We start from the raw sequence: 57532 nt of genomic DNA on the forward strand, positions 1-57532 counted from the left end.
GGGCTATGGGTGCGCTGGCTCTTGTCGCGCACCCCGCCTTTAAGCCGCGTCACTCCTTCGCTTCCATTCAAATTTTCTGACTATCTTCGTCAGGGTTATCCTGGTTCATCCGTGTCAAAAAGCGCGTAATGTGGACTGCATTGAACAAAAACTTTGCTGGAGTCACACCATGAGCCACACACGTATGCCTGCTCTGTTCCTCGGTCATGGCAGCCCGATGAACGTGCTGGAAGAGAATATCTGGACGGAAACCTGGCGAGAACTGGGCAAAACCCTGCCGCGCCCGAAGGCGATTATTGCCGTGTCGGCACACTGGTACACCCGTGGTACGGCCGTCACGGCAATGGAAAATCCGCGCACAATTCATGATTTCGGCGGTTTCCCCCAGGCGCTGTTCGACACCCGTTATCCCGCCCCGGGCTCTCCGGCGCTGGCCCGTCAGGTTGCGGAAGCACTTTCACCGGTGGCAGTGGAGCTGGATCAGGAATGGGGATTCGATCACGGTTCGTGGGGCGTGCTGATCAAAATGTACCCGCAGGCCGATATCCCGGTGGTGCAACTCAGTGTGGATGCGACAAAACCGGCGGCTTATCATTTTGAACTGGGCCGCAAGCTGGCTGCGCTGCGTGAGCAGGGTGTGATGATCGTCGCCAGCGGTAACGTGGTGCATAACCTGCGCATGGTGCGCTGGAGCGGGGAGGCGGAAGCCTGGCCGTGGGCAGAATCTTTCAACCAGTATGTGCGCGAGAATCTGAGCTGGGAAGGTGAGTCAGAGCAGCACCCGCTGATCAACTTTATGCAACATGACGGGGCAGCGCTGTCTAACCCGACGCCGGAGCACTATCTGCCACTGCTGTATGTGCTGGGCGCACGTGCGGAAGGTGAGGTAATTACCGTTCCGGTCGATGGCATAGTGATGGGTTCACTGAGTATGCTGTCGGTACAGGTAGGGTAACAGGCAGAAGCGGAAGGTCGCCCGGAAAAAGGTGATCATTACGCAGGGAGAGACCTGCGACAGAGGGCGACCGGAAAAGGGCGCCCTCTGTGGGGCAGGGAAACACGCATTGTGCCGGGGCTGACCTTCTGTTGCGGTCAGCCCGTTTTATTCAATAAATGCGTGGGGATAGAAACGTGACAGATCCTGAGTAATCAAATCGCGATCTTCCCGCAGGCCGATACCCGCCGGCTGATCGTTAATCAGCCAGGAGCCGATCAGCGTGTAGCTGTCACCGAATTTCGGCAGCGGATGGAACTGCTGGACAATCATCCCTTCCTCTCCATACGGCCCGTCAACGCGCGCAATTTCCTGACCGTTTTCAACGATGGTGATATTGGCCCCCTCACGGGAGAACAGCGGCTTAACCACATATTTATCCATGTGAGGCACGTTGTCTTCTGCGAAGTAAGCCGGCAGCAGATTGGGGTGATTCGGGAACATTTTCCATAACAGCGGCAGCAGCGCCTTGTTAGAGATAATGCTTTTCCAGCCCGGTTCCAGCCAGCGCACGCCGGCATCAGCCAGCTTGGTGGAGAACATCTCGCGCAGCATGAACTCCCACGGATAAAGCTTGAACAGATTGCCAATCACCTGATCGTGCTGGTCGGTAAACTGCCCTTTCTCGCCCAGACCAATCTCATCCATAAACAGGAATTCACTCGGCAGACCCGCTTCCGTCGCGCAGTCCTGCAGATACTGAACGGTACCACGATCTTCATCGGTGTCACGGCAGCAGGCAAAATGTAGCCAGCTAAATCCGTGCTGCTGATGAAGCTCGGCAAAACGCTCAATCAGTTTTTCCTGCAGGCTGTTGAACTGATCGCTGCCGGTCGGTAGCTGGCCGGCCTTAACCTGATCTTCCAGCCACAGCCACTGGAAAAACGCCGCTTCATACAGCGATGTCGGGGTATCCGCGTTGTTCTCCAGCAGTTTGGCCGGGGACTCCCCGTCCCAGGCCAGATCCAGCCGGGAGTAGAGCGAAGGCTGCTGGCTTTTCCATGATTCGCGCACGAAATCCCAGGTATGTTTGGGAATGCGGAACTTGGTCAGCAGCTCTTCGCTGTTAACCACCAGTTCCACCGCCTGCAAACACATCTGGTGCAGTTCGCTGGTGACATCTTCCAGATATTCAATCTGCTGCAACGTAAACTGGTAATAAGCATCTTCACACCAGTACGGTTCCCCGTGCATGGTGTGAAAACGAAAACCATATTCCGTCGCTTTTTCACGCCAGTCGGGGCGTTCAGCAATGGCAATACGCTTCATCCGCGCTTAACCCCCCATGCTGCGGTTGGTGCCGGAGGCACTGCTACGCTGCATGGCGGTTTGTTTAGCAACGGATTCACCAAAACCACCGCGAGTGACGGTGCTGGTCGTGGCAGGTTTCGGTGCCAGCGCCGTTTTAGGAACGGTCATGGTTCGGCCTGGCGTTGCAGCGCCATAGCTTTTGCCGCTGGCATCAACGAATTTGCCGTTCGCCGGGCTGGACGGGTTCTTTGAGGAGAACAGCGGCTGCTGTTGCCCCATACCGCCGCCCATCATACGGCCCATCATGTAACCGGCCATCAGTGGCATCCAGAAGCTGCCGCTGGACTGCGATTCTGCATTTGTCGTGCCGACGCCAGCCTGAGCCGGAGCCTGCTGGCACTGACCTTCACCAAATTCTGCCACGCAGTCTTCACGGCTGGCATATTTCGGTGCGGTTTTCACCGCTTCTTCTTTGGCGTTGTTAAACGCCGTAGTGCATTGTGCGCTCTTGCCTGGATTCGCAGCAGAGCAGTCATCCGCATTCTGATACATGGAGACGGTTTCGTCGGCCTGTTCACATGCGGCCAGCATAAATACTGCACTTACCGCCAGCGCAACCGGCGTTAAATGACGTGCGCTCCAGCTTTTGCGAAAGGAGGCATGATTAATCTGTTTAGTCCGTTTCATCACTTTTCGTCCTGTGCCCAAAGGTAGTGCATAGGATAGGGGAACAGCGGTGAAAAATGAAGCGATGAGGCCTGACCAGGAGGGGATCTTTACGTAGCTATACGTTTGATTGTGAAGGGGCAGCCATCGCTGCCCCTCAGGGGACTACTGACCGAATGGATTGCCGCTGGCACGAGGCGCTGAAGTGCGACGGGGCTCTGCGGCGTTCGTGGTGCGTGGCGGCGTTTGTGCTCCGTCAGCATAGGCAGTCTGCTGCGCATTTTCGGGGGCAACGCTCTCCGGCGAGGTGACAACATCTTTGCCCAGATGATTGTTCAGCGTTTGCAGATCCTGCTCGTTCAGCGTACCCAGCGCAGACTTAATATTGAGCTGGTTAATCATGTAGCTGTAACGGGCGTTTGCCAACTGCTGCTTGGCATTGTACAGGGTGGTGGTGGCATCCAGCACGTCGACGATGGTGCGTGTGCCCACCGAGTAACCGGCTTCCATCGCATCCAGAGAGCTTTGTGCCGACACGACGGATTGCTTATAGGCTTCGATGCTGCTGATCGACGCGTTGACGTTATTAAACGAAGAACGCACGGTCTGCACGGTGCTGCGATGAGCACTTTCCAGCTGTTCGCTGGCAGCCACAAACGCATACTGTGCCTGTTTCACCTGGGAGCTGACCGACCCGCCACTGTACAGCGGCATATTGAAGCTCAGGCCAACCTGGTTGCTGCCACTGATGTTGTCATTACTGTTCGGGCTGGCACGATCGCCGCCATAACGGGTATTTGACAGACCGGTTGAGGCGGTCAGATCCAGCGTGGGCATATGACCCGTTTCTGAAGAACGAATCTGCTCACGTGCCAGATCCTGGGACAGGCGGGCAGACAGCAGCGACAGGTTGCGGCTTTCCGCTTCTTTCAGCAGTGCATTGACCGGCTGAGGTTTTTCGGTTTTGAACGTATCAACGTTCAGCGAGGCCAGATTAGGATAGTAATTACCCGTTACCTGGCGCAGGGTTTCCACCGCGTTGTCGAGAGCATTACGCGCCGAGACTTCGTTGGCCAGTACGGTGTCGTACTGTGAACGGGCGTTCTGTACGTCGGTAATAGCGACCAGGCCAACGTTAAAGCGTTGTGTGGTCTGATCCAGTTCGCGATAGATGGACTGCTTCTGCGCTTCGGTGTAGGACAGCGTATCGATGGCATTCAGCACGTTGAAATACGCGGTCGCCGTGTTGAGGATCAGCGTTTGCTGTGCCGTCTGATAGGTGACATCCTGAATCCCGGCCGTTTTTTCCTGCAGGGTCAGCGCGCGCCATTTTGACATATCAAAAATGGTTTGTGTCAGCTGCAGTGAAGCGCTTTTAGAATCGTTATGGGTGTCGCGTGCATCGCGGTAGCCGCTGTTATAGGTATAGTCAGCACCCAGGCCTAACTGCGGTAACAGCGGGCTGCGGGCTTCATTAATTTTCTCAAAGGCAGCATCACGATCGGCCGCAGAGCTACGAAGGTCAGGATTTGATAAACGCGCCTGCTGATATACCTGCAGCAGGTTTTCAGCCTGGCTGGCAACACTGAAGCCGCCCAGGCTCAGACCGATGAGTAAAGGGAGCAGTTTGTTCATTTGCATTCCTTGTAGTGCAGCAAAATTGCTATGGTAGCGCTGACGTAGGCCAAAAATTATCGCCGATAATAGCAGAGAGTTCCGATAAGGTAAGTTGGCTGAAAGTGCCATCTTGCCTTAATTTACTTAAATAATTCGTTAAGAACCAGACAACTGTCGGAATACTCTTGCACTTTACGTTTTTGCCACCATTTCCCAGGAGAAGTTGTTATGGAAACTGGTCACAAATACCCAGTGACTTTCACCAAAAACGATGTAGAAATTATTGCACGCGAGACGCTCTATCGTGGTTTTTTTTCGCTGGAGCGCTACCGGTTTCGTCACCGCTTGTTTAATGGTGGCATGAGTGGTGAAGTGACCCGGGAAATTTTTGAGCGCGGTCACGCGGCGGTGCTGCTACCCTATGACCCTCAGCGCGACGAAGTGGTGCTGATTGAGCAAATCCGTATTGCCGCGTACGACACCAGCCCAACGCCCTGGGTGCTGGAACTGGTGGCCGGGATGATCGAACCGGGGGAAACGCCGGAAGAAGTGGCCCGCCGGGAAGCCGTGGAAGAGGCCGGGATCGTCGCCGGACGGGTAAAACCGGTAGTGAACTATCTCTCCAGTGCGGGAGGTACTACTGAACGCCTGTCAGTATTTGTCGGTGAAGTGGATGCCAGCGTGGCGGAGGGAAACCACGGCCTGGAGGAGGAGAATGAGGATATTCTCGTGCATGTGGTCAGTCGCAGTCAGGCTTACCAGTGGGTGGAACAGGGGAAAATTGATAACGCAGCGGCTGTCATTGCTTTGCAATGGCTGGAGTTGCACCATAAACAGCTACGAGAAGAGTGGAATCCTGAATAATGAAACGCTATGTCCCCGATTTTCCTGAAATGATGCGCGTCTGCGAAACGAATTTTGCGCAGCTGCGGCGCTTGTTACCCAAGGAGGATCGGGCGGGAGAGTCGATGGCGTATCAGGTGAACGGTGCCAGCTATCAGATTACCATCCAGGAATCGACGCGTTACACCACGCTGGTGGAGATTCGACAAACGGCCCCGGCAGTGAGCTACTGGAGCCTGCCATCGATGTCGGTCAGGCTTTACCACGATGCGATGGTGGCGGAAGTGTGTTCAACACAGCAGATCTATCGCTTTAAAGCACGCTATGATTACCCTAATAAAAAATTGCATCAGCGTGATGAAAAACACCAAATTAACCAGTTTTTAGCGGACTGGCTGCGCTATTGTTTGTCCCACGGTGCGATGGCAGTTCCGGTTTAAAATTTAAGCTGCGACATTTCAGAGCGAGTTAAGGACGTTGATTGGATAGCCTGTTAAAACTTCCTGTGGCGAGTGGGTCCAGAGTCAGGATTTTACAGATAACGGATACCCACTTGTTTGCAGGTAAACACGAAACGCTGTTAGGGGTGAATACCTGGGCCAGTTTTAACGCCGTGCTGGAGGTGATTGCAGCAGACCGGCGTCACTACGATCTTGTTGTCGCGACTGGCGACCTGGCGCAGGACCACTCAATGGAAGCCTATCAGCATTTTGCTGAGGGCATCTCATGCCTGTCGGCACCTTGCGTCTGGTTGCCCGGTAATCATGACTTTCAGCCAACGATGTTCAGCACGCTGGCGGCATCCCATATTGCCGATCAAAAACAGGTGCTGGTGGGGGACCACTGGCAGATAGTGCTGCTCGACAGTCAGGTCTTCGGCGTCCCCCATGGTGAATTGAGCGACTATCAGCTCGAGTGGCTGGAGGGTGCGCTGGCGACCGAACCACAGCGCCATACGCTGGTGTTATTACATCATCACCCGGTGCCGTCCGGGTGTTCATGGCTGGACCAGCACAGTCTGAGGAATCCGCATATGCTGGATAGTGTTCTGCAGCGCTATCCTCAGGCAAAGACCCTGCTGTGTGGGCATATTCATCAGGAACTGGATCTCGACTGGCACGGACGGCGCGTACTGGCTTCCCCATCGACCTGTGTGCAGTTCAAGCCGCACTGTACCAACTTTACCATTGATGCCGAGTCTCCAGGCTGGCGCTGGCTTGACCTCTATGATGACGGGCGACTGGAAACCCAGGTGCAGCGTCTGACCACGCGCATGTTCAACCCGGATCTCGATTCAGAAGGATACTGACCGATGGCCACGCTGCTTTATCTGCATGGTTTTAACAGTTCACCCCAATCCGCCAAAGCAACCCAGTTTAAACAGTGGCTGGCAGAACACCGGCCGGACATCCGGCTGCATGTGCCACAGCTTCCGGCGTTTCCCTCTGAAGCCGCCGCCCTGCTGGAGACATTTGTCCTGCAGTCAGCGGGAGAGCAACTGGGAATGATTGGCTCGTCACTGGGCGGGTATTATGCGACCTGGCTGTCGCAATGTTTCACTCTCCCTGCCGTAGTAGTCAACCCGGCGGTACGTCCGTTTGAGCTGCTGGCCGATTATCTCGGTCACAACGAGAACCCATACACCGGCCAGCAATATGTGTTAGAGTCTCGCCATATTTACGATCTAAAAGTGATGCAGATTGACCCGTTAGAGTCACCGGATTTGCTCTGGTTACTGCAACAAACGGGCGATGAAGTGCTCGACTACCGCCAGGCCCTGGACTATTACAGCGCCTGCCGTCAGACGGTAGAAGAGGGCGGAAATCATGCTTTTATCGGATTCGAACGCCATTTCTCCGCGATGCTCGACTTCTTAGGTTTTCAGGAGTGAGTTAACACCGGCGTCTGGCCACTCATTTTTAGCCACTACCAATCAGATTGTTACGATGACTCAATCCAGCTATAACGCTGACTCCATTGAGGTTCTCAGCGGCCTTGAACCCGTGCGTCGCCGCCCGGGTATGTACACCGATACCGTCCGTCCTAACCACTTAGGCCAGGAAGTGATCGATAACAGCGTGGATGAAGCGCTGGCCGGTCACGCCAAGCGCGTGGAAGTGATCCTGCACGCCGATCAATCGTTGGAAGTGATCGACGACGGGCGCGGCATGCCGGTAGATATTCACCCGGAAGAGGGCGTACCGGCCGTTGAGCTGATTTTCTGCCGCCTCCATGCCGGCGGTAAATTCTCCAATAAAAACTATCAGTTCTCCGGCGGCCTGCACGGCGTGGGGATCTCGGTGGTTAACGCGCTGTCAAAACGCGTCGAAGTCACCGTTCGCCGTAATGGCGAAGTGTACGAAATGGCGTTTGAAAACGGCGATAAAGTGCAGGACCTGACGGTGACCGGTACCGTTGGTAAACGCAATACCGGCACCCGCGTCCAGTTCTGGCCGGATGAGTCCTTCTTTGACAGCCCGCGCTTCTCCGTTTCGCGCCTCAGCCACCTGCTGAAAGCGAAAGCCGTGCTGTGCCCGGGCGTTGAGATTGTTTTCAAAGATAAGCTGAACAATACCGAACAGACCTGGTGCTACGCCGATGGCCTGACCGATTACCTGATGGAAGCCGTCAACGGCCTGCCGACGCTGCCAGAAAAAGCCTTCGTCGGTGCGTTTGCCGGGGATGTGGAAGCGGTTGACTGGGCGCTGCTGTGGCTGCCGGAAGGCGGTGAACTGCTGACGGAAAGCTACGTTAACCTGATCCCGACCATGCAGGGCGGAACCCACGTTAATGGCCTGCGTCAGGGCCTGCTCGACGCCATGCGCGAGTTCTGCGAATACCGTAATATTCTGCCGCGCGGCGTTAAGCTGTCGGCGGAAGATATCTGGGACCGTTGCGCCTATGTGCTGTCGGTGAAAATGCAGGATCCGCAGTTTGCCGGGCAGACCAAAGAGCGGTTGTCATCCCGCCAGTGCGCGGCGTTTGTGTCCGGTGTGGTGAAAGATGCCTTCAGCCTGTGGCTGAATCAGAACGTTCAGGCCGCAGAAATGCTGGCAGAGCTGGCAATTTCCAGTGCCCAGCGCCGCCTGCGTGCGGCGAAAAAAGTGGTGCGTAAAAAGCTGACCAGCGGGCCGGCCCTGCCGGGTAAACTGGCCGACTGCTCTGCCCAGGATCTTGCCCGTACGGAGCTGTTCCTCGTGGAAGGGGACTCAGCAGGTGGATCGGCCAAACAGGCGCGCGACCGTGAGTATCAGGCGATCATGCCGCTGAAGGGCAAGATCCTCAATACCTGGGAAGTCTCCTCGGATGAAGTGCTGGCGTCGCAGGAGGTGCATGACATTTCCGTGGCGATCGGTATCGATCCTGGCAGTGAAGATCTGAGCCAGCTGCGCTACGGCAAGATCTGTATCCTTGCGGATGCGGACTCCGACGGCCTGCACATCGCCACGCTGCTGTGTGCACTGTTTGTCCGCCACTTCAGCACGCTGGTAAAAAATGGCCACGTCTACGTGGCGATGCCGCCGCTGTACCGTATTGACCTCGGCAAAGAGGTTTATTACGCGCTGGATGAAGAAGAGAAAGCGGGCATTCTTGAGCAGTTAAAGCGCAAGAAAGGCAAACCGGGCGTACAGCGCTTTAAAGGGCTGGGTGAAATGAACCCGCTGCAGCTGCGCGAAACCACGCTGGATCCGAACACCCGCCGTCTGGTGCAGCTCACCATCAGCGATGAGGATCTCCCGCATACGATGGCGGTGATGGATATGCTGCTGGCGAAAAAACGCTCTGAAGATCGCCGTAACTGGCTGCAGGAAAAAGGCGATATGGCGGAAATCGAGGTCTGAGGATTTTCCGCGTAAACGCGGCGGGCCGACTGTTTTTCCTCCACCGGGAGGCAGTTGGCCCCGCTTTTTGCAAAATAATCCGCTGATATGCTGCCTGAAGACAGATTTAAGCAATAAAGAGTGAGGGGAATAGGCCGCGAGGGTGTACTATACGCGTCCAAACAACACAGGAAATATTTATGGCTTATAATCAAAAACAACCTAAATCAAACGGTTTTCTCATCTCCATCGCCTGTCCAAAATGCAGTAAAAGTGCTGACCACAGCGCCCCCAGAGTTCATAAGAATAAAAACCTTCTTTGCCCATTCTGCAGTGTCCTCTTTACCCCTTCTGAAACGAAAATTTAAACCCAGCTTTCTGCTTTGCTGCCGTTGGTCGGATGTTGTCTGCCTCCAGGCCCGGTGAAGCCGTAAACGCATAAAGACGTCAACCTGTGCGAGGTCCTGCCGTGATTCTGTTAGAATTGCAGGGTCATCTTTCTACCAGGTTGAACTCTTGAAAATCACCCTTGAAGAGCTTCGTGCGTGGGTCGTCGTGGTCGATACCGGTTCGATCACTGCCGCCGCGGAGCAGCTTAACCAGACCACCTCCGGTATCAGTCGCGCCCTCAGCCGTCTGGAAAGCAAACTGCAAACCACGCTGCTACACCGCACCACCCGTCGCATCGCGCTGACGGAGGAAGGGCAGATCTTTCTTGAGCACGCCCGGCAGATTATTCGTTCGGTGGAAACCGCGGAAGAGCAGATTGCCCAGCGGCGTGAAATCCCCTCCGGTCGCCTGCGCGTCAATGCCGCCACGCCATTTATGCTGCACGTCATCGTGCCGCTGATGCCGGAGTTTTCACGGCGTTTTCCACTGATCCAGTTAGAACTGAATACCGATGAAGTGGTGATCGACCTGCTGGAGCAGCAGACCGATATTGCCATCCGCATTGGCGAGCTGCGTGACTCCACCATGCACGCCCGCGCGCTCGGCAGCAGCAGGCTGCGGCTGATGGCCAGCCCGGCCTATCTGCAGGAGCACGGCGTACCGCTCAGCGTCGCTGATATGGTGGATAAGCACCGTCTGCTGGGCTTCTGCAATCTGGATCAGCATAACATCTGGCCGGTATGGCGTTCGGAAGGGGAGTTTTTGCAGATTAAACCGACGGTGATGGCCTCAAGCGGTGAGACGCTGCGTCAGCTGGCGGTTAACGGCATGGGCATTGCGCGGGTGTCGGACTTTCTCAGCCGGGAGGATGTCGCCTCCGGCAGGCTGGTGCCGGTGCTGGAGGCGGAGACGCGGGAGATGTTTCACCCGATCCATGCGGTGTACTACCGCAACAGCACGCTGGCCGTGCGGATCCGCTGCTTCCTGGACTATCTCAGCGAGCAGTTTGCCAGCAAGACCCTGCTGTAAAAAGGGCGAACCAAACAGAAGGTCTGCCCCTGCATGGCAAGGTGATAACCGCCAGGGGCCGACCTTTTACCGGTCAGCCCGCCGGCCTTTACAGTGCCGGTTCCAGTACAAAGATTTTCACATCGACCACATCGTCTTTGATGGCGGTGCGATGCCGTTCCATATGGTCAGCCTGCTGGTGCTGCTCCAGATGTCGCAGTGAATCCCAGTGCTCCACCATAAAAATGGAATCAGGGGAGTGCTGCTTCCAGGGCACCTGGGCTTTGTGGTCAATCAATGCCTGGTAACTACCGCAGCCTTCTTCATCCAGCACGGTGGGGGTCAGACGCTCAATAGCGTGTAAAACGGCAGTACGTCGGCCTGGCTTGATACAGATTTCAGCGATTACGGTCAGCATACTGTTTCCTTTTTACCGGGGAACCCAATGGGTGAGTGTCCAGTTAAGCAAAAATCGCGCTCAGATGAGTCCGATAGCGTGCGATATCGCCTGCAATATCCGGCTGTTTGATCACATCGTTACAGATAAAGGTTGGCAGACCGTCCATACCGAGGAACTGGTTGGCCTTGTGGAAGTGCAGATAGACACCGTCTACGCCCACGCCTTCAAAGAACTGTTCCGGGTCGGTAAACGCCTGGAGCGGCGCATTCCAGGTCAGGGACAGCATATAGGTTTTGCCCTGCAGCAGGCCACCGGAACCATATTTTTTCGCCGCATCGGAGCGGGTACGGCCATCGCTGGCGTACAGTTTACCGTGGCCCTCGGTGAAGACCTCGTCGATATATTTTTTCAGCGTCCACGGCTCGCCCATCCACCAACCCGGCATTTGATAAATAACGGTATCGGCGGCAAGATATTTGTCGATTTCATCGGCGACCACGTAACCGTCGTCCAGCACGGTGACATCGACCTGATGCCCGGCATCGCGCAGGAAGCTCGCTGCGACCTGGGTCAGAGTATGGTTCAGTTCACCTTTTGAGTGGGCGAAGGCTTTACCGGCATCAATAATTAAAATCTGGCTCATGATTTTTTCTCAATAGTGTGCAATACCGGAGAGTGTATCCGACGTCGGCTGTGAGAAAAATGGGGTGCTAATCACAATACTATTGCGTTTTAAGCAACAATACGCGGCACTGATAATAACAATGAGAGAACTATGATGATGAAAATCGGGGCTGTGGCCCTCCTGCTGGTCGCGGGCAGCGCCAGCGCGCAGTCACATCTTGACCGTGCCATGCAAAGCAAAACCCTGGTGGTCTGCACCACCGGAGATTATAAGCCCTATACCTATCTGCGTCAGGACGGCAGCTATGAGGGGATTGATATCTCCCTGGTGCAGTCGCTGGCAAAAAGTCTGGGGGCGGAGGTGAAGTGGGTGCCGACCACCTGGAAAACCCTGACGCCTGATTTTATCGGCAAGCAGTGCGACGTAGCCCTGGGGGGCGTTTCAGTGACGCTGAAACGCCAGCAGACGGCATGGTTCGCCAACCCGCTGGATACCGATGGCAAAATTCCCCTGGTGCGCTGCGCGGATAAGAAGAAATACCGTACGGTGGAACAGATGAACAAACCATCGGTACGTCTGATTGAACCGGCGGGGGGAACCAATGAGGCCTTCGTCCACGCGTACCTGCCGAAAGCAAATCTGACGTTGTTTCACGATAACGTGACGATTTTCCAGCAGCTGGTGGACAAAAAAGCGGACGTGATGATCACCGACGCCTCTGAAGCGCTGTATCAACAGAAGCGCTATCCGTCGCTCTGTGCCATTAACCCGGATAAGCCGCTGCAGTACGGGGAAAAGGCCTGGATGCTGCCACGCGATGACATCAGCTGGAAAATGTACGTTGATCAGTGGCTGCACCTGAGTAAAGCCACCGGTGAATACCAGCAGATTGTGCAGCAGTGGTTAGCGGGGAAATAACGGCAGGCCAGGGCCAGGTCAAGTTAAAGGGGCGGCGGCGACTGGCCGCCCCTTGTCGCTCCACCCGCGCAGCGGGAAAGCGAAACCCCCTTAACCTTAAGGCCTGGCCCTGGACCTTAAAACAGTGGCCCAAACCAAAGAGCTACCCTAACGATATAAATCCGCTTTACCCGTCGATCCAAACAGGGACATTTTATAGGCGATCACCGCTTTTGCCGCCTTGATCGGCTCCGGATAGATGGCATTCGGATCCCACCAGGCTTCGCGGCTGAGGATCTCACGCGCTTTGGCGAAATAGGCATATTTCATATCACTGGAAATATTGATCTTACCCACGCCCAGCGTCACGGATTCTGCTATCTCCGCATCCGGGTTGGCCGATCCGCCGTGCAGCACCAGCGGGATCGACACGCGCTGTGAGATCTCGCGCAGGATATGCATTTGCAGCTCCGGCTTCATATCTTTTGGATAAATGCCGTGTGCGGTGCCGATGGCGACCGCCAGCGTATCCACGCCAGTCCGGGCGACAAAATCCTCAGCCTGATCAGGATCGGTATAAATGACCTTACTGACCCCGCCCTCCACTGACGTGCCGGTATCACCAATGGTGCCCAGCTCGCCTTCCACCGAGATCCCCACCGCATGGGCCAGCTTCACCACTTCCTTCGTCAGCGCCACATTTTCTTCATACGGCAGCAGCGATCCATCAATCATCACGGAGGTAAACCCGCACTGAATGGCACGCTGGACGTGCTCAACCGATGCGCCGTGATCAAGGTGGATAACAAAAGGAATACGGCTGCGCAGGGTACGCTCACGCACATAGCCGAAGAACTCATCGGTCACGAACTCCAGTTCACTGGGGTGGATGGAGATGATCGCCGGGCTGTTACTGGCTTCCGCCTGTTCGACGACGGCGCGGATAAAGCAGCTGTCGGCCACGTTAAAGGCACCAATGGCGAAGCGATTTTCACGGGTTGGTTTTAACAGTTCGTGCATAGACATCAACATGGTTGTACTCCTTAAGAGTCAGATTTTGGGCAAGACTTTCCTGCATCAGTGAAGGTCACTGACGGAATGCAGGGTGAACGGAATCGGATCAGGCGTTACGCTTTACCCACGGCGCCAGACCAGTTGAGATACTCAGTAACCACTTCGCGACAGGCAGATTCCATCACCGCCATCAGATCGGGGAGCTCCGCCTGAGGGTGCTGTTTTAGGGCCTGTTGCAGTGCGCTTTTTCCGGCTTCAAACACCGCCGCACCAACGTTAATCTTTGCCACACCGTGCTGGCTGACGCGGCGAATATCCCCGGCCTGGGTGCCGCTGCCGCCATGCAGGGCCAGCGGTAGCGTTGAGGCGCAGTGCAGCGCCTCCAGTCGGGTAAAATCAATCTTCGGGGTCACGCCCGCAGGGTAAAGACCGTGAGCGGTACCGACCGACACGGCCAGCAGGTCAATGCCAGTTTGCGTGATAAACGGCACCACATCGGCCACCCGGGTCATCTTGACGCTGGCATCCTGCAGGTCATAGACCGGTGCATCAGCAATATGGCCCAGCTCACCCTCCACGCAAACCCCGGCGGTGTGCGCCATCTGCACCACCTGCTGAGTCTGGCGGATGTTCTCCTCCAGCGGAAAAGCGGAGGCGTCAATCATCAGACCGGTGAATCCGGCGCGAAAGCACTGACCAATCAGGCTAAAGTCGCGGCCGTGATCAAGACTGAGGGCTACCGGTACGCTGGCCTGCTCTGCCAGCGCCCTGACCAGCGGCAGCGCGACCGCCGGTGGGAAGTGTTCGCAGTGCCCCTGATAGATATTCAGGATAATCGGGGCGCGCTGTGCACTGGCGGCGTGAATGGCCGCACGCGCGCTTTCCAGGTTGAAGCAGTTAATGGCTAACACCGCGTACTGTCGCTGAAAGGCATCGGCAATCACGGCTTTCATTGAGGCGTACATAACAACTCCTTATTCCAGAGTGAATTTAATGTCTTCGTCGCGCAGGCTGCCATCATCGACGTCGTTGAACTCTTCATCGGCTTCTGTCACGCGCTTTTTAATCAGCGACAACATCACGCCGCAGATAACAGTGCCAATTCCCAGCGCCAGGCAGAACATCACGGGCTTAGTGAACAGCGGGACGACAAACATGCCACCGTGCGGCACCGGTGCCTCAACGCCCCAGACCATAATCAACCCGCCAGCAATGGCCGACGCCACGACACAGCTGCCGACCACGCGAAACAGGTCGCGTGCCGCAATCGGGATCACCCCTTCGGTGATCATGCAAAGCCCCATCGGAAAGGCCGCCTTCAGCGCCTCTTTTTCGGCGCGAGTGTACTTGTTGCGCGTCAGCAGGAAGGAGAGGGTGATACCAAACGGAGGGATCATCGAACCGACAAACTTCACGGCTTCCGGGCCGTAAATACCATCGACCAGCATGCCGTCAGCGAACAGCGACATGGTTTTATTGACCGGCCCCCCAAAGTCAAAAGTGGCCATGGCGCCAAGGATCGCCCCCATCAGAAACTTCGATCCTCCCTGCATCGACTCCAGCAGATGGATCAGCGCTTTCTGTAGCCAGACGATCGGCTGACCAATAAAGGTCATCATCAGTAGCCCGGCAATGACCGTGCTCAGCACCGGCAGGATCATCACTGGCATCAGTCCCTGCATCGACGCGGGAAGTTTGATGCTGCGCTTAAGGACAAGCACGGTGTAGCCCACCAGGAAGCCGCCCAGAATACCGCCGATAAACCCGGTGCCAATCTGCCCGCAAATAAAACCGACGATCAGGCCCGGTGCAAAACCCGGGCGGTCGGCAACCGACCATGCGATAGCGGCGGAGATCAGCGGGACGATCAGGCCCATTCCCCAGCCGCCGATCTGATTCAGCATCCATGCGACGGTCCCGGTCTGTTTACCGACGTCGGGGCCGCCGATCACCTGACCGAGCGCAATGCAGATCCCGGCGGCGACGATCAGCGGGATCATCCATGAGATCCCGGTCAACAGATGTCCCTTAATCTCTTGTCCCAGTTTTTTAGATTGACTGTTCATGGTGATCTCCCCTCAGAGTGGTCAGGCGCGTGCGAGCGAATCGGCCACTTTTTCAAGGAATTTCACCGGGGACTTAATCACAACATCGGTTTTTACCCGTACCACCGGTTTACCCTTAAAACGTTCCTCGCCGTTGATTTTGATATCCACCGCCAGGATCACCACGTCAGCGGCAGCGATATCTGCCGCACTCAGGGGATTCTCGGTACCGATGGTGCCCTGGGTTTCGACCAGGATGTCGAAGTGGAGCGCCTTCGCGCCTTTAATCAGTTTTTCTCGCGCGATATAGGTATGCGCGATGCCTGCCGTGCAGGCGGCCACACAAACAATTTTCATGGTATGCCTCGTCTTCAGGGTTAACAGAGGTCTGTTTCCGCGTACTGGCTGAACAGTTCGATAATGCTGTCGGCATCCTGCTCTTGTAACAGTTGGGCTATCACGTCATCATCGGCCAGGGCACAGGCCACCTGAGACAGAAGGCGAATATGGGTGGTATTTTGATCTTCCATGCGCACCGCAAATAAAATAATGCAGCGTACTTCGCTGCCATCGAGCGTTTCCCACGGGATATCGGTGCGGGTGCGGCCAATAGCCAGTGTGGTCTGTTTTACCGCCAGTGATTTACCGTGCGGAATGGCAATATGATTCTCAAACCCGGTTGAACCTTCCGCTTCACGCAGCCAGACGTCGTGCATAAAATCCTCTTTCGAGGTCAGGGCACCGTCCTCATACAGCAAATCAGTCAGTTCGCGGATCGCTTCGTCTTTACTGCTGGCGTTCATGTTTAATTTGACGCGCCGGGCGCTGAGAATCTTAGTGATATCCATCGGCAAACCTCTTAAATACAAGTTGAAAAGACGTGTTCTGACACCTTGATACGATCGGTTGCCTGCAGTAATTTGCTGGCAATGACCTTCTCGGTGACGCGCTTAATATCGTCATCGTTAAAAAAAGCCGATACGTACACCACGGGCAGCGGCTGCTCGGCCAGATGAATGGTTGAGATGATCAGCTCAATATCCTGCTGCTGGCAAAACGGGATCATTGTGCTGGCCGATACCACGCCAGCGACCACCCAGTCAGGGAACGCACGCAGAATGCGGCTTTTCAGCAGATGCGAAGTGCCAACACCGCTGGAACACACGATCAGGATGCGTTTATGGGCAATCTGCCGCTCCAGCGCAGCCTGAAAATGCACGGTCAGATAGCCAATCTCATCATCCGCAATCTCCGGTAACTGAAAGCGCTGGCACAGTTGCAGCACGGCGTGTCCGGTGAGCTGATAAATATCGCCCAGTTCCTGTTTAATATCCTCCAGCAGCGGATTGCGGATGCGAATATGGTATTTCAGCCGGTTAAGAAGGGGTTTAATATGAATCAACAGGCCTTCATGTAGCAGACGGTCGTCCTTGAGATTGATATTAATCACCTCAGAAAAAGTTGCGATTAAATCCAGCGTTAAATGACGTGATTCACTATTGGACAGTTGACAGTACAGCGGCGGATTGGCGGAATTTTCTTCAACCACAATGCCAGATGAAATAATATATTGGTAAACAAACCACACTTCATCGCACGGTAATGTATTGTTAATTCTTTTTTCAACCTGGTCGACCATTCCCTGTGCAATATTAAAAACGATTTCATCGGCTTTCTGATTAATGTTTTCTTCGCTAAGAATAAGTGGGTTCCCCAGTGCCATTCGGTGCATCATGATTAATATATGCGTAAAGAGATTAATATAATAAGGTTCCCCTAATGGATACGTTAACTGCTGTTCCATCTGCTGTAAAAGCTGCTGAACAAAAAGCACATCCTCTTCACCAAAATAGTGCGTCAGCGCTTTATAGCTGCCGGGATCAAGGCGTGAAGGGTTAACTGCTCCGGGTTCCTGAAAATTCATCACATCATTAATCAGCGAGGCCATGGCCTGGCGGATATGGTTTTCACTGCCTTCGATATGTGTTCCGCTCTGGCCACGTACCAGCGTCAGGCCAAGCGGGGCTATCCAGCTTTCAATGATTTTCAGATCGTTAACAATAGAGGCGCTACTGATAAAGTAGCGCTCTGACAGCTTACTGATCGACGTTTCCCGCGGTGTGTCGCTCAGAAGCTGCGAGGCAATTTTTACCCGCCGTGAATTATTCACCAGCGCCTCTGCGCTCCCTTCCTCTGGCGTAATCAGTTGCTCTAACAGCATTAAACGCTGACTATCGTCGACAATCAGCATAATACCAATGCCTGTCTTTTTATCAGTCGTGATATTCCACTCGGTTAATAATGTTTCGATAAACTGGATATCCCGATGTACCGTTTTTTCTGACACGGCCAGCCAGCTGGCCATATTTTTAACCGGGACATGTTCCTGATGTTGCAGCAGATACTTCAGCAATTTATGTTGTCGTGAGGTAAGTAGTTGCATCAGATCACCCTTAAGTTTTATTTATTTATCATTCCGGGTTGGATTTATCTTGTGCTGACTGAATGAGAGTAAATCTAGTTGCTGCCAGGCCAGCGGGCAATACTAAAGCTTGTCCCTTTGTGGGACAAAATTAAAACGACGTGGCGAGGTGAAATTATTTGAGAGGAAGATCACATTAACCTGGAGGGAAATAAATGTGATCCTGTTCTCATATTATTCCCTTTCTTCTTTCTGCTGCTCAACGCGTAATTTCGGCGCGAGCCCGTCACCCTTCGTTGCCTGCAGCCGGGCTTAACCGTTGATCCCTGTGACAGACCCTTATCAGATAAGGTACTATCCTCGCCAAACCTACCGCTGTGTGCCGCTGGCCCTTAACGCGCCGCGATGTGAGGAAGAGAGAACAATGACTGATCTGACGCAGGATGGTGCAGAGCGCCTTGCCCTGCATACCTTTACCGAGAATGCGTACCTTAACTATTCCATGTACGTCATCATGGATCGTGCGCTTCCTTATATTGGCGATGGCCTGAAGCCGGTTCAGCGCCGCATTGTGTATGCAATGTCGGAACTGGGGCTGAGCAACAACGCTAAGTTCAAAAAATCGGCCCGTACCGTCGGTGACGTGCTGGGTAAATACCATCCGCACGGCGACAGCGCCTGCTATGAAGCCATGGTGCTGATGGCACAGCCGTTCTCCTATCGTTACCCGCTGGTCGATGGCCAGGGGAACTGGGGGGCACCGGACGATCCAAAATCCTTCGCCGCGATGCGTTATACCGAGTCACGCCTGTCGAAGTATGCTGAAGTCCTGCTGGGAGAGCTCGGTCAGGGCACCGTCGATTATGTCCCTAACTTCGACGGCACGATGCAGGAGCCGTCAATGCTGCCGGCACGCCTGCCGAATATTCTGCTCAACGGCACCACCGGTATTGCCGTGGGGATGGCGACCGATATTCCACCGCATAACCTGCGCGAAGTCGCGAAAGCCGCCATTGCGCTGATCGACAGCCCGAAAACTACGCTTGATGAGCTGCTGGATATCGTTCAGGGGCCGGATTATCCGACAGAAGCGGAGATCATTACGCCGCGCAACGAAATCCGCAAAATTTACCAGAGCGGTCGTGGTTCGGTGCGGATGCGCGCGGTGTGGAAGAAAGAAGACGGTGACGTGGTGATCACTGCGCTGCCTCACCAGGTGTCCGGGGCACGCGTGCTGGAGCAGATCGCTGCCCAGATGCGCAATAAAAAGCTGCCGATGGTGGAAGACCTGCGCGATGAATCCAACCACGAAAATCCGACGCGCCTCGTGATTGTGCCGCGCTCCAATCGTGTGGATATGGAACAGGTAATGAACCATCTGTTTGCCACCACCGATCTGGAACGCAGCTACCGCATTAACCTGAACATGATTGGCCTTGATAATCGCCCGGCAGTAAAAAACCTGCTGGAGATCCTCAGCGAGTGGCTGGTGTTCCGCCGTGATACGGTGCGTCGCCGCCTGAACTTCCGTCTGGATAAGGTGCAGAAGCGCCTGCATATCCTCGGCGGTTTGCTGGTGGCGTTCCTCAATATTGACGAAGTGCTCCATATCATCCGCTCTGAAGATGAGCCGAAGCCGGTGCTGATGTCGCGTTTCGACCTCTCTGAAACCCAGGCTGAAGCCATCCTCGAGCTGAAACTCCGCCATCTCGCCAAACTGGAAGAGATGAAAATTCGCGGTGAGCAGGATGAACTGGAAAAAGAGCGGGCGTATCTGGAAGGGCTGCTGGCCTCTGAGCGCAAAATGAATACGCTGCTGAAAAAAGAGCTGCAGGCTGACAGCGATGCTTACGGGGATGACCGCCGTTCTCCGCTGCGCGAACGCGAAGAAGCGAAAGCGATCAGTGAAAGCGAGCTGGTGCCGTCCGAGCCGGTGACTATCGTGCTGTCACAGAGTGGCTGGGTGCGCAGTGCCAAGGGACATGATATCGACCCGGCAGGCCTCAGCTACAAAGCCGGGGACAGCTTCCGTGCCGCCGCGCGCGGCAAGAGCAACCAGCCGGTGGCCTTTATTGACTCGACCGGGCGCAGCTATGCGCTGGACCCGATCACCCTGCCATCGGCACGCGGTCAGGGTGAACCGCTGACGGGCAAACTGACGCCACCGCCTGGCGCGGTGATCGAACAGGTGCTGATGGAGGAGGAGGATCAAAAACTGCTGATGGCCTCTGATGCCGGCTATGGTTTTGTCTGCACCTTCAGCGATCTGATTTCCCGTAACCGTGCCGGTAAAGCGCTGCTGACGCTGCCTGCCAACGCCAGAGTGATGACCCCGATGGCGATCCACAGCAACGACGACCTGCTGCTGGCGATCACCAGCGCCGGGCGGATGCTGATGTTCCCGGTGGGCGATTTGCCGCAGCTGTCTAAAGGCAAGGGCAATAAGATTGTCTCGATTCCGTCGGCCCAGGCGGCCTCCGGTGAGGATAAGCTGGCCTGGCTCCTGCTGCTGACGCCGCAAAGTGACATTACGCTGCACGTCGGTAAGCGTAAACTGACGCTGAAAGCGGCCGATCTGCAGAAGTTCCGCGCCGAACGTGGCCGTCGCGGCACGCTGCTGCCGCGTGGCCTGCAGCGCATTGACCGGGTGGATGTCGATGGCCCGGCCCGTCCAGCCCCTGTGGATGACAGCGAAGAGTAATGCGCTCTGCCCGCCTGCGTATCACGGATACGCAGGCGGATGTGCTGTCAGAAAAAATAGAATAAGCTCAGGCGCGCCTGGCGCTGCCTGGCGCGATACCTGCAAGTGATAATGAGGTTGTTATGCTCGCTATTTTACGTCTTATGATCGTCGTGATTTATTCAATACTGTTATGTGTCTTTGGCTGTATTTACTGTTTGTTCAGTCCGCGCGATCCCCGCCACGTTGCCACGTTTGGCCACCTTTTCGGGCGTCTGGCTCCGGTGTTTGGCCTGAAAGTTGAGTTGCGGAAACCCGTCGGCGCAGAAGACTATCCCAACGCGATCTATATCTGTAACCACCAGAACAATTACGACATGATCACCGCGGCCAAAATGGTGCAGCCCACGACAGTGACCGTGGGTAAACGCAGTCTGCTGTGGGTCCCGTTCTTTGGTCTGCTCTACTGGCTCACCGGTAACCTGCTGATTGACCGGGATAACCGTGCTAAAGCACACGGCACTATCGGTGAACTGGTGGATCAGTTTAAACGTAAGCGGATCTCTTTCCTGATGTTCCCGGAAGGGACGCGCAGCCGGGGCCGTGGTCTGCTGCCGTTTAAAACCGGTGCCTTCCATGCGGCAGTGGCGGCGGGTGTGCCGATTATTCCGGTGGTGGTGTCAAATACGCACGGTAAAATTAAACTGAACCGCCTGAAAAATGGACTGGCGATTGTGGAAATGCTGCCGCCGGTTGACACGCAGGCCTTTGCCGAGCAGTCCGTGCGCAAGCTGGCCACCCACTGTCGCGAACTGATGTCAGCAAAGCTGGATGAGTTAAATGCTGAAGTTGCCGCACGGGAAGCGTCAGGTAAGCTATAAATTAACGCAGTGGCCGTGACGACGGCGATGTCGTTTGTATTTTGACGGCAGCACATCTCGCGGATACACAGCCCGCGCATAATGATAAAAATGGAATACGGTCGCTGTGGCGGCCGGTTTTGACTTACGGAGAGGGTATGTCCTTCAGTCGACGTCAGTTTATTCAAGCCTCGGGTATTGCCCTTTGTGCCACTGCTGTTCCTTTCAGCGCCCGCGCTGCCGGGCAGGCCAGCGCGCTACCCGTTCCTCCTTTAATTGAATCACGTCGCGGACAGCCGCTGTTCCTGACGCTGCAGCGCAGCCACTGGTCTTTTAACGGCAGTAATAAAGTGCCGGTATGGGGCATTAACGGCCACTATCTTGGCCCGACGGTGCGCGTATGGAATGGCGACGACGTGAAGCTGATCTACAGCAACCGCCTGAATGAACCCGTCTCCATGACGGTGAGCGGTCTTCAGGTGCCCGGCGTGCTGATGGGCGGCGCAGCGCGCATGATGTCGCCAGGGGTAGACTGGGCACCGGTGGTGCCGATCCGTCAGTCAGCGGCCACCTGCTGGTATCATGCCAATACCCCGAATCGCATGGCGCCCCACGTTTACAACGGGCTGGCGGGCATGTGGCTGGTGGAAGATGAGATCAGCAAATCCCTGCCCATCCCTAACCATTACGGGGTGGATGATTTTCCGCTGATTATTCAGGATAAACGGCTGGATAATTTTGGCGCAGCGGAATATGACCCGCCGGGCAGCGGTGGGTTTGTGGGGGACACGCTGCTGGTCAACGGCGTGCAGAATCCGTATCTGGAAGTCTCCCGCGGCTGGGTACGCCTGCGCCTGCTCAATGCTTCAAACGCGCGCCGCTATCAGCTGCGGATGAGCGACAGCCGGCCGTTCAATGTCATTGCCAGCGATCAGGGTTTTCTGCCTGCACCGGTGGCGGTAGAGCAGCTGTCGCTGGCACCGGGTGAACGGCGCGAAATCCTCGTGGATATGTCCCAGGGCGATGAAGTGTCGATTACGGCCGGCGAGGCCGCCGGCATTGTTGACCGCCTGCGCGGCTTCTTTGAACCGTCCTCTATCCTCACCTCGACGCTGATCCTGACGCTGCGTCCCACCGGCTTGCTACCGCTGGTGACCGACAATCTGCCGATGCGGTTGCTGGCAGATCAGGTGATTGAGGGGGCCGTCAGCCGCACGCGTGAGTTCCGCTTAGGCGACTCAATGCCGGGCATCAACGGCGCGCTGTGGGATATGAACAGGATTGATGTGCAGGCGCAGCAGGGGAGCTTTGAGCGCTGGATTATTCACGCCGACCTGCCGCAGTCATTCCATATTCAGGGGGTGATGTTCCTGATTAAAAGCGTGAACGGGGCACAACCCATGGCGGAAGATCGCGGCTGGAAAGATACGCTGTGGGTGGACGGTGACGTGGAGCTGTTCGTGTCCTTTACCCAGGCCTCGTCCGAGCATTTCCCGTTTACCTATTACAGCCAGACGCTGGAACTGGCCGATCGCGGGACGGCGGGGCAGCTGGCGGTGAGCCCGTCACCGCAGCCTATGGGTTAAGGTGCTGCGGTGACGGGCTCAGCATTGCCGTCAGGCGTGCCGCAGCGGGGAAATGAGGACGACCTGTTTTCCGTCGTCCCACGCGCTGCCTCCGCTTAATTCAGCTCATCCGGGTCCGGCCCCAGGCGGTTCCCCTCATCCAGTGCTGCAATCTCACTGATTTCCGTTTTTTGCAGGCGGAAGTCGAACACCTTAAAGTTCTCTTCAATGCGCGAAGGCGTGACCGATTTCGGGATCACCACCAGACCACTGTCGAGGTGCCAGCGGATCACAATCTGAGCCGGCGTTTTATCGTATTTCTTCGCCAGCTGTTTGATCACGTCTTTGTCGAAAACGCCTTTGCCGCCCTGGGCCAGCGGGCTCCAGGATTCAGTCTGGATCTGATGCAGGGCATTCCAGGCATGCAGCGTGCGCTGTTGCAGCATCGGATGCAGCTCCACCTGGTTGATCACCGGGCTGACGCCGGTTTCATCCAGCAGGCGCTTCAGGTGCGGCTCGTTGAAGTTACAGACGCCGATGCTTTTCGTCAGCCCCTGCTTTTGCAGTTCAATCATCGCTTTCCACGCTTCAACAAAGTTGTCCTTTGCCGGGCAGGGCCAGTGCATCAGATAGAGATCGACGCTGTCGAGCTGCAGTTTCTTCAGGCTGGTTTCCAGTGCCTGAGGCGCGTTAAGCTGATCGTCATTCCACAGCTTGGTGGTCACGAAGATATCCTCACGTGCCACGTCCGTTTCCTGTAATGCCTGGCCGATACCCTCTTCGTTCTTATAGATGGCGGCGGTATCAATGGAGCGATAACCGACGGAGAGTGCTTTCACGGCGGCGGCGCGGGCCTCATCAATACTGGCCTGCCAGACACCCAGGCCAAGCTGGGGCATCATATTGCCATCGTGCAGTTTAATAATCGGTTGATCTGCCATGTTATCTCCTTATCAGCGTGTGAACCGGTGCGCGGGCACCGGTTAATGACTCTAAGTCTAGTTGATACACAGGACTCGGGGAGGGATTAACGGGCATCCAGATAAATCTGACGGCTGACCTCAGGGGAAATATCCTGATGTTCACCCAGTGCGGTCAGGCCTTTTTCCTCCAGCTTTTTCAGCAGCTGCGGGATTGAAGAACCGTCGAGCTGATAGTCCCTGAAGCGCGTCGGTACGCCCATCTGCTCAAAGAAATTGCGGGTGGCGGCGATGGCGGCATCGATGCGCTCTTCATCGTTGCCGTCGTTTATCCCCCAGACGCGGGCGGCGTACTGCAGCAGCTTCTTACGTTTGGTCGCGCGCTGAATATTCATCAGCGAGGGCAGGACGATCGCCAGCGTTTGGGCGTGATCCAGCCCATGTAACGCCGTGATTTCGTGGCCCAGCATATGCGTGGCCCAGTCCTGCGGCACGCCGGCCCCGATCAGACCGTTCAGCGCCAGGGTCGCGCTCCACATGACGTTGGCGCGGACGTCGTAATTTTCCGGTTCGGCCAGTGCTTTCGGGCCTTCCCCGATCAAGGTCAGCAGCAGACCTTCGGCAAAACGATCCTGCACGCAGGCCTCGACCGGATACGTCAGGTACTGTTCAATCGTATGCACAAACGCATCCACTATGCCGTTGGCGATCTGGCGCGGCGGCAGGCTATAGGTATAAACCGGATCCAGCACGGCAAAGCGCGGGAAAACATGATGGCTGCGGAAGGCCTGCTTATCCTGAGTGGCACGGCGGGTGATCACCGCACTGCGGTTAGACTCTGAACCAGTGGCAGGCAGCGTCAGCACGGAGCCGATCGGCAGTGCCTGCTGGATGTCTGTGCCACCTGTTTGCAGAATATGCCACGGGTCCTGCGGATAAAACGCGGCGGCGGCGATAAACTTGGTGCCGTCGAGCACGGATCCTCCACCGACGGCCAGCAGGAAGGTGATCTTTTCACGCTTCACCACCTCAACCGCCTGCATCAGCGTTTCAAAACTGGGGTTAGGCTCAATACCGCCGAACGCCTGGACGTCGAAGCCCTCGAGGGCGTGATACACCTGCGCCATCACGCCGTTGTTTTTCACGCTGCCACCGCCGAAGGTGACAAGCACTCTGCTGCCCGCCGGAATTTCAGCAGCCAGATGGGCGATCTGCCCCTGGCCGAACAGAATACGGGTCGGGGTATGCAGAACAAAATTATTCATCACGGGCAATCCTGTTGAAAGGGGTATCGGCTGGATCCGGCGTTCAATTGTCGCCAGCGGCCGGGCATGGCTCAATGCTCATTTCTGCCTGTTTCTTGCCTGATCCTCCAAAGGGGTGGAGAAATACCGGAACCAGGGCGATGATACGCCCGGGTTTCATTCTGCAGGCGGGAATCAAAATGGATAGACAGGCAATCTGCGCCCGGCTGGCGCAACAGGTCATCAGTCTGGTGACCGGCGATAAACATCAGGTGGCTCCGGTGCCGGGGATCTCCCTCATACACGCTGACCGTTACTGGGCACGCCAGCCGGTGATGTATCAGCCGGCCATTGTGATCCTGTTTCAGGGGCAGAAAACCGGCTATCTCGGCAACAGCGTATTTCAGTATGACGCCACCAAGTATCTGATGCTTACCGTGCCGCTGCCGTTTGAGTGTGAAACCTTCGCCACGCCGGAACAGCCGCTGGCGGGACTGTCGCTGCGCGTCGATGCGCTGAAGCTGCAGGATCTGCTGATTGATATCGGGGACGACGACGGCTTTCGTCCAGAGCCGCAAACGCGGGGTATTCACTCGGCGCTGCTGACCGAAGCGATGCTGTGCGCGACCGAACGGCTGCTGGACGTGATGCGCCATCCGCGCGATGCCCGCGTACTGGGCCCGCAGATTGTGCGTGAAATTCTCTACCACGTCCTGCAGGGGCCCTGTGGCGGCGCACTACTGGCGCTGGTCAGCCGGCAGACCCAGTTCAGCCAGATTGCCCGTGCGCTGCGCCGCATTGAGCACCACTTTACCGACAATCTCAGCGTTGACCTGCTGGCGGCCGAAGCCAATATGAGCGTCTCGGCGTTTCACCATAACTTTAAAGCGGTGACCAGTACGTCACCACTGCAGTATCTGAAAAGCTATCGCCTGCATCAGGCGCGCATGATGATGTTGCAGGAAGGAATGAAGGCCAGCGTCGCGGCCATCCGGGTCGGCTATGAAAGCCCGTCGCAATTTTCACGCGAATTTAAACGCTACTTTGGCGTCACGCCAGGCGAAGAGATGTCCCGGATGCGTCAGGTGGGGTAGGTGACGATCCGCCTGGGGGCATTATATCAACGGTTTAGCGGGAAAAAAATTAACAACACGTTGATAATTAGTAAGAAAATCTAAATAAAATAATGTATTGAGAAGATACTTAAAAAGCCATATATTGGCCGCGTTTTATGCATGGCCCACTTATTACTTAATTCAATTAATTCAACTGCGGCGTTAAACAAACCCCCGGTTGTAGGAGAGATATGATGACGGATAAAGTCCGTATTGATACTTTAGATGCCAAATCTTTTGATGGAAACAATGAGACCTATTTAGCCAGACAGGCTGAGTTTGAATCTAATGTAAGGAGCTATCCCCGTAAATTGCCGTTTGCAATTGCGAAAGCTCAGGGTGTTTGGATCACTGATGTTGAAAATAATCACTATCTTGACTGCCTTGCCGGCGCGGGAACGCTGGCGCTTGGACATAACCATCCGGACGTTTTACAGAGCATCCAGAATGTCATTACCAGCGGCTTGCCGTTACATACTCTAGACCTGACAACGCCGTTAAAAGACCAGTTCTCTGAATACCTGCTGTCCTTACTGCCAGGTCAGGGGAAAGAGTACTGCCTGCAGTTCACCGGCCCATCCGGTGCTGATGCGGTTGAAGCCGCGCTGAAGCTGGCGAAAAAAGTGACCGGCCGCGCCGGTGTGATCAGCTTCTCCGGTGGTTACCACGGCATGACCCACGGCGCGCTGTCCGTGACCGGTAACCTGTCACCAAAAGAAGCGGTCGATGGCATGATGCCGGAAGTGCAGTTTATGCCTTATCCGCACCAGTACCGTTGCCCGCTGGGGATTGGCGGTGAAGCCGGTGTTAAAGCGCTGACCTACTACTTCGATAATCTGATCAACGACGTTGAGAGCGGCGTGCGCAAGCCTGCGGCCGTGATCCTGGAAGCCGTACAGGGCGAGGGCGGGGTGAACCCGGCACCGGCCGAGTGGCTGCAGCGTATCCGTAAGGTCACTCAGGAACACGGTATTCTGCTGATCATTGATGAAGTCCAGGCCGGTTTCTGCCGTACCGGTAAACAGTTCGCCTTTGAACACGCGGGCATTGAACCGGACATCATTGTGATGTCAAAAGCCGTCGGCGGCGGTCTGCCTCTGGCCGTGCTGGGCATCAAAAAGCAGTTCGATGCCTGGTCTCCTGGCCACCATACCGGGACCTTCCGCGGCAACCAGCTGGCGATGGCCACCGGCCTGACTACGCTGAAAATTCTGAAAGACAATAACGTGGCGGCGAAAGTGGCAGAGCAGGGCGAGTGGCTGAAAGGCAAACTGGCTGAACTGCAGAAGCGCTATCCGGTGATTGGCCACGTTCGCGGTCTGGGCCTGATGATCGGTATTGAGCTGGTTAAGCCACAGGAAGCGGCGGATCATATGGGCTGCCATCCGGCCGACGGCGAGCTGTCCGCACTGCTTCAGAAGAAATGCTTCGAAAACGGTCTGATCCTGGAGCGTGGTGGTCGTCACGGCTGTGTGCTGCGTCTGCTGCCGTCCCTGTTGATCACCAATGAAGAGCTGGGTGTTTTCCTGGACAAATTCGAACACGCCCTGCTGTCTGCTGGCGTCAAACCTGTATAACTGGAGTAAGTGATGTCCCGGTTAAACCCGATTCTGGCCGCGTCAGCGCAAAGCACGGATGCGTATCAGCAAGCGATTAAACAGACCAGCGAAGCCGTGGTGCAGTGGCTGCAACAGCCTGAAATGTATCAGGGAAAAAGCGTGGCTGAACTGCGTGAGCGCATCCAGCTGGACTTCACCTCTCAGGGCCTGGGTAACCAGGCCGCGATTGAGCGTGCGGTCGAATTCTTCTTAAAAGACAGCCTGTCGGTTCATCACCCACAGTGCGTTGCCCACCTGCACTGCCCGAGTCTGGTGGTCAGCCAGGCGGCGGAAGTGCTGATTAACGCCACTAACCAGAGTATGGACTCCTGGGATCAGAGCCCGTCGGCTACCATTATTGAGGTGAAGCTGATCGAATGGTTGCGCACGCAGGTAGGCTACCAGCCGGGTGATGCCGGAGTGTTCACCAGCGGTGGCACCCAGAGTAATCTGATGGGCCTGATGCTGGCGCGCGATGCCTTCTTTGCGCGCATTGGCCATTCTGTCCAGCAGGACGGGCTGCCAGGCGATCTGAGCAAGATCAAAGTGTTCTGTTCCGAAAATGCGCACTTCTCCGTGCAGAAGAATATGGCACTGATGGGACTGGGTTACCGTTCCGTTACGCTGGTGAAAACCGACCGCTTTGCACGCATGGACGTCAATGACCTGGCGGAAAAGATTGCTCAGGCACAGGCCAACGGCGAACAGATTCTGGCGATTGTGGCCACCGCAGGCACCACTGACGCGGGGGCTATTGACCCGCTGCGGGCGATTGCCAGCCTGGCGGCAGAACATCAGATCTGGGTGCATGTGGATGCGGCATGGGGCGGGGCGCTGCTGCTGTCTGAGAAATACCGCGACTACCTGGACGGCATTGAACTGGTGGACTCCGTCACGCTGGACTTCCACAAGCAGTTCTTCCAGACCATCAGCTGCGGCGCGTTCCTGTTGAAAGAGGCACGTCACTACGAGCTGATGCGCTACCAGGCGGCATACCTGAACTCCGAGTTCGATGAAGCGCAGGGCGTGCCTAACCTGGTGTCCAAATCGCTGCAAACCACCCGCCGTTTCGATGCGCTGAAGCTGTGGATGGGCCTTGAGGCGCTGGGCCAGCAGCAGTACGCTGAAATCATCGACCACGGTGTTACCCTGGCGCAGCAGGTGGCACAGTACGTCACTGAGCAGCCGTCACTGGAGTTGGTGATGGAGCCACAGCTGGCCAGCGTGCTGTTCCGCTATCGTCCGGCCTCCCTGGCTGGCGCGGATGATGCGGCTATCGCACTGCTGAATCAGAAAATTGGTGATGCGCTGCTGGATTCGGGACGGGCTAACGTGGGAGTGACAGAATCGGACGGGGTAACCTGCCTGAAGATGACGCTATTAAATCCCACCGTCACCCTGCAGGATATTCAGGTCCTGCTGGCGCTGGTGGAAACCACCGCAGAGCAGCTGTAATCCGCTGACTGACGCGGGGCGGGCACAGCGCGCTGCCCCGCGTGATATCCAGCCCGGTCATTACCGGGCTTTTTTGCCTTTTACCACCAGGGCAATACTGCCGATCAGGCCAATCGTCAGCATGATCAGCGGCAGGATCATCAGACAGGCCATCACCTGATCTTCATGACGTTTAATAAACGGCACCTGACTGATGGTGTAACCAAACCCGACCAGAATCCCTACCCACAGCACACCACTCATCCAGTTAAAGAGCTGGAACCGCCCGTTTTTCAGGCCGGAAATCCCTGCCAGCGTCGGTAATATCGTCCGCACGAAGGCCAGAAAGCGGCCAACCAGCAGCGCCATCAAACCGTGGCGATTAAACAGATTCCATGCACGCTGGTGGTACTGTGCCGGTAAATGCAGCAGCCAGCCTTTGACCAGCCGGGTGTTCCCCAGCCAGCGGCCCTGGAGATACCCCAGCCAGCACCCGAGGCTGGCGGCTGTCGTCAGGATCAGCAATGTCGGAATAAACGCCATCACGCCTTTGGCAATCATCGCTCCGGCGAGCAGCAGCAGGCTGTCACCGGGTAAAAATGCGGCAGGTAACAGGCCATTTTCCAGAAACAGTGTCAGGAACATAATGCCATAGACGATCCAAATTACGTCCGGATTGGCCAGCGCGGCAAAATCCTGATGCCAGAGCGCCTGAACAATCTCGTGTAGTACACCCATTCGTTATCCCGTTAAACCCATGACCTGTCTTTTTTAACGCTCCCCATGCCAGTCGTGATGACTGAACCGGGTCAGACGGTGCCACCTCTCGCATCGATGAGGGTGGCGATGAAAACGTTGCTGCCTAGTGTACCTGCAAAAGCGCTCCGGCACCTTGATCAAAGGCGCGAACTCATTATCCCATTGATCAATTGTTGATGTTCATCGCCCTTAGCGGTTCAGGCGTGCAAAACCAGCCGCTAAATCCTCAATCAGATCGTCAACATTTTCCAGCCCGATATGTACGCGTACCAGGGTACCGGTAAAATCAATACCGCCCGCCGGACGGATGGCGGCCAGTTCTTCCGGCTGGTTAGCCAGAATCAGCGATTCATAACCGCCCCAGGAGTACGCCATACTGAAATGGCTGAAGTTATCCAGGTAGTCCGCCAGCTGAACATCACTCAGTCTTTCTTTCAGTATAAAGGAAAACAGACCGCTGCTGCCGGTGAAGTCACGCAGCCAGAATGCATGCCCTTTACACTGCGGCAGAGCAGGGTGATTCACCACGGCGACTTCTGGCCGTTCTGCCAGCCAGTGTGCAACCCGCAGGCTGCTCTCCTCGTGCTGCCGCAGGCGAACTGCCAGCGTACGCAGGCCACGGCTGGTCATATAGGCCGTATCGGCATCGGCCATCTGCCCCATCAGATAGGAGTTTTCCCGCAGCTGTTCCCAGCAGCGTTCGTTGGCGACGGCGGTGCCAATCATCGCATCCGAGTGACCAATCAGGTATTTGGTCCCGGCCTGAATGGAGATATCCACACCGAAGTCCAGCGCCCGGAAAAGGATGCCCGCGCCCCAGGTATTATCAATCATGATAATTGTTTCCGGGGCCTTACGGCGGATCGCCGCGACGATCGCCGGAACATCCTGTACTTCCATGGTGATCGACGCCGGGGACTCCAGGAATACTACGCGGGTATTGGGCTGGACGAGATCAGCGATCTCACTGCCGGTGCTGTGATCAAACCAGGTGGTGGTCACCCCCAGCTTACTGAGGATTTTGGTGCAAAAATCCTGCGTGGGCTCATACACGCTGCCGCTCATCAGCACGTTATCCCCGGCAGACACAAACGCCAGAATGGCATTGGAGACTGCCGCCGCACCGCACGGGTACAGCGCACAGCCGGCGCCGCCTTCCAGTTCGGCCATTGCCTCCTGCAGCGAGAAGTGGGTCAGGGTGCCACGGCGACCGTAGAACAGCTCACCGTCTGCCCGTCCGGCGGTGGCCCGTTTTTTATCGGCAACAGTATCAAAGACCAGCGACGAAGCACGCTGAATGACGGTATTCACCGACCCCTGGGTATAACGCTTGCCGCGTCCGGCACGAATCAGTGCCGTTTCAATTTTTTCGCTGCTCATAAAGTTCCTGTGTCATTTTCACCCTTTTTTTAACGTTAACACGGCAGCCGTCCACGCGGTATTGAGCATCAGTATAAGTGATGAAAATTCACCATCCGTGCCCGTGGGAGCGCCGCCAGTCAATAAATTGCGTAAAAAACAGCCAGAAAGTTGTAAATAGTAATGAGAACTACTATCAATTCCCGGTCTTTTTGGTATGATCTGTGAAGAATTTTTCGCTATCAACAATTAGACGTTGGAGACACAGCGTGACAAATGATTTGATGCAGATGGACCTGTCCGTCTGGGGCATGTACCAGCATGCAGACATCGTGGTTAAAGCGGTGATGATTGGCCTTTTGTTGGCATCGGTTGTCACCTGGGCCATTTTCTTCAGCAAAAGTGTTGAATTAAGCGCAGCGCGCAGGCGTCTCAAGCGTGAGCAACAGCAGCTGGCGAATGTCCGCTCGCTGGAAGAAGCCGCACAGGTCTGCGAGGGTTTCCAGGGCTACAGTCTCAGCACGCTGCTGATTAAAGAAGCGGAAAACGAGCTGGAACTGTCGGCCGGATCGGACGATAACAACGGTATCAAAGAGCGTACCGGCTTCCGCCTGGAGCGCCGTGTGGCAGCTTTCAGCCGTCACGCTGGGCGCGGTAACGGTTTTCTGGCGACGATTGGTGCCATCGCCCCGTTTGTCGGCCTGTTCGGTACGGTATGGGGCATCATGAACAGCTTCATTGGCATTGCGCAGACGCAGACCACCAACCTTGCGGTTGTCGCCCCCGGCATTGCCGAAGCGCTGCTGGCCACCGCGATTGGTCTGGTTGCCGCTATCCCTGCGGTCGTTATCTATAACGTCTTTGCCCGCACCATCGGCAGCTACAAAGCCTCGCTGGGTGATGTGGCCGCGCAGGTTCTGCTGCTGCAGAGCCGTGACCTTGACCTTGCAGCCAGTGAAAGCGCGCAGCGCGTTCAGCCAGCGCAGAAACTGCGGGTAGGTTAAGTATTATGGCCATGCGATTAAACGAAGATCTCGATAGCAACGGTGAAATGCACGAAATCAACGTCACGCCGTTTATCGACGTTATGCTGGTGCTGCTGATTATCTTTATGGTCGCCGCGCCGCTGGCCACCGTTGACGTTCGCGTCAACCTGCCGGCTTCCACCAGTTCCCCACAGCCGCGCCCGGAAAAGCCGGTTTACCTGTCTATCAAAGCGGATAACCAGCTGTTTATCGGTAACGATGCGGTGACGCAGGAGACGCTGGTGGAGACGTTAATCAGGCAGACCGAAGGCAAGAAGGACACCACCATCTTCTTCCAGGCCGATAAGACGGTTGATTATGAAACGCTGATGGGCGTCATGGATAAACTGCGCCAGGCCGGGTACCTGAAGATTGGTCTGATGGGTATGGAAACGACCGGTAAATAACACGCCATTCTGTCACTGTCTTATCGATAAACCAACGCGCAGGGGGCGAACCTTTTTCCGGTCGCCCCCTGCTGCTGACTGGCCCTCCGGCCCTGACCTCTACACCGTGATCGCCGGCTCTTTCAGACGCCGCACCTGATACTGCTTCACCAGCCGCTTAATCATCAGTGCCCCTGCCAGCCCACACACCGCAGCAATCGTCAGCCAGACGCCCGGCATCGCTTTATCACCGGTGACATGGATCAGATAACTGCACATTGCGGGCGTAAAACCACCAAACAGCGCGGTCGCCAGACTGTAAGCCAGTGAGAAGCCGGTCGCACGCACCTCGGCGGGCATCACTTCAGTCAGGTATACCACCATGGCCCCGTTGTAGCTGGCGTAAAGGAAGGAGAGCCACAGCTCGGCTTCCAGCAGATGCGACAGACTGGGCGACCCCACCAGCCAGTGCAGCACCGGCCAGGCGGTGAGGATCATCAGCACAGTGAACAGCAGCAGCAGCGGACGGCGGCCGTAGCGATCGGAAAGAGCGCCCATCACGGGCAGCCAGAACAGGTTTGAGATGCCAACGCACAGAGTGACAAAGAAGCTCTGCTTGTCGCTCATCATCAGTACGGTTTTACCGAACGTGGGTGTAAAGGCGGTGATCATATAGAACATCACCGTGGTGGTGACCACCATCAGCATACCGGCGAGGATCAGGGCCCAGTTACTGCCGACCGAGCGCATAATCTGGCCCATGGTCGGGTGGTGTTTGCGCTGGCTGAACGCTTCAGTTTCTTCCAGCATGCGCCGGATCCAGAACAGAAACGGGACAATCATACAGCCGATCACAAAGGGAATACGCCAGCCCCATTCGGTCACTTCCCCTTTATCCAGCAGATGGTTGAGCAGCAGGCCCAGCAGCGCGGCAAAAATCACGGCTATCTGCTGGCTCCCCGACTGCCAGCTGACATAAAAACCTTTCCTGCCCTTCGGCGCGATCTCCGACAGATAGACCGATACACCGCCCAGCTCGACGCCGGCAGAGAACCCCTGCAACAGGCGCCCCAGCAGGATCAGGATCGGCGCCGCCATCCCGAGGGTGCTGTAACCGGGTACCACCGCAATGGTCAGCGTGCCCATCGCCATCAGCCCCAGCGTCAGCAGCAGCCCTTTACGACGCCCGTGCTGGTCGATATACGCGCCGAGGATAATCGCCCCCAGCGGACGCATCAGGAAACCCGCCCCGAAGGTCATCAGCGTCAGCATCAGTGAGGCAAAGGGGTCATCACCGGGGAAGAAGGTTTTCGCAATGGCGGTGGCGTAGTAGCCAAACACCATGAAGTCATACATTTCGAGGAAGTTACCGCTGGTGACATTGAAGATCGTTTTCGCACCGCCTTGCCGCGATGTCCCTGTCGGGGTTGTTGTGGCCATTACCGCATCCTTTGTCTGTTTTTTCTCGTTTTTACCCTGCGGGAGGGGGCGGTGAATGTGATGGCGATCACTGTGTTAATTTACTGTTTGTTGACATTAGTAACCAAAAATTAACAGGAGATAAAAAAGCACAGCTCCGCACATATCCGGACGCGTATTTGCCGCTGCGTTGGGTTAATGTTCATATTTAGTTATATTTTTTTGCATTTTCACACCGCCTTTTTTTTACCAAAAATCAGGAGGATGGCCGTTCTGCCGGTTTCTCTTCTCGACAGTTTCTCTGTGCTGACTAGCCTTACTGGTGAACAAAACTGTTATAAACCCAGGAGGAACCATGGCCGACCAATATGAAATGCAGAATCCTCTCACGCAGTATCCTGCCACGGAATATCCTAAACAGCGTCAGCCCGCTCCGGGCGTGCAGGCCGATATGCAGCCCCGGCCTGACTGTGGTGAAAACAGCTATCGCGGTAGCGATCGATTGAAAGGGCGCAAAGCGCTGGTGACCGGGGCCGACTCCGGCATCGGGCGCGCGGCGGCGATTGCCTATGCCCGCGAAGGGGCTGATGTGGCCCTCTCTTATCTGCCTGCAGAACAGAAAGATGCGGAAGAAGTGGCAAAACTGGTTGAGCAGGCCGGACGCAAAGCCTTCCTGCTGCCTGGCGATGTCAGTCAGGAGGCGTTCAGTAAGAAGCTGGTGGAAGACGCCCGCGAACATCTCGGCGGGCTGGACATCCTGGCGCTGGTGGCCGGTAAGCAGGTGGCGGTAGAAGATATTGCTGACCTGACCACGGAGCAGTTCCGCAAAACCTATGAAACCAATGTGTTTTCGCTGTACTGGATTACTCAGGCTGCGATCCCGCATATGCCGCCGGGGGGCAGCATTATCACCACGTCCTCCATTCAGGCCTATCAGCCCAGCCCGCACCTGCTGGACTATGCCTCGACGAAAGCCGCTATCCTTGCCTACACGCGCGGGCTGGCGAAGCAGATCATCGATAAAGGCATCCGCGTGAACTGCGTGGCACCGGGCCCGATCTGGACGGCACTGCAAATCGCCGGGGGGCAGACCCAGGATAAGATCCCGGAATTCGGTCAGCAGACACCAATGAAAAGGGCAGGCCAGCCCGCTGAACTGGCGCCGGTCTATGTCTATCTGGCTTCTCAGGAGTCCAGTTACGTCACCGCCGAAGTCCATGGCGTTACCGGCGGTAACCATCTGGGTTAACCGCCTGCGGCGGGGCGACAGCCCCGCCCGACCTGCCTGATGAGCGGCCTGCTCAGAACGATAAATCCACCGTTACCGTATCACTGTAATTTCCTGCTACCGGCGTGGCCTGATTTGTCAGCACCTGCGCATTGTAATTAAAGGTACGCGTTAAGCCGTCGCCGCTGACGGCATTTGCCGCGGCACTGGCCATCCGGTCAGGAGCCGTACTGCCCCAGCGAGAGGTTCCTGATCCTTTATAAATCTCATAGGCCAGCTTCCCCGTTGTGGTAGCGCTGGTCATATAGCGCTGCGTCCCCACGGCGTTCAGGCCGTTACTCAGACCCACCGTATAAGTGCTGCCTTTCGTACAGATGACATTAATCGACTGGCTGATGCTGTTAAAGCTGCCGACCAGCGGTGCGCTGCCAAAGCTGACCGCCGGGGCGGTAATGGTGGTGCAGTCTTTGGAAATCGCCATGTTAACGATAATGGACTGTGCGCTGGTGCCGGTCTGCTGCGACCCCAGCAGGCAGGCCCCCAGCAGACCGACGCCGGTACAGACATCGTAGTTCACCGTCACCGTCAGTGTGACGGTGTAGTTTCCCTCCGCCACCACGGCACCCGGCACTGTTCGCAGATAAAGGGGGACATTAAATACCACCTGTCCGACGCCACCGATGTTCAGGCCGAGCAGTTGGCTGCGGGACAGGGTATAAATTGTGCCGCTGAGCCCCAGTTCGTTGCTGCAGTTAACATCGGAACAGAGCTGCAGCGGGATCAGATCCGTGTTCAGCTTCAGTGCCCCCCGACTGCCCGTGGTGGCAACGGCAGTGGCTCCGGTCAGCTGCAGCTTGATGCTGTCGCTGGAGAGCAGGGCCAGTACACCGCCACCGCAGTTGACGGTGATATTGCGCTGAACAGTGCCTGGCGTGGTATTGACCGTAAACGAGCTGACGCCGCCAAAGCTGGCCGTCACCGTGGGCGTGGTACAGGCTGCCATGGCGGGCAGCGTGCCCGCCATCAGCAGGAGTGCGCTATACAGCAGCAGTCGGATTGTCATGGTGTGTTCCCATTGGGTGGGGGTGGCAGTGTGCAGATCAGCGGACCGTAAGTGGTCAGGGAGGCAGGACGTCCACCGGACAGCGTGAGCACGGTGTCACAGCGGCGTCCGTCCGGCGTTGTCGCATGAATCGGATTCTGTGCGGCCAGATTCTCCAGCCAGGTAATACCGTCCCAGCCGACAAATGTTGATGGCTGGTCAGGGCGATCGATCTGCGTCGACAGCGGCAGCGGCTTACCCTCCTGGTCGTGCAGGATCACGCTGGCGGCGCGCAGCGGTTCAATCGGGAAGTGCAGCAGGTAACCGCTCTGTCGCCTGACGGAAAAACGCTGCTCGACGCTGCTGGCGGCCATATTTGCCGGCAGATCGAGCGTGTCGATATCATACTTTGCCGGATAATAGGAGCTCACCTGCGGCACCAGCAGATAGCCATTTTTGTCGGTTTTGCCCATCAGCTGATTTTCAAAGCGGACGTTGATGGCCGGGTAATCGGTTTTCACCAGTACAAAGGCATCCGTCACCTGGTTGGCGGCAAAGACGCTGCCGTCCATCAGCACCAGCGAGCCGGAGATATCGGCAAATTCCGTACTGTAGCGATCGTCACCGTAGAAGCCCGCTGACGTTTCTACCTTCTGGTCCCGCCAGCGCACACTGCCCTGACGATAACTGCCGCCCTCGCTCTGATTGGCCACCGAGGCATCCCAGGCCAGACCGCCGTCGGTAGGCATGGCGTGTGACAGGCTGAGTCGCTCTGAGGTGCCTCCCTGTTGATTACGCTCCACGTTGACGCTGGCGCTGCTCAGTTCACCGAAGGGAATGGTCAGGCCAATCGCACCGGACCAGTCGCCGCGCTCCCGATCGCGGCTGGCCGAGACGTACAGGTTCGAGCTGCCCCACAGGCTTTTGCTCCAGGACAGGTTCATCAGCCGGGTGCGGCTGCCGTCACCGCTGGTAATATCAATCAGCGCCGCGCCGACGCTGCCAAAGCGATCCAGCGACACGCTGGCGTTATACTGGGCGCTGCGACGGCTGAGGGTGTTGAACTCTGTGATCTCATTGCTGTTTTCCCGGTCGGCATACAGAGCGAGGTTGCCAAAGCCGGTGGTGCGCTGAGTTTGCTGCATCCCGAGGCTGAAGCGGCTGGTGCTGTACTGATAGCCCCAGCCGTACTGTCTGCCGTGGTCGCCCTGCATCTGGCTCTGGCTGACTGAGCCGTTAACCACGCCGTACGCTCCCAGCTTTAACTGCATCCCCGCCCCTCCCAGCGCCAGCGACGGGGCCGCCTCGGCGTGACTTTCCAGCGTCAGCCAGTCTGTCAGGCCGTAGCGGTAGGATCCGCTGGTCGCGGCAGAGCCATAATCAAAGTTCTTCAGACCATAGTTCTGGCGCAGAGCCCCGGCAGAGAGGGCGTAATCAGAGAGGCCCGTTTTCAGCAGGTCGCTGGCAACATAGAACGGCAGCGTGGTACTGATGCGGCGGCCCTGGGCATCGGTGGTGACCACCACGGCGTTCCCGGCCCCGTTGACAAACGGCATATTGGTCAGCGAGTAGGGCCCCGGCTGGACATTGTTAGAGCTGGTTTTATAACCGTTAACGAACAGATCCACCGTGGAAGGAACCGCCGCCTGGCCGGAGAAGGAGGGCAGCGGATAGGTCACCAGATCGGGGCGCAGTGAGAAATCACGGCCCACCTGAATCCCGCCCAGACGCACGCTGCTGCTCCACGCCAGCGAGTCGCTGATCAGATCGCCGACCTGCCAGTTCAGCGCATTCTCTTCATTCTGACTGGACCACCAGCTGTCATAGCGGATGTAGCCATTTTTCAGATAACCCGTTTCGCCGGAGAGCTGCTGCTGATAGTTACCGTTACTGATGAACTGGCCGTACCCCCCGAACAGACGCAGCTCATTCCAGGCGGAAAGGCGGGAACCGCCGCCAGTGGTATGGCTGGTATACAGGTCGTAGTTGAACAGCGCCCCGTTACTGCTACGTCCTTCATAGCGTGGCCCGTTACGGGTCGTTCCGGCAAAGGTTTGTACAGGTAGCCATTCCGGCGGAACCGTCAGCGAAATGCGCTGGCGCTGGCGGTCATAGTCGACCCTGACCCGATCAAGGGTAGAGACATCCATTAATGATGAGGTGATATGCGCGGTCGGGATACCGGCCTGCTGCAGGTCAGCGGCGCGCAGCAGGTAATGGCCGTCACGAAACTGAACCGGCACCACCAGCCCACGGTCGTCATCGTTGACCACCAGCCCCAGCATAAAGGCCTGATCGTTCGCCGTGGTGGTACTACTGGCACCGGGCGGGGGCGGTAGCGAGGTATAGATTTCCGCACTGCCGGTCAGCGGGGACAGGCAGGTCAGCAGGCCGGTGAAGGCCAGGGTGCAGTGCCCTCCCGGCACCGGACGGTATCTGTTCATCTGCTAGCGTGCTGAACTGGTACTGCGCCAGGTCTGTTTATGTTCCAGCTCTGCGTAGATTTCCGCCCGCCCGGATGCCGGGAAACTTAACGGGAAGGTGTTACTGGCGTTGGCCAGCACGTACCCCAGCAGACTGCCGGAGAGCGTACGCCCCCCCAGAGTCACATTGCTTAACCGGGCATGTGTACTGCCACGGTTGGTAATTTCCAGGGCCTGCTTACCTTCACGGTTGACCAGTTTCCAGCTCAGTTCCGGACGGGCGGTGTCGGGGTCGAGGCCGCTGCCATAGACAAACAGCGGCACGGAGTAACGCATCTGGAACGTCAGTCCGGCCTGATTCTCACCCGGCGCCCTGGGAGTGGGGATCTCATCCAGCAGAACCCGGTAAGCCAGCTCCTGACCTGCGGCGGGCGGCGTCTGGTTAATCAGACGCACCATCTGGCGTTTGCCGGGTTCAATACGCACCACCGGCGGGCTGGCGAGCACCTGCTGCTGGGTCTGATACTGCTCCTGACCGTTGACCTGCTGCCAGCTGAAGACCCGCACCTGCATCAGCGTGGTACTCGCCCCCCGGTTCTCCAGCCACAGTTCGGTGGCTTTCTCGTTGTGGCTGAGTTTGGGGTCGATGGGCCAGATGAGAACGGAATTACCGGCCTGAGCCTTCAGGGACATCACGCCGCAAAACAGGACAAAAAACAGTCCCGGAAAGGTATATTTCTTCATTATTGCTCCTTGTGCTGCCCGACATTACCAGCTCAACGTCACCGTCAGCGTGTCGCTGTAGGTTCCGGCCCGGTTCACGCCACTCAGCTGTAACTGACCGTAGATGGGCAACGTAATATTGTTGGCATTGCCCAGCGGCACTGCCACGTCCTGATTGACCGGGATTAACGTCGTGTGGGCAGCGTTGGTGTAGAGGTTGTACGCCACCAGGTTGGTGTTGCCGGCTACTTTCAGATTGCGCGTGGTGGTGTAGTTGCCACCGCCGTCAATGCGCATATTCAGCGTGGTACCGGGCGTGCAGGCCAGCGCAATACCAGAATTTTGCACATAGGCCGCGCTGGCAGTGACGCTGCCCACCCCGGGTTGCGTACCAAAGTCGAGCGTACCGAAAGAGGAGGTGCTGGCGCCGGAGACCACACAGCCGTTCACCACCGAAGCACTCACCGTAAAGTTCACGCTGGGCAACGCCTCCACGCCACTGCTGTAAACCAGCAGCAGCAGGATCAGCGGATAAATAACGTCCGCGGCGCAGTGCACCCGCTTCCACACGATGCGCTCCCTTATCGCGACAATCAGTAGTTCACAGCGACGTTAATCGTATCCTGATAGGTCGCGGCCGGAATGGCGACGTTATTGTTCCCTCCACCGGTAATACGACCGTAAATCGGGTAGTTATCTCCGTTCGCCGGATCGGGCGTCCCGGCGCTGACCAGATTAGTGTTGTTGGCGATGGGGGTGGTGTAGTTGGTGCTGCCGTACAGGGTATAGGCGATCCCCACGGTGGCGGTGGTGGCGTTGATCAGATAGCGGGGCTGCGTGGTCTCTGCACCGTAAACCGTGGTCGGTTTGGCGCTACTGCTGGTGATCTGCACCGAGTAGGTTGAGCCGGTAGAACAGCGCACGAAGATACCGTTACCCAACGATCCCACGAGGGTGGCTGACAGCGTATCAAAGGTCGCCGGACTGGTACCAAAGTCCAGGTTACCGAAGTTGACGCCCGTACTGTTGGTGGCTAGCTGTCCATTGACCAGACAACCTGCGGTCAGGATCAGTTTAGCGGCGATACTTCCGGTGGTGGTGGCGGCGTAGCCTGAACTGGCTACACCAAGGCTCAGGCCGCAACCCAGCAGTAAAAGCTTCATTTTCATAACCATTCCTTACTGATTAGAGTGATGAACGTGCTTTTCCGCCTGATGGAACAGTGTCGTCAGCAGGGCTGAATCAACAATGAAAATAATCAAAACCCGTTAGCGGGTAAAATATCACGTAAGGAATAGTCTGTTATTGGAATTAACGCGTTAGCATTCATTAGCGTAACTATAGATCAGCTCATGCCTCGCTGATAAGCGAATCGTAAAAATATTATTTATGTGTTAACACGATCATGGATAAGGGCGCTTTCAGCCCTGCTGTGACGGGGGTGTGAAATTTTCAATAATATTTACTGGTGGATCTAGGCTATTTATCAGGCCAGTGCTATGTTCACATCAGAAGACGAGTAAGTTTAATAAACTTTATAAATTATAGGGCTATATCCCATCCCTGAAAAAAAACGTTTCAGCGTCCTCCTCTTTCCCGTTACGCGGCTAAAGCTGGCTGATTTTTAGCCGATAAAACAGGCTTCAGCCCGATTAATTTTTTTAATGACACCGGGCCACCACACACTAAGTCAACATGGCTTCTGCATTCGAGACTGTCCTATGCTCATGAGTTCGTACGATCAACTGCTGGTTATCGTCTCTTTTATCGTCGCGTTTCTTGCCTCCTACACCGCGCTGGATATGGCGGGGCGGGTGGCGACATCCACGGGAAAAGTGGCCAGAGTCTGGCTTGTCGGCGGTGGCTTCGCGATGGGCGTGGGCATCTGGTCGATGCACTTTATCGGCATGCTGGCGATGAGCCTGCCGATGGTAATGAGCTATAACGCCAGCCTGACGGGCGTGTCGATGGTGATTGCGGTCGCCGCCTCTATTTTTGCCCTGTGGATCGTCTGTTACGGCGAGCTGCCGTGGTACCGGCTGTGTGGCGGGGCGGCTATTATGGGCAGCGGCGTGGTGGCAATGCACTATACCGGTATGGCCGCGCTGGCAATCAAACCCGGGATCATCTGGGACTGGCGCTGGATCTGGCTGTCAGTGGTGATTGCGCTGGTCGCCTCCGGCGTGGCGCTGTGGCTGGCCTTCCGCCTGCGGCAGGGGATTGGCCGGCTGGCGTTGATGCGCAGTGGGGCAGCACTGATTATGGGTGTGGCTATTGCCGGGATGCATTACACCGGCATGGCCGCTGCCAGCTTTCCGATGGACAGTCATGCCACCCACCTTGGCGTTAACAGCAACTGGCTGGCGATCCTCGTCGTGGTGGTGACGCTGGCGATCCTCGGGATTACGCTGCTGGTTTCTATGCTGGATGCACGCCTGCAGGCGCGTACTTCCGTGCTGGCCTCATCGCTGGCGGAAGCCAACCGCGAGCTGGCACAGCTGGCATTGCATGACAATCTGACCCGCCTGCCAAACCGCATTCTGCTGGAAGACCGCCTGGATCAGGCAATCATTAAGGCCACGCGCGAGGACTCGAAATTTGCCCTGATGTTTATGGATCTGGATGGTTTTAAGGCCATCAATGATGCATTTGGTCACCATATTGGCGACAGTCTGCTGATTGCCGTCACTGAGCGCATGAGGGAAAAAGTCGAAGGGCACCATACCCTGGCACGACTGGGCGGTGATGAGTTTGTGCTGCTGATTGAAATCGAGGATCCCAATGATGCCGCGGCGGTTGCCGATACGCTGGTGAAAGCGGTCGAGCGGCCATTTGCTATCTCCCGCTATGAGCTGGTGGTGTCATTAAGTATCGGCATTGCCGTCTTCCCGGGTGACGGCCACGACGAGCGTGAGCTGATGTTTAACGCTGATGCCGCCATGTACCACACGAAAAACAATGGCCGTAATGGCTACAGCTTCTTCCAGCCGTCGATGAACACCATTGCACAGAATCAGCTACAGCTGATCAACGATCTGTGGCTGGCGCAGGAAAATAATGAGCTAAGGCTCTACTATCAGCCTAAATTCTGTGCGCCCAGTGGGCCGATTATCGGCTTCGAGGCGCTGCTGCGCTGGCAGCATCCGCAGCGCGGTCTGTTGACGCCGGATCTCTTTCTGCCGCTGGCAGAAAAAACCGGGCTGATAGTCAGTGTGGGCAACTGGGTGATTGGTGAAGCCTGTCGACAGCTGCGCAGCTGGCATCTTCAGGGCCACAGCGAGTGGTCGGTAGCGGTCAATCTGTCAGCCCTGCAGTTTGAGCAGACGGGGCTGGTGGACACGGTTATCAGCGCGCTGGAAACGCACCAGATCCCGCCTGAACTGCTGACGCTGGAGGTCACTGAAACCACCGCCATGCGCGACCCGGACGAGAGCATCCGCATTCTGACGCAGTTAACCGAACTGGGGGTAAAGGCCTCTATTGATGATTTTGGCACGGGTTATTCCAGCCTGTTGTACCTGAAACGTTTGCCGGCCAGTGAGCTGAAAATCGATCGTGCATTTGTGAACGAGCTTCAGGCGCAGACCGAAGATGCGACGATTGTGACGGCAATTGTGGCCCTGGCGCAGACCCTCAATCTTAAAGTCGTGGCAGAGGGCGTGGAAACCGCGGAGCAGCAGGCATTTCTTACCGGATTGGGCTGTAACACGTTGCAGGGCTACCTGCTGGGCCGACCTGTTCCACCCGATCAAGTTCTTGATCTCAAACAGTATGTCGATGCTGAAGAGAAGGAAGCGCTGATGGTGGCTGTCCCAAAGCTCGCAGCCATTCTGCCGCTCCCTGACGCGGTGTGATTTACGGCCAGGGGCTGAACACCTATAATAGTTCACACTTTGGTAAAAATGGCCTGTAACAGTCGTGGCAAAATATGAACAGCTGGTGGCGCAGATCCAGCAGCAAATAGAAACGGATATCTGGCAGCCGGGGGAAAAACTCCCCTCGCTGCGTCAGCAGGTTGAGCTGAGTGGCATGAGCCTGATGACGGTAATGCACGCCTATCAGGTACTGGAAAGCCAGGGATGGATCCAGTCGCGCCCTCAGTCAGGCTACTATGTTGCCCCGCGTGCCGAATTCCTCAGTCAGCCCCCGACTCACCAGAAAGTGCAGCTGGCCGAGTCGGTCGATATCAACGCCTTTATCTTCGACGTGCTGCAGGCCAGCCGCGACTCGCAGATTGTTCCGTTTGGCTCCGCCTTTCCGGACCCGGAACTGTTCCCCCAGCGCCAGCTGATGCGTGCCCTGACCACCGTTTCCCACAGTATGAAAGCCGTGGATGCCCTGCATAATCTGCCGCCGGGGAATGAAGCGCTGCGCAAAACGCTGGCACAGCGTTATGCCCTGCAGGGTATTCAGGTATCACCTGATGAAATTGTTATCACTAACGGGGCGATGGAGGCACTTAACCTCAGTCTGCAGGCGCTGACCGAGCCGGGTGACTGGGTGGCGATTGAAAATCCCTCATTCTACGGCGCTCTTCAGGCCATTGAGCGCCTCAAGCTGAAAAGCGTGGCGATTGCCAGCGATCCGCAAACGGGTATCGATCTCGACGAACTGAGTCATTCGCTGTCACGCTGGCCCATTAAGGCGTTGTGGATGATGACCAACCAGCAGAACCCGGTCGGCTGTACGCTGAGTAAAGAGAAAAAGGCACAACTGGTGGCGCTGCTCGCCCGGCACGACGTGGCGCTGATTGAGGATGACGTCTACAGCGAACTCTATTTCGGCCATGAAAAACCGCTGCCGGCTAAGGCTTTTGATCGCCACGACAACGTACTGCACTGCTCGTCATTTTCTAAAAACCTGGTGGCGGGGTTTCGTGTCGGCTGGGTGGCGGCGGGCAAACATGCCCAGCGCATTCAGCGCTTACAGCTGATGAGTACCCTGTCGACCAGCGCTCCCATGCAGCAGGCACTGGCAACCTATCTCGGAACACGCAGCTATGACCGCCATCTGCGGCGTTTGCGTCAGGTGCTGGAGCAGCGTAAAAATCTGGCACGTCAGGTGCTGAAACGCTATCTGCCACCGGGGGCGCAGATTAATGATTCGCGGGGAGGGTACTTTCTGTGGGTGGAGCTGCCGAAGCAGGTGAACACTACCGAGCTCTATTACCGTGCGCTGGAAAAGAATATCAGTATTGCGCCGGGGAAGATGTTCTCCTCCAGCGAGCAGTACGCTAACTATTTCCGTTTTAACACCGCCTGGTGGGATGAGTCGCAGGAAGCTGCGGTCGCCACGCTCGGCAGCTTAATCACCGAGTTGTTGATATCGCCGTAGGGGCGGACGTTTTCTTCGGTCCGCCCGGCCGGTTTACACGGTCGCCGCGCTTTTCTGGCCCCAGGTCAGATGGAACACGTCATAAAAATCGACCTCGCCCTTCAGGGAAAGCAGTTTGGTAATCCCCTGCTTCACTTTTTCCGGCACCTTGTCATTACTGAGAATATCGCCCACCGCCTGCTCAGACAGCGTGCGGACATAATACCATTCGCCGTTGTAGCAGACGCGCAGGTCGAGGGTATCAATGTCCTCGAAGCGATATTTCGGGTTAACGTCCATCAGCATCAGACCGCTCATCAGCAGCACAAAAATCGTGGCGCCCCAGAAGGCCGGCCAGCCGAGAAAATCGGTAGTGAAGATCAGCGCCACGGTCAAAATATAGCAGCCGTACATGGATGCCCAGAGTCCCGGATGGGTCTTCAGAAACTGAAAACTAAAGCGCGGTTTGTTGTCGCGCTGCTCCTCGCGATTCAGGGTGTCGATCTCGCGCAGCAATATTTTTTTAACTTCTTCCATTTATTTACCTCTGCAAAAGAGTGCGGGCAGGGTGAAAGTAAACCATGTTTGAACCTATAATAGCAGGCACAGTTTTCGGTTATTCCGCTATAACAGTTGCTCACAGGGATGGGCCCGTCGTCATCGGCGGCGGCGACGTGTAAAATTCAGGCTCACCCTGAGGGCCTGCTCATAATGGATGAAATGACCCGGGATGATGTTAATGAAAGCCCCTGCGCTTATCGGCTTCACGCTGCTGCTCTGTTCCTTTAACGCCAGCGCAACCGACTGTGGGCGTGCCGCCACCGTGGTGGAAAATACCCTTTGTGATAATCCTGAACTGGTGTGGCTGGATCAGGTCTTCAACAACGCCTTCCATGAGCTGTTAATCAGCGACCCGCCGCATTTTACCCGGATCGCGCAGGCGATGATGCGCGAACGTAACGCCTGCGTCAGTAACAGCTGCCTGCGCCGAACCTATCTGGGAGGACTCAGCCAGCTGTACGGGGCCGATCGCGAGATGGACTGGCAGGGGGTCTGGTGGAATATGAGCGCGCCTCATGGCAACGGAGGCAAAATCCGCATCAGCCAGTTTGCAGGCAATGAATTTAACCTGGATGCTTCAGTCTGGGGCGGCTATTACCAGTCGTCCTTCAGTGGCAAAGTGACGCTGACCGGGGGCGTTGGCTTCACCCATTCGATCCTCTGGGGCGGCGGCTGTGCAATCGTGCTCACCCCGCGCCCCGATAACCGTATTGAAGTCAGCAGTGACTCGCATGGGCGCTGCGATATGCTGCTGCCGGGTAAAATGTCGATTGATGGCGTATATGTGAAAGCGGATAACGATCCGCGCCCGGCGGCCACGCTCCTGACGCTGGGAATACTGCCGAATAAGGCTCTGGACGATCGCTTCCGCCAGCTGGTGGGGAGTGACTATGCCGGATACGTCGCGACGGCGACCAGTTTTGTCTACAGCCAGGATTTGGATCAACAAGGGGCAACGGTGCTCACCCTCTGGGTAAAAGGCATGGCTAACCGACGGTCGGCCATGATTATGTACACGCCCGAAGGTCAAATCTGGGCGCTACGGGTGAGTCCTGATAAAGATAACAGTGTAAAAGTTCGCTATGTGACCACTGAAAAAGATAAACAGCATTTACCGAAAACGCTAAGTACCTGGCGCACCCGGTTTATCGATCGCCAGGTCACATCATCACTGCTGCCTTAGCGGTAACGCAGCATCTGGCCAGAGGGCGTGATCATCAGACGTTCTTTGCCCAGGCGCAGGGTATCAAAATGCACGCTATTATTTTCTGCATACCCGAGGATATTTTTGATCATCCGCATCTGACCATCATCAGCATAATAAATTTTATGAAAAGTAAACATCACCCCTTCGGTATCCTGTTTCTGCTTTTCCAGACTCACTTTAGCCATAAAACGATTATCGTTAGGGCTGGTCAGCGTCAGCAACACCGTATTCCCTTTACCTTCATATTGCGTATCGTAAATTTCACGCTGGCGTGCCAGCAGGTCATAGTAACCCAGCTGCAGATTGGCCTTAATGAAGTCCTGCGTAAACAGCCCGCTATCGGTTGGCAGATATTTCACCACCGCCACCGCCACGGGAACCAGCAGGGTCACCACCAGTAAGCTAATTGACGCAGTTGGCCATTTCATTAATTTTTCTCTCGCCTTCCCGGTAGATCAGTGCACTCAGTTGAGCACCATCCGTACGCCAGTTGATAATGTTCATCGCCAGCTGTTTACGATCGCACTGATTAGATAACGTCATGGTGTAGTTCAGCGTGGTGCCGGAGGTGTAATAAAAAATCTCCATATACACCTGATTATTCTTCAGATTTTGATTAAGGGTAAACAGCACCGGCCCCAGCAGCTTATTAAGATCATAGGAAGCCGACGCGCTGTCCCGGCCCCGGCGTAACTCCATCAGCTGAATATGGCTGTACGGCACGGAGTTTTTCTCCACCAGTGTGCTGCTCGGCAGCGGGAACAGGGTTCGTCCGGCCCACATCAGCACCAGCAGCAGCACCAGTGCCTGCGCAATAATAAGCCAGAGCCAAAAGTGGCGGCGGGCAGGCGTTTTTGTCTCTGTCTCTGTCACCGACACCGGAGGGACAGACATTCCGTCCGCGGAATATTCTACCGGTAAAACGTCCTGCCTGTTTTCCGTAACGGACCCCGCGTGCCGGCCATCGTCAGCGGCCTTTGAATTATCCAGGTCTTCAGGGGGGGCAACCTCAGGGGATAAACGCTGGCAATACTCAGCCTCGAGAATATAGCCCTTTTTTGGAATGGTTTTGATAATACGCTGCTGTTTACCATCATCTTCCAGCGCAACTCGCAGAGCATGAATCGCATTCGGCAGACTGTTATTGCCAATAACCCGTCTTTCCCATACCAGCGTATTCAGTTCTTCCCGGGATAAAATGTTACCGGCATGTTCCGCCAGCACTTGCAGCAGTTTAAGCTGATATTCACCGAGCCGGCGCTGTTCACCTGTGCCCTGGTGGATCAACGTTCCAGATGAAAAATCGATGAACCAGTGGTGAATAATATAATCTGCAGTCATAAGTGTCGTATATCAGAAAGCCAGTGAATGTATCTGCTTGTTTTTTAGGACTATTAAGGTGTGCAGGAAGCCCAAAGTCGTTTGGTTTTGAGAATATTCTTATTTTAGCTTATCAGACACTTTAAGCGGAGTGGTTATCGTTATTTTTTATCTCACTCTCATCGGTCATCCATCATTATTATCGTGCTTAACTGCGGTTAAAGCCAGGTAACGAGGTGAGCTGGGTGGGCCGGACGTGCGGAGGCAGGTAAAGGGCGGTAATTTGGCTTAAGTTTATTTAAATTAATAAGTTATGTGATCTGCTACGCGAGGAAAACATTGCAAGCTGGTGGAATAATGCCACAATTAATTTAACAAACTCCCAACAAGGAAATTGATCCAGGAGCCTGATATGTTGACTTCTTCTCGCAGTGTAATGTTAATGATGTCGTTTGCTGCCGGGACCTTTGCTGCAGGTGCCTCCTCAAACCCGCGTCATCTGATACTGGCGCAACCTTCTCAGGGTATTCCCAATAACCCGCTGCCGTTAATTATCTATCCGCAAGTGGTCCCGGAAGAGGACGACGAAGGGGTAGAAGACAGCACGCCCGTTGATATGGCCCAGTGGTTCAGCGCCGAATTTGGCCGCCATGGCTGGCCGGTGAGCTGGCACGCTCCGATATATCCCTACACCCATTACCACCCGAATACCCATGAGCTGCTGGGGATCACCTGCGGCTGGGCAGAGATCCTGTTTGGCGGTGAAAGCGGGCGTATGGTGACCGTTTACGCCGGGGATGTGGTACTGATCCCGGCAGGCGTGGGCCATCAGCAAATCGCCGCCAGCGACGACTTCATGGCCGTGGGGGCTTACCCTCCGGGCGTGACGCCGAAAACCCTGCGCGATGAGCAGGCATTGATGGAACAGTCTATCCTTGAAATAAAACGCGTCGCGATGCCCGAGACCGACCCTGTGACCGGCGGGGAAGGCGCACTGACGGAGGTCTGGCACCCGCTGGTACAGTAAAGCTGTGCCATCAGGCTAACTTACGGCCCTTCAGGAACCGGGCAGAGCCTGAAACCCTGACGTACCCGATGTACGCTCTGGTTTTTCTGGGATGCCCGTGACCGACCCGGTGGCCTCAGCCCCCCTCACGGAGCAGGTTCTCATCGCCCTACCGGAATGCACTGTCATGGTGCGTTCCCCTTTCGCGCTTCGCTTTCCCTGACCCGGTTTTCCACCAGGCTAATGTCCATTCCTTGCCCTGTGCGGGGCGGGTCGATCCGCACGACTCTGGCACACTTTGTGCAGCATTAATGCAGGTTCACAGACAGCGGTAGGGAAATCATGAATCAAAGCTATCAGGTCGCGTCGCACTTTTATGATGAGATGTTGCTGAAGGACGGGCGCTATCGTGGACATTATCGGGAATACTGGCAGTGGCTTCAGCAGGCCGATCAGCAGGCGATTGCGCGCAAGCGCGAAGAAGCGGCGCTGCTGTTTCATCGTCTGGGGATCACCTTCAACGTGTACGGTGAGGACGGCGGGGAGGAAAGACTGATCCCCTTCGACAGTGTTCCGCGCATTATCCCCGCCGGGGAGTGGGCGATGCTCGACAAAGGTATCCGCCAGCGCGTGCAGGCGCTCAACGCCTTTCTGCACGACATCTATCACGATCAGCGCATCCTGAAGGCGGGGATCATCCCGGCGGAACAGGTGCTGGTCAACGACCAGTATCAGCCCTGTATGCAGGGGCTGAACCTGCATCGCGATCTTTACGCGCATATTATTGGCGTGGATATGGTCCGCAACAGCGACGGGGAATATTACGTACTGGAAGACAACCTGCGCACCCCGTCCGGCGTCTCCTATATGCTGGAAAACCGCAAAATGATGATGCGCCTGTATCCGGAGCTGTTCGCCGACCGCCGCATCGCGCCCGTCGAGCGCTACCCGTCGCTGCTGTTACAGACCCTGCGCGAAAGCTCGCCCGTTAACGATCCGGTGGTGGTGGTATTAACCCCCGGCCGCTTTAACAGCGCTTACTTTGAACACAGCTTCCTCGCCCAGCAGATGGGCGTTGAGCTGGTGGAAAGCGCCGATCTGTTTGTCAAAGACGGGGCGGTGCTGATGCGCACTACTGCCGGCCCCTGCAAGATCGATGTGATCTACCGACGGGTGGATGATGCTTTTCTCGATCCGTTAGCCTTCCGGCCGGATTCGATGCTGGGCGTACCGGGGCTGCTGTCCGTTTATCGTGCGGGCAATGTGGTTCTGGCCAACGCCATCGGCACCGGTGTGGCTGATGACAAGTCAATTTACCCTTACGTTCCCGATATGGTGCGCTTCTATCTTAATGAGGATCCGATCCTTAACAACGTGCCCACCTGGCAGTGCCGCCGCCCGGATGAGCTCTCCTGGGTGCTGGCTAACCTTGAAAAACTGGTGGTGAAAGAGGTTCACGGTGCGGGGGGCTACGGCATGCTGATTGGCCCGGTAGCCAGCAGGCAGCAGCTGGCGGATTTCCGTGCGCTGCTGATTGCCCGGCCGCAAAACTACATTGCGCAGAATACGCTGGCGCTTTCCACCTGTCCGACATTTGTGGAACAGGGCCTGGCTCCGCGACATATCGATCTGCGGCCCTTTGCACTGAGCGGCGCGGAGATCCGGCTGGTGCCCGGCGGGCTGACCCGCGTGGCGCTGACGGAGGGATCGCTGGTGGTGAACTCGTCGCAGGGCGGCGGTACCAAGGATACCTGGGTTCTGGAGGATGACGCATGCTGAGTCGCACGGCCAGTGGCCTGTACTGGATGGCGCGCTATTTAGAGCGTGCGGAAAATATTGCCCGGGTGCTTGACGTGACCAACCGTCTGTCACTGATGCCGGTGCGCGGCAGTCATAATAATGAACTGCGCGTACCGCTTAACCTGACCAGTACCGATGAGCTTTACTGGTCGGTCAGCGAGCAGCTGACCATGTCGCAGCTGTTCCACTTTTTTGCCCTTGATGAGCGCAATCCCGCCAGTATTTATAACTGCTGGCAGTCGGCCTGGAACAATGCACATGCCGTGCGTGGCAGCCTGTCGTCTGAAGTGTGGGAGAGCATTAATTCCAGCTGGATCGAGCTGCGCAAACTGCGGCATAACGGCGTCAGCAGCGGCGGGGCGGATGCATTTTTCGACTGGGTTAAAGAGCGTTCACACCTGTTTCGCGGCGCGATGTTTGGCACCCTGATGCGCGGCGATGCAATGAGCTTTATCCGCCTCGGCACGCTGCTGGAGCGTGCCGACTGCACGGCGCGTCTGCTGGATGTGTATCAGTATCTCAGTGATGAAGATGACGACACAGTACGTGAATACTACCGGCTGGATACGCTGCTGCGCTCGGTGTCAGCGCGGGAGGCGTACCACACCATCTACAAGCAGCAGCTGGCCGCCGACGGCGTAAACGAAATGCTGATCCTGCGCGAGGAGAGCCCGCGATCGCTGCGATCCTGCCTGGATGAGATCGCCAATCAGCTCAACCTGATCGGCAACAGCGGAGAAGATCGACCGCGCTATCTGCTGACCGTTCTCCATGCCCAGCTGCGTTACAGCAGCTGGGATTCCCTGATGAGCGAGGGGCTGCACGTCTGGCTGCAGGCTTTTCTCAGCGAGCTGGGCAGGATTGCCGAGAGCATTCATCACACCTATCTGGAGGCGAAATAATGAAGCTGACCATTGCGCACAAAACCTGTTTCAGCTATCAGAGCATGGTGCGGCAGAGCACGCAGTACCTGCGGCTGACACCGCAAAATTCGGTGCATCAGCAGATTATTTCCTGGGATCTGCTGCTGCCGGAAGAGGCGATCTGCACCACCGATACCTGGGGCAACGTGCTGCACGTCCTGACCCTCGACCGCCCGCATCAGGAAATTGAAATTGAAGCACGCGGTGTGGTCAACATTCTGGATGAGGGAGACAGCGCACCGGACCCTGACTGTACGCTGTCGCCGCTGGTGTTCCTGCGCCACAGCCCGCTGACCCAGCCCGATGCGGAGATCGTTCACTTCGCCCGCCGCTATTACCGTGAAGAGGCCCCGCTGGTCAGTCTGGAGCGCCTGATGGGGGAGCTGCTGTTGAAGATGCCCTATCAGCCGGGCAGCACGCTGGTCACCGATCCTGCGGCAAAAGTTTTCGCGGCGGGTAGCGGGGTATGTCAGGATCACAGCCACGTCTTTCTCGCCTGCTGTCGCAGCCTGCATATCCCCGCTCGTTATGTGAGCGGCTATCTGTATACTGATCACGTGGAACATGTGGCGACGCATGCCTGGGTGGAAGCCTGGGTGGACGGCAGCTGGCACAGTTTCGATATCACCAACAATACCCGCAGCACCCGTCAGCATCTGAAGCTGGCGGTGGGCGTGGACTATCTGGATGCCTGCCCGGTGCGTGGTATGCGCCTGGGCGGCGGCAGCGAAAATATGCAGGCAGTGGCTGCGGTACAACTGGTGTTTTCGCAGCAGTAATCTTTTACCGGACTCACTATGACCTATTGTGTAGCTATGCGCTTATCGTCAGGGATGATTTTCGTTTCCGATTCCCGAACCAATGCGGGCGTGGATCATATTTCCTCGTTTCGTAAGCTTCATGTTTTTCAGCAGGACGGCGAACGCACCCTGGTGCTGCAAAGCGCCGGTAATCTGGCGACCACCCAGAGCGCGTTAAGCCTGCTGCGGCGCGGCTGCGAGGACGGAAAGCAGCCCAGCCTGATGAATGCCACCAATATGTACGATGTGGCGCTGCTGGTGGGCGAGACGCTGCGGTCAGTGATCAAACGCGACGGCGAAGAGTTTGGCGGCACGCTGATGCTGGGCGGGCAGATCAGGGGGGAAGAACCCAGGCTGTTTCAGATCTACCCGCAGGGCAATTTTATTGAGGCCAGCACCGATACGCCCTATTTTCAGATAGGGGAAAGCAAGTACGGTAAACCGATTATTGACCGCGTACTGCGCTATGACACGCCGCTCGACCAGGCGATGCAGTGCGCCCTGATCTCCATGGACTCCACGCTGGCCAGTAACATTTCGGTCGGCCTGCCGCTGGACGTGATGGTCTATCCGGCCGACAGCTACAGCAGTATGCAGCAGTACCACATTACGGAAAAACACCCCTACTTCTCCCAGATCCGCCAGCTCTGGAGCAGCGGTCTGTTAAGCGTTTTTTCACAGCTGCCGCCGCTGGAGCTCGACGAGTAACCTGCCGCCCACCCCTGTCCTTTCAGGGTTGACCGCATTTTGTGGTCAGCCCGCTTCCCGCCAAATCAGCGCATCTTTCTCCTGTCATTTTCCTGACACGCTATCGTCATCCGGGCTGGTTAGTGTGCCGTTAAAACACCCGGAGGCTAACCTGTGTTTACTATCGAGCGCGTACTGGACGACCTGAGTCCCGGTCATGACACCCCCTCCTGGCAGAAAAGCGTGCTGCGCCGCCTGCTTCATGAAAAAGAGTTCCAGCAGTTCAATCAGCGCAACCGCCACCTGAAAGGGCTGGATATGGTGGAGCAGGTGCTGGAATACATGGATGTCAGCTGCGAACTCAGTGAACGCGACCTTGAACAGATCCCCAGCAGGGGCCCGGTGGTGATCGTTGCTAACCATCCGCTGGGAACCCTGGATGGCCTGGCGCTGCTGCACGCGGTGTCACAGGTGCGGCGCGACGTCAAAATTGTGACCAACCGCCTGCTGCACTGCCTTGAGTCCCTGAGCAGCCTGATGGTGCTGGTGGACAACATGGGTAACCGCACCAGCCGCCATCAGGTGGGGCAGATGCAGGAGCAGTTGGAAAACCAGGGGGTGCTGATCTTCTTCCCGGCGGGGGAGGTTTCCCGCTTCGGCAGCAAAGGCATCAGGGATGGCAAATGGAGCCACGGCTTCCTGCGCCTGGCCGCCCGCTTCCGGGCACCGGTTGTCCCCATTCATATCAGCGGACGCAACAGCGCGCTGTTCTATCTCACCTCGAAAATTTACCAGCCTCTGTCGATGCTGCTGCTGGTACGGGAAATGTTTGGCAACCGCGGCGCGCGGCTGAAGCTCAAAATCGGCAAACGCATCCCCTATGCCAGCTGGCACGACGGCCGTACCCCGGCGAAGGAACTGGCCGCACGTTTTCGCCGCCATCTGTACCGCATCGGACAGGGCAAATCAGCGCTGTTCCAGACTGAGGCAGCCATCGCGCGTGCTGAAGATCGCGCCGTGCTGAAACGGGCGCTGGCGGGCTGTGAAGTGCTCGGTCAGTTACCGGATGGCAAAATGATCTACCTGTACCGCCGTCAGGGAGAGGATTATGTGCCGATACTGCGGGAACTGGGCCGACTGCGCGAAATCGCCTTCCGGGCGGTGGGTGAGGGCAGCGGCACGCGACGCGATCTGGATGATTACGACGACGATTACTATCACCTGATTTTATGGGATGAAGAGGCACTGGATATCGTCGGGGCCTATCGCTTTATCCCGACCGCCGAACAGTTTGAACGCAAAGGCTTCGAGGGCATCTACAGCCACAGTCTGTTCCATTACGATCACCAGATGAACCCGGTGCTGATGCAGGGCATTGAGCTGGGCCGCAGCTTTATTCAGCCTGCCTACTGGGGCAAGCGTGGCCTGGATTACCTGTGGATGGGCATCGGGGCTTATCTGGCAAAATACCCCCAGTACCGCTATCTGTTTGGTCCGGTTTCGATCTCCGGCGGCCTGCCGCTGGCGGCGCGCGACCTGCTGGTGGCCTTCTACCGGCTCTACTTTGCCCCGACGCTGCCGCTGGCGACCTCCCGCCGCCCTTATCCGGCCTCGCTGCCGGACGTTCTGGCGCAGTTTAGCGGCGATAATTACAGTGAGGATCTCAAACGCCTCAAGCGCCTGTTAAGCAACCTGGGCACCGGTATCCCCCCGCTGTATAAACAGTATTCCGAACTCTGTGAGGCCGGCGGGGTCCAGTTCATTGACTTCGGCAGTGACCCCGACTTCAATCACTGTATCGACGGGCTGGTGCTGGTGGATCTCACCCGGCTGAAAGAGAGTCGCTTCCAGCGCTATATAGCCATCCATTACCCGCAGGAGAGGGTGGCAGACCATAACGCAGACTGACCCCGCCCTCTCTCTCCCACTAGCCCGTCTTGACGGGCTCTTTTTTTTACCCACCCGGTCAGCACGAAAAAAGGGTGACCTCGCCCTCAAAATGAATTTCATAATCTATTGATAAAGATGATTTTTTTATCAACCGTTACGCCATGGGTAATGTTTGATACACCGGACGTAATTGTTTGAACGTCTTGTTTGGGTGCAGACTCGTCATCAGAGTGAAGCATCCCTGACAGGATGCACTTACAGGAGGCTTTATCATGATTTCCAACCCGTCCCCCCGTGTCTGGGATACGCGCCGCCGTGAAAAACAGCGCCGTATTGCCAGCCTGGGTCTGAACAATAAAATACTGCCTACGGGCGATCTGGTTGCCATGCTGGAAAAACTGATCGTGCCCGGCGATCGCGTCGTTATGGAGGGGAACAACCAAAAGCAGGCGGATTTCCTCTCACGATCGCTGGCGCAGGCTGATCCGAAAAAGTTGCACGATCTGCATATGATCATGCCAAGCGTGGGCCGCAGCGAACATCTGGACATTTTCGAAAAGGGCATCGCCCGCAAGCTCGACTTTTCCTTCTCCGGCACGCAAAGCCTGCGTATTTCGCAACTGCTGGAAGACGGGCAGCTGGAAATCGGGGCCATTCACACCTACATCGAACTTTACTCGCGGCTGTACGTTGACCTGATCCCGAACGTAGCGCTGGTCGCCGGTTTCAAAGCCGATCGCAAAGGTAACCTCTACACCGGCCCGAGCACCGAGGATACTCCCGCTCTGGTGGAAGCCGCCGCGTTCCATGACGGCATTGTCATTGCTCAGGTCAATGAACTGGTCGACGACGAATGTGACCTGCCGCGTGTAGATATCCCGGGCTCGTGGATAGACTTTGTTGTCGTGGCTGACAGGCCGTTCTTTATCGAACCGCTGTTTACCCGCGATCCACGCCTGATCAAGCAGGAACACGTGCTGATGGCGATGCTGGCGATCAAAGGTATTTACGCCGAGCACCAGGTGCAGTCGCTGAACCACGGGATTGGTTTTAACACCGCCGCCATTGAGCTGCTGCTGCCCACTTACGGTGAACAGCTGGGGCTGAAAGGCAAAATCTGCCGCCACTGGACGCTGAACCCGCATCCGACCCTGATCCCGGCGATTGAAAGCGGCTGGGTAGAAAGCGTGCACTGCTTCGGCGGTGAACTGGGCATGGAAAAATACGTCGCCGCCCGTCCGGACGTGTTCTTTACCGGTGCTGACGGCTCCATGCGCTCGAACCGCGCCTTCTGCCAGATGGCCGGACAGTACGCCGCCGATATGTTTATCGGTTCCACCTTACAGGTCGATGGTGACGCCAACTCCTCTACGGTCACCCGTGGCCGTCTGTCGGGCTTTGGCGGTGCGCCGAATATGGGCCATGACCCGCACGGCCGACGCCATGCAACGCTCGCCTGGCTGGCGATGATCAATGAACCCGATCCGATGGCACGCGGCCGCAAGCTGGTGGTACAGATGGTGGAAACCTTCCAGGCCGGATCAAAACCGACCTTCGTCGAGAAGCTGGAAGCGGTCGACGTGGCGAAAGCGTCCGGTATGCCGCTGGCTCCGGTGATGATCTACGGGGACGACGTGACCCACGTCCTGACCGAAGAGGGGATTGCTTACCTCTATCGGGCGAAGTCGCTGGAAGAACGGCGTGCCATGGTCGCCGCCGTGGCCGGTATCACCGATATCGGGCTGGGCGTGGATGCGAAGCGCGTCACACAGCTGCGCCGTGAAGGCAAAGTCGCCTTCCCGGAAGATCTGGATATTCGCCGGACCGATGCCCGCCGCTCTCTGCTGGCTGCCGGCAGTGTCGCTGACCTGGTCGAATGGTCCGGCGGGTTATATCAGCCACCGGCTAAATTCAGGAGCTGGTAATGAGCCTGCAGCGGCAGATCGCCGCCTCACCTGCTGAACGTCACGCGCAGCGTCTGGCCGCGCTGGCCACGCGTTGTCTGCTGATGGAAGCGAAGCTGACGCCCAAGCCGGGGCTGGTCGATCGTCGCGGCAGCGGAGCGCATCACGATTTGACGCTGGCGCTGATGGAGCGGTCTGCCCACAGCCTGACGCCGATGTTTCGTGAGATGGCGCTGCAAAGCTGGCGACGCCCGGCGGATATCGCCCTGCGCCAGACGGCAGGCCGGCTGGGACGCGACGGGGAAGCCGTCATGATGCGGGAGACCGGTGGGGTCAATACCCATCGCG

At 56.5% G+C, this 57532-nt stretch carries 53 protein-coding genes (1 of these 53 cut by a window edge); 29 read left to right on the forward strand and 24 right to left on the reverse strand.

Translation table 11 applies throughout. The annotated features are described in order from the left end of the window. Nucleotides 1-169: 169 nt before the first annotated feature. On the forward strand, nucleotides 170-955 hold the full coding sequence (gene ygiD, locus EPE01S_RS13135; RefSeq protein WP_062745794.1) for a 4,5-DOPA-extradiol-dioxygenase: 786 nt from the start codon (nucleotides 170-172) through the stop codon (nucleotides 953-955). Nucleotides 956-1102: 147 nt separating this feature from the next. On the opposite strand, the gene EPE01S_RS13140 is transcribed toward ygiD, so the two are convergent. The 3 genes from EPE01S_RS13140 to tolC all read right to left on the reverse strand — a co-directional run bounded on the left by EPE01S_RS13140 (nucleotide 1103) and on the right by tolC (nucleotide 4546). Next, on the reverse strand, nucleotides 1103-2263 hold the full coding sequence (locus EPE01S_RS13140; RefSeq protein WP_062745796.1) for a glutathionylspermidine synthase family protein: 1161 nt from the start codon (nucleotides 2261-2263) through the stop codon (nucleotides 1103-1105). A 6-nt stretch (nucleotides 2264-2269) separates the two neighbouring features. After that, nucleotides 2270-2932, reverse strand: a complete 663-nt coding sequence (locus EPE01S_RS13145) for a DUF1190 family protein (RefSeq protein WP_062745799.1) — start codon at nucleotides 2930-2932, stop codon at nucleotides 2270-2272. A 144-nt stretch (nucleotides 2933-3076) separates the two neighbouring features. Next, nucleotides 3077-4546, reverse strand: coding sequence for an outer membrane channel protein TolC (tolC, locus tag EPE01S_RS13150; protein ID WP_062745801.1), 1470 nt, complete (start codon nucleotides 4544-4546; stop codon nucleotides 3077-3079). A 210-nt stretch (nucleotides 4547-4756) separates the two neighbouring features. On the opposite strand from tolC, the gene nudF reads away from it, so the two are divergent. From nudF to EPE01S_RS13185, 7 genes are all read left to right on the forward strand, one after another. Next, on the forward strand, nucleotides 4757-5392 hold the full coding sequence (nudF, locus tag EPE01S_RS13155) for an ADP-ribose diphosphatase (protein ID WP_062745804.1): 636 nt from the start codon (nucleotides 4757-4759) through the stop codon (nucleotides 5390-5392). Continuing rightward, nucleotides 5392-5811, forward strand: coding sequence for a DUF1249 family protein (locus EPE01S_RS13160; protein WP_062745806.1), 420 nt, complete (start codon nucleotides 5392-5394; stop codon nucleotides 5809-5811). Before nudF ends, EPE01S_RS13160 begins: the two co-directional genes overlap by 1 nt. A 41-nt stretch (nucleotides 5812-5852) precedes the next feature. Beyond that, nucleotides 5853-6680, forward strand: coding sequence for a 3',5'-cyclic-AMP phosphodiesterase (gene cpdA / locus EPE01S_RS13165; RefSeq protein WP_062745809.1), 828 nt, complete (start codon nucleotides 5853-5855; stop codon nucleotides 6678-6680). A 3-nt stretch (nucleotides 6681-6683) separates the two neighbouring features. Beyond that, a complete protein-coding gene (yqiA, locus tag EPE01S_RS13170; protein ID WP_062745812.1) occupies nucleotides 6684-7262 on the forward strand; it encodes an esterase YqiA in 579 nt (192 codons plus the stop codon). A gap of 55 nt (nucleotides 7263-7317) precedes the next feature. Then, nucleotides 7318-9213, forward strand: coding sequence for a DNA topoisomerase IV subunit B (gene parE / locus EPE01S_RS13175; protein WP_062745814.1), 1896 nt, complete (start codon nucleotides 7318-7320; stop codon nucleotides 9211-9213). A gap of 179 nt (nucleotides 9214-9392) precedes the next feature. Beyond that, a complete protein-coding gene (locus EPE01S_RS23475; protein WP_157076019.1) occupies nucleotides 9393-9560 on the forward strand; it encodes a YnfU family zinc-binding protein in 168 nt (55 codons plus the stop codon). Between the two features lie 148 nt (nucleotides 9561-9708). Further along, on the forward strand, nucleotides 9709-10611 hold the full coding sequence (locus tag EPE01S_RS13185) for a LysR family transcriptional regulator (protein ID WP_062745820.1): 903 nt from the start codon (nucleotides 9709-9711) through the stop codon (nucleotides 10609-10611). A gap of 88 nt (nucleotides 10612-10699) precedes the next feature. On the opposite strand, the gene EPE01S_RS13190 is transcribed toward EPE01S_RS13185, so the two are convergent. Together EPE01S_RS13190 and EPE01S_RS13195 are read right to left on the reverse strand one after the other, a co-directional pair. Continuing rightward, the gene (locus EPE01S_RS13190; protein ID WP_062745822.1) at nucleotides 10700-11008 is read right to left on the reverse strand and encodes a putative quinol monooxygenase; all 309 of its coding nucleotides are present in this window, start codon (nucleotides 11006-11008) and stop codon (nucleotides 10700-10702) included. A 43-nt stretch (nucleotides 11009-11051) separates the two neighbouring features. Continuing rightward, entirely contained in the window at nucleotides 11052-11633 is a 582-nt protein-coding gene (locus EPE01S_RS13195) for an NAD(P)H-dependent oxidoreductase (RefSeq protein ID WP_062745824.1), read from the reverse strand. Between the two features lie 132 nt (nucleotides 11634-11765). Here EPE01S_RS13195 and EPE01S_RS13200 point away from each other — a divergent pair, with 132 nt between their 5' ends. Further along, nucleotides 11766-12533 carry a transporter substrate-binding domain-containing protein gene (locus tag EPE01S_RS13200; RefSeq protein WP_373279678.1) on the forward strand — a complete coding sequence of 256 codons (768 nt, stop codon included), beginning with the start codon at nucleotides 11766-11768 and terminating at the stop codon, nucleotides 12531-12533. Nucleotides 12534-12680: 147 nt separating this feature from the next. On the opposite strand, the gene EPE01S_RS13205 is transcribed toward EPE01S_RS13200, so the two are convergent. The 6 genes from EPE01S_RS13205 to EPE01S_RS13230 form a co-directional block, all read right to left on the reverse strand. After that, the gene (locus EPE01S_RS13205; protein ID WP_062745826.1) at nucleotides 12681-13544 is read right to left on the reverse strand and encodes a ketose-bisphosphate aldolase; all 864 of its coding nucleotides are present in this window, start codon (nucleotides 13542-13544) and stop codon (nucleotides 12681-12683) included. Between the two features lie 95 nt (nucleotides 13545-13639). Further along, a complete protein-coding gene (locus EPE01S_RS13210; protein ID WP_062745829.1) occupies nucleotides 13640-14491 on the reverse strand; it encodes a class II fructose-bisphosphate aldolase in 852 nt (283 codons plus the stop codon). Nucleotides 14492-14500: 9 nt separating this feature from the next. Then, entirely contained in the window at nucleotides 14501-15592 is a 1092-nt protein-coding gene (locus EPE01S_RS13215; protein ID WP_062745831.1) for a PTS fructose transporter subunit IIC, read from the reverse strand. Nucleotides 15593-15613: 21 nt separating this feature from the next. Continuing rightward, the gene (locus tag EPE01S_RS13220; protein ID WP_062745833.1) at nucleotides 15614-15928 is read right to left on the reverse strand and encodes a PTS fructose transporter subunit IIB; all 315 of its coding nucleotides are present in this window, start codon (nucleotides 15926-15928) and stop codon (nucleotides 15614-15616) included. A gap of 20 nt (nucleotides 15929-15948) precedes the next feature. Further along, nucleotides 15949-16419 (reverse strand): PTS sugar transporter subunit IIA, encoded by a 471-nt coding sequence (locus EPE01S_RS13225; protein ID WP_062745835.1) that lies wholly within the window; start codon nucleotides 16417-16419, stop codon nucleotides 15949-15951. Nucleotides 16420-16430: 11 nt separating this feature from the next. After that, the gene (locus EPE01S_RS13230; protein ID WP_062745837.1) at nucleotides 16431-18014 is read right to left on the reverse strand and encodes a BglG family transcription antiterminator; all 1584 of its coding nucleotides are present in this window, start codon (nucleotides 18012-18014) and stop codon (nucleotides 16431-16433) included. 403 nt (nucleotides 18015-18417) lie between these two features. On the opposite strand from EPE01S_RS13230, the gene parC reads away from it, so the two are divergent. The 3 genes from parC (at nucleotide 18418) to ftsP (ending at nucleotide 23119) form a co-directional block, all read left to right on the forward strand. Next, nucleotides 18418-20694, forward strand: coding sequence for a DNA topoisomerase IV subunit A (gene parC / locus EPE01S_RS13235; RefSeq protein ID WP_062745839.1), 2277 nt, complete (start codon nucleotides 18418-18420; stop codon nucleotides 20692-20694). Nucleotides 20695-20816: 122 nt separating this feature from the next. Continuing rightward, nucleotides 20817-21554 (forward strand): 1-acylglycerol-3-phosphate O-acyltransferase, encoded by a 738-nt coding sequence (locus EPE01S_RS13240; protein ID WP_062745842.1) that lies wholly within the window; start codon nucleotides 20817-20819, stop codon nucleotides 21552-21554. A gap of 137 nt (nucleotides 21555-21691) precedes the next feature. Continuing rightward, nucleotides 21692-23119: a cell division protein FtsP gene (gene ftsP, locus EPE01S_RS13245; protein ID WP_062745844.1), complete on the forward strand. Its 1428-nt coding sequence runs from the start codon at nucleotides 21692-21694 to the stop codon at nucleotides 23117-23119. A 95-nt stretch (nucleotides 23120-23214) separates the two neighbouring features. On the opposite strand, the gene dkgA is transcribed toward ftsP, so the two are convergent. Beyond that, nucleotides 23215-24039, reverse strand: coding sequence for a 2,5-didehydrogluconate reductase DkgA (gene dkgA / locus EPE01S_RS13250; RefSeq protein WP_062745846.1), 825 nt, complete (start codon nucleotides 24037-24039; stop codon nucleotides 23215-23217). An 86-nt stretch (nucleotides 24040-24125) separates the two neighbouring features. Next, complete coding sequence (yqhD, locus tag EPE01S_RS13255) at nucleotides 24126-25283, reverse strand: alcohol dehydrogenase (protein ID WP_062745848.1); 1158 nt, start codon at nucleotides 25281-25283, stop codon at nucleotides 24126-24128. Nucleotides 25284-25462: 179 nt separating this feature from the next. Here yqhD and EPE01S_RS24190 point away from each other — a divergent pair, with 179 nt between their 5' ends. The 3 genes from EPE01S_RS24190 (at nucleotide 25463) to EPE01S_RS13270 (ending at nucleotide 29430) form a co-directional block, all read left to right on the forward strand. Next, nucleotides 25463-26356, forward strand: coding sequence for an AraC family transcriptional regulator (locus EPE01S_RS24190; protein ID WP_062746101.1), 894 nt, complete (start codon nucleotides 25463-25465; stop codon nucleotides 26354-26356). 215 nt (nucleotides 26357-26571) lie between these two features. Then, the gene (locus EPE01S_RS13265; protein WP_062745849.1) at nucleotides 26572-27954 is read left to right on the forward strand and encodes a diaminobutyrate--2-oxoglutarate transaminase; all 1383 of its coding nucleotides are present in this window, start codon (nucleotides 26572-26574) and stop codon (nucleotides 27952-27954) included. Between the two features lie 12 nt (nucleotides 27955-27966). Next, nucleotides 27967-29430, forward strand: a complete 1464-nt coding sequence (locus EPE01S_RS13270; RefSeq protein WP_062745852.1) for a pyridoxal phosphate-dependent decarboxylase family protein — start codon at nucleotides 27967-27969, stop codon at nucleotides 29428-29430. Nucleotides 29431-29490: 60 nt separating this feature from the next. Here the strand turns inward: EPE01S_RS13270 and EPE01S_RS13275 are convergent, their stop codons facing one another. Together EPE01S_RS13275 and metC are read right to left on the reverse strand one after the other, a co-directional pair. After that, a complete protein-coding gene (locus tag EPE01S_RS13275; RefSeq protein ID WP_062745854.1) occupies nucleotides 29491-30147 on the reverse strand; it encodes a DedA family protein in 657 nt (218 codons plus the stop codon). A 210-nt stretch (nucleotides 30148-30357) separates the two neighbouring features. Further along, nucleotides 30358-31548: a cystathionine beta-lyase gene (gene metC, locus EPE01S_RS13280; RefSeq protein ID WP_062745857.1), complete on the reverse strand. Its 1191-nt coding sequence runs from the start codon at nucleotides 31546-31548 to the stop codon at nucleotides 30358-30360. A 248-nt stretch (nucleotides 31549-31796) separates the two neighbouring features. Between metC and exbB the strand changes: the two genes are divergently transcribed. Beyond that, nucleotides 31797-32531, forward strand: a complete 735-nt coding sequence (gene exbB / locus EPE01S_RS13285; RefSeq protein ID WP_062745860.1) for a tol-pal system-associated acyl-CoA thioesterase — start codon at nucleotides 31797-31799, stop codon at nucleotides 32529-32531. Between the two features lie 5 nt (nucleotides 32532-32536). Further along, nucleotides 32537-32959: a TonB system transport protein ExbD gene (gene exbD / locus EPE01S_RS13290; protein WP_062745862.1), complete on the forward strand. Its 423-nt coding sequence runs from the start codon at nucleotides 32537-32539 to the stop codon at nucleotides 32957-32959. Nucleotides 32960-33058: 99 nt separating this feature from the next. Here the strand turns inward: exbD and EPE01S_RS13295 are convergent, their stop codons facing one another. Next, the gene (locus EPE01S_RS13295) at nucleotides 33059-34378 is read right to left on the reverse strand and encodes an MFS transporter (protein WP_062745864.1); all 1320 of its coding nucleotides are present in this window, start codon (nucleotides 34376-34378) and stop codon (nucleotides 33059-33061) included. Between the two features lie 334 nt (nucleotides 34379-34712). Between EPE01S_RS13295 and EPE01S_RS13300 the strand changes: the two genes are divergently transcribed. After that, nucleotides 34713-35606, forward strand: a complete 894-nt coding sequence (locus tag EPE01S_RS13300; RefSeq protein WP_062745866.1) for an SDR family oxidoreductase — start codon at nucleotides 34713-34715, stop codon at nucleotides 35604-35606. Between the two features lie 52 nt (nucleotides 35607-35658). Here the strand turns inward: EPE01S_RS13300 and EPE01S_RS13305 are convergent, their stop codons facing one another. The 5 genes from EPE01S_RS13305 to EPE01S_RS13325 are packed head-to-tail and all read right to left on the reverse strand — an operon-like array spanning nucleotide 35659 to nucleotide 40942. Continuing rightward, nucleotides 35659-36648, reverse strand: coding sequence for a Csu type fimbrial protein (locus EPE01S_RS13305; RefSeq protein ID WP_062745869.1), 990 nt, complete (start codon nucleotides 36646-36648; stop codon nucleotides 35659-35661). Next, entirely contained in the window at nucleotides 36645-39071 is a 2427-nt protein-coding gene (locus EPE01S_RS13310; RefSeq protein ID WP_062745872.1) for a fimbria/pilus outer membrane usher protein, read from the reverse strand. The genes EPE01S_RS13305 and EPE01S_RS13310 overlap by 4 nt, the downstream gene beginning before the upstream one ends. Nucleotides 39072-39074: 3 nt before the next feature. Further along, nucleotides 39075-39797: a fimbrial biogenesis chaperone gene (locus tag EPE01S_RS13315; RefSeq protein WP_373279680.1), complete on the reverse strand. Its 723-nt coding sequence runs from the start codon at nucleotides 39795-39797 to the stop codon at nucleotides 39075-39077. 21 nt (nucleotides 39798-39818) lie between these two features. Continuing rightward, on the reverse strand, nucleotides 39819-40343 hold the full coding sequence (locus tag EPE01S_RS13320; protein WP_062745878.1) for a Csu type fimbrial protein: 525 nt from the start codon (nucleotides 40341-40343) through the stop codon (nucleotides 39819-39821). A gap of 23 nt (nucleotides 40344-40366) precedes the next feature. Then, on the reverse strand, nucleotides 40367-40942 hold the full coding sequence (locus EPE01S_RS13325; RefSeq protein WP_062745880.1) for a spore coat protein U domain-containing protein: 576 nt from the start codon (nucleotides 40940-40942) through the stop codon (nucleotides 40367-40369). Between the two features lie 552 nt (nucleotides 40943-41494). Between EPE01S_RS13325 and EPE01S_RS13330 the strand changes: the two genes are divergently transcribed. After that, nucleotides 41495-43627: a putative bifunctional diguanylate cyclase/phosphodiesterase gene (locus tag EPE01S_RS13330; RefSeq protein WP_062745882.1), complete on the forward strand. Its 2133-nt coding sequence runs from the start codon at nucleotides 41495-41497 to the stop codon at nucleotides 43625-43627. A 64-nt stretch (nucleotides 43628-43691) separates the two neighbouring features. Then, complete coding sequence (locus tag EPE01S_RS13335) at nucleotides 43692-45107, forward strand: aminotransferase-like domain-containing protein (RefSeq protein ID WP_062745884.1); 1416 nt, start codon at nucleotides 43692-43694, stop codon at nucleotides 45105-45107. 33 nt (nucleotides 45108-45140) lie between these two features. On the opposite strand, the gene EPE01S_RS13340 is transcribed toward EPE01S_RS13335, so the two are convergent. After that, on the reverse strand, nucleotides 45141-45623 hold the full coding sequence (locus tag EPE01S_RS13340; protein WP_062745886.1) for a YlaC family protein: 483 nt from the start codon (nucleotides 45621-45623) through the stop codon (nucleotides 45141-45143). A gap of 202 nt (nucleotides 45624-45825) precedes the next feature. Here EPE01S_RS13340 and EPE01S_RS13345 point away from each other — a divergent pair, with 202 nt between their 5' ends. Continuing rightward, the gene (locus tag EPE01S_RS13345; protein WP_244634662.1) at nucleotides 45826-46830 is read left to right on the forward strand and encodes a lysozyme inhibitor LprI family protein; all 1005 of its coding nucleotides are present in this window, start codon (nucleotides 45826-45828) and stop codon (nucleotides 46828-46830) included. Here EPE01S_RS13345 and EPE01S_RS13350 read toward each other — a convergent pair. Both EPE01S_RS13350 and EPE01S_RS13355 read right to left on the reverse strand, forming a co-directional pair. Continuing rightward, on the reverse strand, nucleotides 46827-47282 hold the full coding sequence (locus EPE01S_RS13350; RefSeq protein WP_062745889.1) for a hypothetical protein: 456 nt from the start codon (nucleotides 47280-47282) through the stop codon (nucleotides 46827-46829). The genes EPE01S_RS13345 and EPE01S_RS13350 overlap by 4 nt on opposite strands. Continuing rightward, nucleotides 47257-48195, reverse strand: coding sequence for a transcriptional regulator (locus EPE01S_RS13355; protein ID WP_062745891.1), 939 nt, complete (start codon nucleotides 48193-48195; stop codon nucleotides 47257-47259). Before EPE01S_RS13355 ends, EPE01S_RS13350 begins: the two co-directional genes overlap by 26 nt. Before the next feature lie 391 nt (nucleotides 48196-48586). On the opposite strand from EPE01S_RS13355, the gene EPE01S_RS13360 reads away from it, so the two are divergent. From EPE01S_RS13360 to EPE01S_RS13395, 8 genes are all read left to right on the forward strand, one after another. Then, complete coding sequence (locus EPE01S_RS13360; protein ID WP_062745893.1) at nucleotides 48587-49201, forward strand: cupin domain-containing protein; 615 nt, start codon at nucleotides 48587-48589, stop codon at nucleotides 49199-49201. 321 nt (nucleotides 49202-49522) lie between these two features. Further along, nucleotides 49523-50959 (forward strand): circularly permuted type 2 ATP-grasp protein, encoded by a 1437-nt coding sequence (locus tag EPE01S_RS13365; protein WP_062745895.1) that lies wholly within the window; start codon nucleotides 49523-49525, stop codon nucleotides 50957-50959. Then, the gene (locus tag EPE01S_RS13370; protein WP_062745898.1) at nucleotides 50953-51882 is read left to right on the forward strand and encodes an alpha-E domain-containing protein; all 930 of its coding nucleotides are present in this window, start codon (nucleotides 50953-50955) and stop codon (nucleotides 51880-51882) included. The genes EPE01S_RS13365 and EPE01S_RS13370 overlap by 7 nt, the downstream gene beginning before the upstream one ends. Beyond that, nucleotides 51882-52682: a transglutaminase family protein gene (locus tag EPE01S_RS13375; protein ID WP_062745900.1), complete on the forward strand. Its 801-nt coding sequence runs from the start codon at nucleotides 51882-51884 to the stop codon at nucleotides 52680-52682. Before EPE01S_RS13370 ends, EPE01S_RS13375 begins: the two co-directional genes overlap by 1 nt. Nucleotides 52683-52700: 18 nt before the next feature. After that, complete coding sequence (locus tag EPE01S_RS13380) at nucleotides 52701-53411, forward strand: proteasome-type protease (RefSeq protein WP_062745903.1); 711 nt, start codon at nucleotides 52701-52703, stop codon at nucleotides 53409-53411. 153 nt (nucleotides 53412-53564) lie between these two features. After that, nucleotides 53565-55298 carry a bifunctional ornithine lipid synthase OlsF gene (olsF, locus tag EPE01S_RS13385; RefSeq protein ID WP_062745905.1) on the forward strand — a complete coding sequence of 578 codons (1734 nt, stop codon included), beginning with the start codon at nucleotides 53565-53567 and terminating at the stop codon, nucleotides 55296-55298. A 254-nt stretch (nucleotides 55299-55552) separates the two neighbouring features. Further along, nucleotides 55553-57205: a malonate decarboxylase subunit alpha gene (gene mdcA / locus EPE01S_RS13390; protein ID WP_062745907.1), complete on the forward strand. Its 1653-nt coding sequence runs from the start codon at nucleotides 55553-55555 to the stop codon at nucleotides 57203-57205. After that, on the forward strand, nucleotides 57205-57532 hold the 5' portion of the coding sequence (locus EPE01S_RS13395) for a triphosphoribosyl-dephospho-CoA synthase (protein WP_062745909.1). It continues 527 nt past the right edge of the window; the window shows 328 of its 855 coding nt (coding positions 1-328); it begins with the start codon at nucleotides 57205-57207; its stop codon lies off the right edge, out of view. The genes mdcA and EPE01S_RS13395 overlap by 1 nt, the downstream gene beginning before the upstream one ends.

Source organism: Erwinia persicina NBRC 102418 (assembly GCF_001571305.1).
GTDB classification, from domain to species: domain Bacteria; phylum Pseudomonadota; class Gammaproteobacteria; order Enterobacterales; family Enterobacteriaceae; genus Erwinia; species Erwinia persicina.

Coding starts and splice junctions, on each gene's coding strand:
- ygiD (WP_062745794.1), top strand. CDS start 170: ATGAGCCACACACGTATGCCTGCTCTGTTCCTCGGTCATGGCAGCCCG.
- EPE01S_RS13140 (WP_062745796.1), bottom strand. CDS start 2,263: ATGAAGCGTATTGCCATTGCTGAACGCCCCGACTGGCGTGAAAAAGCG.
- EPE01S_RS13145 (WP_062745799.1), bottom strand. CDS start 2,932: ATGAAACGGACTAAACAGATTAATCATGCCTCCTTTCGCAAAAGCTGG.
- tolC (WP_062745801.1), bottom strand. CDS start 4,546: ATGAACAAACTGCTCCCTTTACTCATCGGTCTGAGCCTGGGCGGCTTC.
- nudF (WP_062745804.1), top strand. CDS start 4,757: ATGGAAACTGGTCACAAATACCCAGTGACTTTCACCAAAAACGATGTA.
- EPE01S_RS13160 (WP_062745806.1), top strand. CDS start 5,392: ATGAAACGCTATGTCCCCGATTTTCCTGAAATGATGCGCGTCTGCGAA.
- yqiA (WP_062745812.1), top strand. CDS start 6,684: ATGGCCACGCTGCTTTATCTGCATGGTTTTAACAGTTCACCCCAATCC.
- parE (WP_062745814.1), top strand. CDS start 7,318: ATGACTCAATCCAGCTATAACGCTGACTCCATTGAGGTTCTCAGCGGC.
- EPE01S_RS23475 (WP_157076019.1), top strand. CDS start 9,393: ATGGCTTATAATCAAAAACAACCTAAATCAAACGGTTTTCTCATCTCC.
- EPE01S_RS13190 (WP_062745822.1), bottom strand. CDS start 11,008: ATGCTGACCGTAATCGCTGAAATCTGTATCAAGCCAGGCCGACGTACT.
- EPE01S_RS13195 (WP_062745824.1), bottom strand. CDS start 11,633: ATGAGCCAGATTTTAATTATTGATGCCGGTAAAGCCTTCGCCCACTCA.
- EPE01S_RS13200 (WP_373279678.1), top strand. CDS start 11,766: ATGATGATGAAAATCGGGGCTGTGGCCCTCCTGCTGGTCGCGGGCAGC.
- EPE01S_RS13205 (WP_062745826.1), bottom strand. CDS start 13,544: ATGTTGATGTCTATGCACGAACTGTTAAAACCAACCCGTGAAAATCGC.
- EPE01S_RS13210 (WP_062745829.1), bottom strand. CDS start 14,491: ATGTACGCCTCAATGAAAGCCGTGATTGCCGATGCCTTTCAGCGACAG.
- EPE01S_RS13215 (WP_062745831.1), bottom strand. CDS start 15,592: ATGAACAGTCAATCTAAAAAACTGGGACAAGAGATTAAGGGACATCTG.
- EPE01S_RS13220 (WP_062745833.1), bottom strand. CDS start 15,928: ATGAAAATTGTTTGTGTGGCCGCCTGCACGGCAGGCATCGCGCATACC.
- EPE01S_RS13225 (WP_062745835.1), bottom strand. CDS start 16,419: ATGGATATCACTAAGATTCTCAGCGCCCGGCGCGTCAAATTAAACATG.
- EPE01S_RS13230 (WP_062745837.1), bottom strand. CDS start 18,014: ATGCAACTACTTACCTCACGACAACATAAATTGCTGAAGTATCTGCTG.
- parC (WP_062745839.1), top strand. CDS start 18,418: ATGACTGATCTGACGCAGGATGGTGCAGAGCGCCTTGCCCTGCATACC.
- EPE01S_RS13240 (WP_062745842.1), top strand. CDS start 20,817: ATGCTCGCTATTTTACGTCTTATGATCGTCGTGATTTATTCAATACTG.
- ftsP (WP_062745844.1), top strand. CDS start 21,692: ATGTCCTTCAGTCGACGTCAGTTTATTCAAGCCTCGGGTATTGCCCTT.
- dkgA (WP_062745846.1), bottom strand. CDS start 24,039: ATGGCAGATCAACCGATTATTAAACTGCACGATGGCAATATGATGCCC.
- yqhD (WP_062745848.1), bottom strand. CDS start 25,283: ATGAATAATTTTGTTCTGCATACCCCGACCCGTATTCTGTTCGGCCAG.
- EPE01S_RS24190 (WP_062746101.1), top strand. CDS start 25,463: ATGGATAGACAGGCAATCTGCGCCCGGCTGGCGCAACAGGTCATCAGT.
- EPE01S_RS13265 (WP_062745849.1), top strand. CDS start 26,572: ATGACGGATAAAGTCCGTATTGATACTTTAGATGCCAAATCTTTTGAT.
- EPE01S_RS13270 (WP_062745852.1), top strand. CDS start 27,967: ATGTCCCGGTTAAACCCGATTCTGGCCGCGTCAGCGCAAAGCACGGAT.
- EPE01S_RS13275 (WP_062745854.1), bottom strand. CDS start 30,147: ATGGGTGTACTACACGAGATTGTTCAGGCGCTCTGGCATCAGGATTTT.
- metC (WP_062745857.1), bottom strand. CDS start 31,548: ATGAGCAGCGAAAAAATTGAAACGGCACTGATTCGTGCCGGACGCGGC.
- exbD (WP_062745862.1), top strand. CDS start 32,537: ATGGCCATGCGATTAAACGAAGATCTCGATAGCAACGGTGAAATGCAC.
- EPE01S_RS13295 (WP_062745864.1), bottom strand. CDS start 34,378: ATGGCCACAACAACCCCGACAGGGACATCGCGGCAAGGCGGTGCGAAA.
- EPE01S_RS13300 (WP_062745866.1), top strand. CDS start 34,713: ATGGCCGACCAATATGAAATGCAGAATCCTCTCACGCAGTATCCTGCC.
- EPE01S_RS13305 (WP_062745869.1), bottom strand. CDS start 36,648: ATGACAATCCGACTGCTGCTGTATAGCGCACTCCTGCTGATGGCGGGC.
- EPE01S_RS13310 (WP_062745872.1), bottom strand. CDS start 39,071: ATGAACAGATACCGTCCGGTGCCGGGAGGGCACTGCACCCTGGCCTTC.
- EPE01S_RS13325 (WP_062745880.1), bottom strand. CDS start 40,942: ATGAAAATGAAGCTTTTACTGCTGGGTTGCGGCCTGAGCCTTGGTGTA.
- EPE01S_RS13330 (WP_062745882.1), top strand. CDS start 41,495: ATGCTCATGAGTTCGTACGATCAACTGCTGGTTATCGTCTCTTTTATC.
- EPE01S_RS13340 (WP_062745886.1), bottom strand. CDS start 45,623: ATGGAAGAAGTTAAAAAAATATTGCTGCGCGAGATCGACACCCTGAAT.
- EPE01S_RS13345 (WP_244634662.1), top strand. CDS start 45,826: ATGAAAGCCCCTGCGCTTATCGGCTTCACGCTGCTGCTCTGTTCCTTT.
- EPE01S_RS13350 (WP_062745889.1), bottom strand. CDS start 47,282: ATGAAATGGCCAACTGCGTCAATTAGCTTACTGGTGGTGACCCTGCTG.
- EPE01S_RS13355 (WP_062745891.1), bottom strand. CDS start 48,195: ATGACTGCAGATTATATTATTCACCACTGGTTCATCGATTTTTCATCT.
- EPE01S_RS13360 (WP_062745893.1), top strand. CDS start 48,587: ATGTTGACTTCTTCTCGCAGTGTAATGTTAATGATGTCGTTTGCTGCC.
- EPE01S_RS13365 (WP_062745895.1), top strand. CDS start 49,523: ATGAATCAAAGCTATCAGGTCGCGTCGCACTTTTATGATGAGATGTTG.
- EPE01S_RS13370 (WP_062745898.1), top strand. CDS start 50,953: ATGCTGAGTCGCACGGCCAGTGGCCTGTACTGGATGGCGCGCTATTTA.
- EPE01S_RS13375 (WP_062745900.1), top strand. CDS start 51,882: ATGAAGCTGACCATTGCGCACAAAACCTGTTTCAGCTATCAGAGCATG.
- EPE01S_RS13380 (WP_062745903.1), top strand. CDS start 52,701: ATGACCTATTGTGTAGCTATGCGCTTATCGTCAGGGATGATTTTCGTT.
- mdcA (WP_062745907.1), top strand. CDS start 55,553: ATGATTTCCAACCCGTCCCCCCGTGTCTGGGATACGCGCCGCCGTGAA.